This is a genomic window from Massilia phyllostachyos, assembly GCF_021044825.1.
GTDB lineage: Bacteria > Pseudomonadota > Gammaproteobacteria > Burkholderiales > Burkholderiaceae_D > Telluria > Telluria phyllostachyos.
Genome location: NZ_JAJNOC010000006.1, coordinates 110,171 through 166,714, shown reverse-complemented (window position 1 = coordinate 166,714; position 56,544 = coordinate 110,171). Strand labels below are relative to the sequence as shown.

Sequence of the window (56,544 nt, the reverse complement as noted above, 5' to 3'; positions counted from 1 at the left end):
CACCACGGCGGCAGCATGCAGACCACCTACGACGCCGCCCAGCAGACCTATGCGCTGGGCCGCAATGCGATGTTGACCTTGGGCGCGCTGGCGCTGCTGCTCGGCGCCGCGGCCGCCGTCCTGATCACGCGCGGCCTGCTGCGCCAGCTCGGCGGCGAGCCGGCCTACGCGGCGCAGCTGGCCGGCCAGATCGCCGGCGGCAACCTGGCGGTGCGGATCGACCTGCGCGAAGGCGACGAGCGCAGCCTGCTGTTCGCGATCAGCCGCATGCGCGACAGCCTGGCCGGCATCGTCAGCCAGGTGCGCAGCGCGACCGCGACGATCGCCACCGCGTCCGGCGAACTCCATGCCGGCAACCAGGACCTGTCGAGTCGCACCGAACAGCAGGCGTCCTCGCTCGAGGAAACCGCCTCGTCGATGGAAGAACTGACCTCCACCGTGCGCCAGACCGCCGACAATGCGCGCCAGGCCAACGGCCTCACCGCGGCCGCGTCCAGCGTGGCGCTGCGCGGCGGCGAGGTGGTCGAGCAGGTGGTCGGGACCATGGGCGCGATCGACGAAGCCTCGCGCCGCGTGGTCGACATCATCGGCGTCATCGACGGCATCGCTTTCCAGACCAATATCCTGGCCCTGAACGCGGCGGTGGAAGCGGCGCGCGCCGGCGAGCAGGGACGCGGCTTCGCGGTGGTGGCGGGCGAGGTGCGCAGCCTGGCCCAGCGCTCGGCCGCGGCGGCGCAGGAAATCAAGGCGCTGATCGGCGCCTCCAGCGAGCGGGTCGACTCGGGCAGCGCGCTGGTGGCGCAAGCCGGCGCCACCATGCGCGAGGTGGTCGAGAGCGTGCGCCGGGTCACCGACGTGGTGTCCGAGATCAGCGCCGCGACCGCCGAGCAGAGCGAGGGCATCGAGCAGGTCAACGGCGCGATCGCGCAGATGGACCTGGTGACCCAGCAGAATTCCGCGCTGGTCGAGCAGGCCGCCGCCGCCGCCGAGGCCATGCAGGAAGAAGCCGCGCGCCTGCAGGCGCTGGTGGCGGTGTTCGTACTGGCCGAAGGCGCCCCGGCGCCGGCCGCGCGCTCCCCGCGGCGCGCCATCGCCCACGCCGCCTGATCGCTGCGCCCCGCGTCCCTCCAGCGCGAGGGACGGACAGGACTTTGCATACAATAGCCGTATTGATCCGACGACCAAGACGACGATGCGACCGAAGCGCCTGCTCATCCACTCCCGCCGCCATCCTTCCGCCTTCCTGCTGCTGGTGCAGCTGGCCGGCATGCTGCTGTATCCCTTCATCGAGGGCGAGCCGGCCGGGCATGCGGTGTTCAATGTGTTCGGCGTGGTGGTGCTGTCGCTGACGATCCGCATGGTGCGCCGCACGCCCGGCGAGACCCGGGTCAGCATCGCCCTCGCCGTGCCGATCATCGCGCTGCTGGCGCTGCAGACCCTGTTCGACCTGCGTCCCCAGCTGCTGCCCTGGTCCTCGGGTCTGGAAGCGCTGTTCTACTTCTACGCGGCCGGCAGCCTGATCGCCTACATGATGGGCGACCGCCAGGCCACCACCGACGAACTGTTCGCCGCCGCCTCGACCTTTACCCTGCTGGCCTGGGCCTTCACCCATCTCTACCTGATGGTGCAGGAACTGCATCCGAACACGTTCGCGGCCGCTGTCAACGCCGGCGCGCCGCGCACCTGGAGCGAACTGAATTACCTGAGCTTCGCGCTGCTGTCGAGCACCGGCATCGGCGACGTGATTCCGCTGACCACCCACGCGCGCGCCCTGTGCAGCGTCGAGATGCTGGTCGGCGTGATGTACCTGGCGGCGGTGGTGGCGCGCCTGATCGGCTTCACCACCCAGGGCAAGGTGATGCGGCGCCATCCGAATGCGCCGCGCGAGCCGTGGGAGCGCGACTGATCAGTCTTCGATGCTGGTCTCGGGAGGCGTCGTGGACAGGCCGGCCGGCGTGCGAATGATCTCGGTCGTGTAGCTAAAGTCGAAGCTTCTGAATCCGCCCGGGAAAGGCTTGCTCGCCCAGAAGGCCAGGTGGATGGTGCGGTCGAGCCGGGTGTCGCCGGAAGGCTGGATCGTGGTGACACTATTTACCTTGCCGTCGAAGTCCAGATAGACCCGGTACTTTCCGCTGTACCTGCCTTGCTTTGCATCGGGAGACGGAACGAAGCGGATCGGCGGCAAATGGGCGAGCAGTTCGGCTTCGAAGACAGGCTGCTCTTTCACCAGGGTCTCAGCGCCGCCCGCCTTTGGCAGCCGTGGATCGCGCACCGGCGGCACGATAGGGCCGAACGTTGTCTGCCCGGGCGCCTGCTGGAGAGTTGGCGGGATGCCGCCGCGGCCCGCGTCCTGCTCCCCGCCGGAATGGTTGAATACGGCGCGCAGCACTGCGCTGAGCGCCAGGAACAGCACGACGCCCTGCCAGGTGCTGAAGGTGCGTTGCGGCCCGGCGGGCGCGGTAACGGCGTCCTCGGCATCGAGATCGATCGGCTTGCCGCCGGCCTCCCGGTAGATGGCGCGCCAGCGCTCCACATTCCCCATATCGGTGACGATCGCCATCAGCGCCGGGAAGCGCGCCAGCATGCGCTCGGCATCGCGCATCGATTTGAGTATCTCGCGCCTGGCGGGCAGCCCTTCCGAACGCAGCATCTTCGCCAGTTCGCGCATGCGGACCTGCTCATTCCCCGGCTGCGCATGGAAGACGTGGCGCTCTTCGATCGCCTGGTCGAGCAAACGGCCGGCCTGCCCCAGCTGCCACAGACGGCGCCGGTCGCCGTCCCAGGCGAAGGCTTCCTTCGCCGCCACGAACAGCGCCTCGTGCCCCTGGCGCCAGCCGTTGGCCAGCATCGAGGCCACGAAGGCCTCGAAGTAGATGCGGGCGTCGATGTTGACCAGTTCCTCGTCGCCGAAGCGCGCCTCGATCGCCGCGCGCCATGCCTCGACGTCGCCCAGCTTGCCCCACTCGGTCAACTCCTTGGCGCTGTTTCCCAGGCGGCCGAAGACCTCGCCCCCGAGGCGCATGGCTTCGGGTGGTTCCGGTTCGGGCTCAGGCTCCGGCGCCGGCTCCTGCGCTGCCGGCGGCGCTTCCTGCACGACGCTGTCGGCCGCGGCGGGCGGCGCGTCTGCGGCGTCCTGCGCCAGCTTCCAGCGCGCCCAGTCCAGCGCCACCTCGTAGGCGCTGCGCAGCGCCTGGAAGGCGTCCGGATCGGCTTCCTGGTCGATGCGCTTGAGCTTGCGCGCATAGGCGCGGCGGATGTCGCGTTCCTCGGCGCCCTCGTCGAGCTCGAGCAGTTCGAGGAAATCGTGGGTGGTGTCCATGCCTCAGGCGTCGGGCAGCAGGAAGCTCTGATGGTCGAAGTAGTCGACCACCTCGCGGAAGGCCTTGGCGGCGGGCGCGATCGTACGCGCATCCTGCGACTCCAGCGCCGTCTCGAAGCCGGTGATCTCGCGGCCCAGCTGCTCGCGCGGCATGCCGCGCAGGTGCTGGTACAGGCGCTCGGCGCGCGCCAGCAGGGTGCGGTTCTCGATCCGGTCGCGCGGGTGGATCTTCAGTTCCGACAGCGCGACGAAGCGCCGTGCGATCTCCTGCTCGGTGAGCAGGCCCGGATTGCCTTCGATGACCAGCGCATGCACCTCCTTGGTCGCGACCACCGTCGCCTCGACCTGCAGCAGGCCGTTGACGTCGTAGGTGAAGCGCACGTCGACCCCGTGCTCGTGGGCGGCGGCGGGCATCCGTACCTCGAGCTGGCCGAGCTTGATGTTGTCGCTGGCCATGCGCGCCTCGCCCTGGTACACGAGCAGTTCGATCACCTGCTGGTCGTCGCGGATCGGGAAGTAGCGCTTGACCCGGCTGACCGGCACCACCGTGTTGCGTTCGATGATGGGGTCGAAGTGGCCGTGCGAGAAGTGGTCGCCGCCGATGCGCACGGTGGTGGCCACGCCGAGGGAGTAGGGCGCGACGTCGGTCATCACGACTTCGTCCAGCGCCGCGTCGCGCATCTTGAGCCCCGCCTGCACCGCCGCGCCGAGCGCCACCACTTCGTCGGGATTGATGTCGCAGGACGGGAAGCGGCCGAACATGCGCGCCGCCATGCGCCGCACGATCGGCATGCGGGTGGCGCCGCCCGCCAGCACGATGTTGTCCAGCTCCGCCAGCGGCAGGCTGGCGTCGCGCAGCGCCCGTTCGACCGGGCTGCGCAGGCGCGCCAGCAGCAGCGCGCAGGCCTTTTCCAGCGCGGCTTCGTCGAGCGTCATCCGGTAATCCTGGCGGCCGTCGCCGGCCACGATCTCGGCCTGCGGACCGTCGCTGAGGGCGCGCTTGGCCAGTTCCACCTGCGCCGCGAGGCGCTGCATGAAGGCGGCGTCGTGGCGCAGGGAGGCGGGCGCCTCCGTGGTCTCGAAAAAGCGCTCGACCAGCACCGTGACGAAATCCTCGCCGCCCAGGTGGTTGTCGCCGGCCGAGGCGCGCACTTCCATCACGCCCTCGAACAGGTCGAGCACCGAGACGTCGAAGGTGCCGCCGCCCAGGTCGAACACGAGGAATTTCGATTCGCCCTCGCGCAGGTGGATGCCGTAGGCCAGGGCGGCGGCGGTCGGTTCGTTGAGCAGGCGCTCGACCTTCAGGCCGGCGAGCTGGCCGGCGGCGCGGGTGGCCTTGCGCTGGGCGTCGGAAAAGTAGGCCGGCACGGTGATCACGGCTTCCTCGATGGGGTGGCCGAGCGCGGCCTCGGCGTCTTCCTTCAGCGAGCGCAGCACCAGCGCCGACAGCTCTTCGGGCCGGAATGCGCGCTTGCCGAGGAAGATCGTCCTGTCGCTGCCCATCAGGCGCTTGAAGTTGGCGGCGCTGTGCTGCGGGTGGGTCTGCAGGCGTTCGCGCGCGGCGCGTCCGACCAGGATGCTGCCGTCCTCGTCGACGCTGACGCAGGATGGCGTCAGCACCTCGCCCAGGCTGTTCGGGATCAGGCGCGGGGCGCCGTTTTCCCACACCGCGATCAGGCTGTTGGTGGTGCCCAGGTCGATCCCGACGATCATCGCTTCCCTCATTTGCATGCACATGAATCGGACGATATTACCGGGAAGTCAGGAGTATTGATCGGGTCGGTGTTCTTTTATACGACATGGGTAGGCCCTGCAGGGTATAAGAGGTACACGACCGGCTGCTTTCGACCCATAGCGGACGATCGCATGTCCGAAAACTTGGTCCTATTCGAGCGGGGCCTCATACATAACAGCAACCAACTTGCCCGTCGCTGCATCGCGTTCAAAAGCGCTGCATGGCGGCGCATCGAGTAACGATGTGATATCCGGAGAGTAGTTGGCGATCGTGTTCACATCGTAAATGCCATGATGGGATGGATCATCCATGTAATCCTGCGTCTCGTCCCCGGCCATGAAACACCATCCGCTGTCATGCTGACGCGTGCTTGGCTCACGGACCATATACCCTACCGGCCTTCCGTCAACGGTGATCCTGTCCGTGGCAATACACCCACCTCGACCCGTTGCAAGGGGCTTAATCTGATCAGCGGTCAACGCGAATTTTTTCATGCAGTTTGTCCATTCCTATAGAGACTTCAAACAGGTACGCCGCAGGCCTTTTCGAGGGACCGCTTCTGGTCGAAAACAGCCGGTCGAAGTGGGCATTATTTCCGCGCCTACTTTACGGGTTTATGTTTCTGAACGATGGCAGCGATCTCTGCGTCGAGTTGTTGCTGCTCCTTCCGCAGTTTTAGTGCCGATGCTTGCTCGGCCTTACGCTGCGCGTCGGCGCCCGCGGGATCAAATCTTCCCGCGACATAGTTAGCCTGATTTTCTTCCGGAAAGTCTTCAAAATATTCTGACCATTCACCCATATCTGCTCTCCAGTAGGTTTCCTCGACAGCCAATTGGCCACACGGACAAGCCTGACACCCGCTTGCTGCCGAGGTCGGCCGTTCCGTCCAAGATAGCAGGTTGCCGAGCCGAAAAATCCACGGACTGTCACGACTGGCTGCTGCCAACCCACAGCAGACCTTCGCTCTAGCCTTTTCCGAGCTTCCACCATGGCCGTTTTCGAGGAACGTCGGGCACCTCCGGCTCTTCTGGCGGAGCAACGCCTAGCGTCTGCGCGCAGATCGAGTTCCACACTACAGCATCAAGTGGCATTGCACTGGAGCAGTCAATCTTTCCCACAAATGAAGGGTGCGGGGCGAACCCGAAAAACTGGCTTGGGCCACGAGAAACCCTATGCTCTTTGAGCAAAGCAACTCCTTGACTTAGAAGATGCTGCTCCTGCCATTTGGGAGAATTCATCAACTCGCCGAACTGCTGGAAGCTAGCAGCAACCGGGTGCACCCCACCTTCCAACACGTCTAACTTCATTACCTCGCGTGACCTGCGCTCGTAGAACAAATCACCAAATGCAGAAGCGCCGATAGGACGAATCACGCCATTCTCCAAACCCGGCCATTCCGCAAACAGTACTTTAAAGTCGAGTAGCGATGCGTCAACAAATAGATCGTTCCAGGTCAGCGGGTTCATAAGCGAAGTTTAGGGTTCCAGAATTGGCGAAGGTCCGCTTTTGGCCGAACCCGGCCGTTGCGCCCGAATCGGATGATCTCATCGCTAATCCGGATGGATCGATCGCCCCGGCGCGTCTTTATGCGACGCGCGTATGTATTCATGAAGCCAGCGGGACACAGGTCCGTTGACCGCTTCGCCTTGCCGTGCGATATTGCTTTTCTTGCCATCTCATCGAAAGCAACCGCATGCGTCTCCAGCTCTCTGCCCTCGTCATCGCCCTCACCACCGCCGGCTGCGCCACCGGCCCGAACCAGCTCGACTCGATCTCGCCAAACGCCCTGCGCGGTCATGTCTCCTTCCTGGCTTCCGACCTGCTCGAAGGCCGCGGCACGCCGTCGCGCGGCCAGGACGTGGCGACCGAGTACATCGCGTCCCAGTTCCGCGCCGCGGGCCTGGAGCCGGCTGGTGACGACGGCTATTACCAGACTGCGACCTGGCAGTACGCGGAGCGCAAGGCCGGCGACGTGGTCCTGAGCGTGAAGGCCGGCGGCGCCACCATCGAGGTACCCGCGGGTGCTGCAACCGGCAACTTCCTGGATGCGGTCTCGGTGGCCAACGGCGCGGCTGTGTACATGACCTGGAAGGACGCGCTCGAAAACAACGCCGCCGCCGACGGCAAGGTGTTGGTGGTGCCGGCCGGTCCGGTGCCCGGCGCCGGGCGCGTGCTGCAGCAGAAGCTGACGAGCAAGCCGCGCCTGGTGGTCCTGATCGACAAGGAAAAGCGCCAGAGCGCCGGCACCGGCGGCTGGCTGGTCGATCCGGCGCAGGCGCCGGCCACCGGCGCCGTGCCGGTGCTGGTGCTGCAGGCTCCCGAGGCTGCAGCCGCACTGGAGAAGAGTGGCGCCACGGTTACCGCGCGAGTGGCGGCGGCTGCGCTGCGTCCCGTGAAGCTGCGCAACGTCGTTGGCGTATTGCCCGGTTCCGACCCGAGCCTGAAGAGCACCTACGTGCTGGTCACGGCCCACCACGACCACGTCGGCATCCGCGACGGCGAAGTCTTCAATGGCGCCAACGACGACGCCAGCGGCGTGGTCTCCGCCATCGAGATCGCCAGGGCCCTGAGCGCAGGCAAGGAGCGTCCGCGCCGCAGCATCGTGTTCATGACCTTCTGGGGCGAGGAACTGGGCCTCTTGGGCGCGAAGTACTACGCGCGCCATCCGGTGTTCCCGCTGAAGGACACCGTCGCCATGATCAACCTGGAGCAGACCGGCCGCACCGACGACAGCGAAGGCAAGCAGGTCGGCACCATCGCCATGACCGGCTTCGACTATTCGACCATCAGCGAGACCATGAAGAAGAGCGCCGAGCGCACCGGCATCAAGCTGTGGAAGCACGCCTCGTTCAGCGACATGTTCTTCTCGCGCGCCGACAACCAGGCCCTGGCCGACGCCGGCGTCCCGGCCCACACGCTGTCGGTGGCCTATGCTTTCCCCGACTATCACGGCAAGGACGACACCTGGGAAAAGCTCGACTATGACAATATGGCGCGCGTGACGCGCATGCTGGCGGCGGGCGTGTACGACGTCGCCAATGACGCCAAGCGTCCGGAGTGGACCAGCGTGCCGAAGGCCGTCAACTACGCCGCCAAGGGCCGCGAGCTGACCGGCGCCGCGCCCGCCAAGTGATGGAGGTGCGCCGCCTGCAGCCGCACGAGTGGCAGGCCTACCGCGCGATCCGCCTGCAGGCGCTGGCGGATGCGCCGGACGCCTTCGGCGCCACGCTGGCCGAGGCGCAGGCCTGGCCATTGACGGAGTGGGAGACGCGGCTCGCGCGGGCGGCAACGTCCGGCATCGACTGTCCGCTCGGCGCCGAAATGGACGGGCAGCTGGTCGGCCTGTGCTGGGCCAAGGTCGATGCCCAGGCCCCGGACCTCGTCAACCTGTACCAGATGTGGGTGGCGCCGGCGGCTAGATGCCACGGCGTCGCTCGAGCGTTGCTGGACCAGGCGGTGGCGTGGGCGCAGGCGCGAGGGGCGCGCCGCATGCAGCTCGGCGTGAACTGCACGAATGCCGGCGCACTGCGGCTTTACACGCGCGCGGGCTTCGTTGCGGTGGACGAGCCGTACCCGATGCGACCAGGCGAAACGCTGATGGAACAGCGCATGCGACTTGGCTTCCCCTTGTAAACACAGGTGATATTTCGAGGCAAGGCGGCGCACCGATTCGCCAGCCTTGTTATCATTTCGTCCTTTATGGCGCCGCCTCGCGCGCGGCGTCCCATTCATGCTCATGGTTCAGGAAGGAAAAACATGAAGACGAAGGCAGCCGTTGCTTGGAAGGCGGGCCACCCGCTCACGATCGAGGAAGTCGAACTCGAAGGCCCGAAGGCGGGCGAGGTGCTGGTCGAGGTGAAGGCCACCGGCATCTGCCACACCGACTACTACACGTTGTCGGGCGCCGATCCGGAAGGCCTGTTCCCCGCCATCCTCGGCCATGAAGGCGCGGGCGTGGTGGTCGACGTCGGCCCCGGCGTGACCAGCCTGCGCAAGGACGATCACGTGATTCCGCTGTACACGCCGGAATGCCGCCAGTGCAAATTCTGCCTGTCGCAGAAGACCAACCTGTGCCAGGCAATCCGCTCGACCCAGGGCCGCGGCCTGATGCCGGATGCGACCTCGCGCTTTTCTCTGGACGGCCAGCCGCTGTACCACTACATGGGCACCTCGACCTTCTCGAACTACATCGTGGTGCCGGAGATCGCGCTGGCCAAGGTGCGTTCGGACGCGCCCTTCGACAAGATCTGCTACATCGGCTGCGGCGTCACCACCGGCATCGGCGCCGTGATCTTCACGGCGAAAGTGGAGGCGGGCGCCAACGTCGTCGTGTTCGGCCTGGGCGGCATCGGCCTGAACGTGATCCAGGCGGCCAAGATGGTCGGCGCCGACAAGATCATCGGCGTGGACCTGAACCCGGAACGCGAAGCGATGGCGCGCAAGTTCGGCATGACCCACTTCATCAACCCGACCAAGGTCGAGAACGTGGTCGATGCGATCGTCCAGCTGACCGACGGCGGCGCCGACTACAGCTTCGAGTGCGTCGGCAACGTCAACGTCATGCGCCAGGCGCTGGAGTGCTGCCACAAGGGCTGGGGCCAGTCGATCATCATCGGCGTGGCGGCGGCCGGCCAGGAAATCTCGACCCGTCCGTTCCAGCTGGTGACGGGACGGGAGTGGAAGGGCTCCGCCTTCGGCGGCGCGCGCGGCCGCACCGACGTGCCGAAGATCGTCGACTGGTACATGGAAAAGAAGATCAACATCGATGACCTGATCACCCACCACCTGCCGCTCGAGCGCATCAACGAAGGCTTCGACCTGATGAAGTCGGGCGAGTCGATCCGCTCGGTGGTCGTGTTCTAAGCATCTCCCCGGACGGGCCGCCCGGCCCGTCCTTCCCTCCGCTTTTCCATCCATTCCGCGTTTCCTGCCGCCTGTCGCACCGGGGTGGCCTGGCTGCGTGCATACGCCTACCCTGACACATCGCCGGCTTCGTTCCGGCTAAAAGTAGAAAAAAAGTTCTAGACAATTTTATCTAGAACTTTTAATCTAGTTGTCAACGAGGGAGCAACGATGAACCTGAACGAGCTGCTTGCGAACGCCGCGCCGGCCCTGGCCTGGGCGCTGATCGATTTCCTGTGGCAGGGCCTGCTGGTCGGCTGGGCCGCGGCATTGGTCCTGGCGGCGATGCGCAAGGCGCGTCCGCAAGCACGCTACCTGGTGGCCTGCGGCGCGCTGCTGCTGTGCGCCGCGCTGCCGCTGGCCGGCACGGTGCAGCGCCTGGCCCAGATGGAGGAGGGTGGCGTGACCACCATGTTGGCGGTCGCGGGCACGGATGCCGCGCCAGCGGCGGTGCAGTCGGTGGTGTTCGAGGCCGGACGCTTCGCGGGGTGGGAAGACGCCCTGCAGGAGCGCCTGTCGCTGGTGGTGCTGTTCTGGGCCATCGGCGCCGGGGTGCTGGCGCTGCGCATGCTGCTTGGCCTGATGTGGGTGCGCGAGCGAAGCCAGCCCGGCCGCTATGCGGTCGACCCGGCCTGGCAGGCGCGGCTCGACGAGCTGGCGCGCCGCATGGGCATCGCCCGCCGCGTGGCGCTGGGCCTGGTCGACGACTTGACCAGCCCGGTGACGGCCGGCTGGTGGCGGCCGGTGGTGCTGGTGCCGGCCTCCCTGGTGTCGGGCATGCCGCCGCAGCTGCTGGAAGCGCTGCTGGCGCACGAGCTGGCCCACGTCCGCCGTTGTGACTACTTGGTGAATTTGATCCAGAGCGCGATCGAGATCCTGCTGTTCTACCACCCGGCCGTGTGGTGGCTGTCGAACCGGATCCGCGAAGAGCGCGAACAGATTGCAGATGATGTAGCCGCAAGCACGCTAGGCGAACCGCGGCGCCTGGCACTTGCATTGTCCGAACTGGACCTGTTCCAGTTCACCCCACAACCTGCCTTGGCAGCCCACGGAGGAAATCTCATGTCCCGTATCAAACGCCTGGTTCGCCCCGAAGCCGAAGCCCTGAACTGGAAGCTCGCGCTGCCCATCCTCGGCCTGGCCGTCAGCGCCGCCTTCTATTCCTGGGCCGCGCCGGCCCACGCCGCAGCCGAGCCGCAAGAAAAAGCCGCCACCGTCGTGCAGGCCGACCAGGTCGTCACGCGGCACGGCAACGTCAGCATCAGCACCGCACGCAGCGAACATCCCTACGCCGTGGTGCGCAGCACCGACAAGGGCGTGTCCATGAGCGGCAGCAGCGATGACTGGGACGAGATCAAGCAGGCCAGGAAAAGGATCGGCGGCGACTTCGTCTGGTTCCGCGAAGACGGCCAGGCCTATTACATCCAGGACGCCGCCCTGATGGCCAGGGTGGATGCGGCCTGGGCGCCGGTGAACAAGCTCGGCAAGCAGATGGACGCCTACGGCAAGGAAATGGACGTGCATGGCAAGCGCATGGATGCGCTCGGCAAGGAGATGGATGTCGCCGCGCGCGGCATGAAGGTCGACGACAAGCAGACCCGCGCCGCCGAGGCCCGCATGAAGGAACTGGGCAAGCAGATGGAGGAGCTCGGCAAGCAGATGCACCGCGCCGATGACGAGGAACGCGCACGCCTCAGCCGCCGCATGAGCGAACTCGGCAACCAGATGTCGGCGGAAGGCCAGCGCATCGGCCAGGAATGGCAGCAGCCTGGTGTGCGCCAGGCGCAGCAGTCGATGGATGAGATCGGCCGCCGCATGGGCGAGGCCGGCAAGCCGATGGATGCGATCGGCAAGAAGATGGGCGCGCTGGGCAAGGAAATGGAGCGGGAAACCCATGCGGCCGACAAGACCGTGCGCGCCCTGATCAAGGAAGCGCGTGAAAAAGGCCTGGCCAAGCCGGTGCCGCAGGCGGGCTAAGGTTTTGTAGGGTGGGCGGTCCTCCGCCCACGCGTTCGACTTACGGATGCATCGAGGCGACGCTTCTACTGGTTGAACGCGTGGGCAAAGGATTGCCCACCGTACGGCACTCGCGACGAAGTCGAACAACGCGGGCTGAAAAAAACGCCACCGGCAAGGTGGCGTTCTTATTGGTGCGAACAGCCGCTTAGTGCTGGTCGACCTTGCCGCGCCAGGCGCCGGTTTCCGAACCGCGCTTTTCCAGCAGTTCCTTGAAGTTCTGCAGGTTGCCGCGCAGTTCCATGCGCACGGCGCCGAAGGCGTCGCCGACGGACTCGAGGGCGCTTTCCGGCTCATAGTCCATCTGGACCGTGACGCGGCAGCAGGTGTCCGAGATCTTGTGGAAGTCGGCGACGCCGCCGTTCTTCACGCCGGTGACGCTGCGCCATGCGATGCGCGTGTCCGGGATCTGTTCGGTGATCTCGGCGTCCCATTCCTTGTCTTCGCCGGCCACGTTGGCTTTCCAGTGCAGGTGCTTGTCGTCCAGCTGGCGGATTTCCTTGACGCTCTTCATGAACTGCGGGAAGTCCTCGAACTGGGTCCACTGGTTGTACGCGGTTTTCACCGGGACGTTGATCTCGATGGTCTCGGTCACCGACGAGCTGGCGCCGAAGCCATTGCGGCTTCCTTTGAGTTTCTTGGACAGCAGCATGCCGCCGACGGCGAGCGCGGCGACGGTAACAACGCGGTTGAGCATATGGTTCTCCTTTGAGTGAAAGTCAGGCACGAAGGCCTCGCGATCTGTCGCGAATCTGTCATTAAAATAAGCGAAATGACAATCATGCGGCGCGCGAATCGATGGGCCGCTTATACTGATGAGGTCGCTTGGACATATTTGTTTGCGGCGCGAAAGGAGTGGGACATGGATTTGCAGGGAGGTTGTTTCTGCGGTGCAGTTCGCTACGAGGTCAAGGGCGGGATCTTCAACAGTACGCTGTGCCATTGCACCGACTGCCGCCGGATTTCCGGCGCCCCGGCGCTGGCCTGGTTCAGCGCGCGCCGCGCCGATTTCCGCTATACGAAAGGCGAGCCGGCGCGCTTTTCTTCCAGTGAACAGGTGCTGCGCGGCTTTTGCCCGCAATGCGGCACGACCTTGACCTTCGAAGACGGCCGCTGGCCCGAGGAGCTCGACATTACCAACTGCTCGCTCGACGATCCGAACGCGGTGCCGCCGGGCGACCATACTTTCGTACGCAGCCGCCTGCATTGGGTCAAACTCGCGGATGGCCTGCCGGAGTACCCTTCCACCCGCAGCGCCGGTCCCGGAACGTGAACCCGGCAGCCTACTGGATGGACATACAGTAAATCGGCCGGTATATAATGGCCACATGCAGACCGATCTCCTCCACAACTTGAACGAAGAACAGCTTGCCGCTGTCACTTTACCGTCGCAAAGCGCGCTGATCCTGGCGGGCGCCGGCTCCGGCAAGACCCGCGTGCTGACCACCCGCATCGCCTGGCTGATCCAGACCGGCCAGGTCTCGCCGGCCGGCATCATGGCGGTGACGTTCACGAACAAGGCGGCGAAGGAGATGCTGACCCGCCTGTCCTCGATGCTGCCGATTAATACGCGCGGCATGTGGATCGGCACCTTCCACGGTCTGTGCAACCGCCTGCTGCGCACCCACTACAAGGACGCGGCGCTGCCGCAGACCTTCCAGATCCTGGATTCGCAAGACCAGCTGTCCTTGATCAAGCGCATGCTCAAGGCGGCCAACGTGGATGATGAAAAGTACCCGGCCAAGGCGCTGATGTACTTCATCAATAACGCGAAAGAGCAGGGCCTGCGCGCCAATCGCCTCGAGCCGAACGACCCGATCGAGCGGCGCATGATCGAACTGTACGAGTTGTATGAAGGCCAGTGCCAGCGCGAGGGTGTCGTCGATTTCGCCGAGCTGCTGCTGCGCTCCTACGAACTGCTGGCGCGCAATGGCCCGCTGCGCCACCACTACCAGATGCGTTTCCGCCACATCCTGGTGGACGAGTTCCAGGATACCAATGATCTACAGTACAACCTGCTGAAACTGCTGGCCGGCCACGACGAGGAAGGCGGCGGCGCCATCTTCGCAGTGGGCGACGACGACCAGAGCATCTACGCCTTCCGTGGCGCCAACGTCGGCAATATGCAGGCTTTCGAGCGCGAATTCCGCGTCAAGAACCTGATCAAGCTGGAGCAGAACTACCGCTCCTTCGGCCACATCCTCGACAGCGCCAACTACCTGATCGCCAACAACCCCAAGCGCCTGGGGAAAAACCTGCGCACCGACGCGGGGCAGGGCGAGCAGGTACGCGTATACGAGGCCTCGTCCGACCTGGAGGAGGCGCAGTGGATCATCGAGGAAGCCAAGAGCCTGATGGGCGAAGGCGTGCCGCGCAGCGAGATCGCGGTGCTGTACCGCTCCAATGCGCAGAGCCGCGTGATCGAGCACGCGCTGTTCGCGGCCGGCATTCCCTATACCGTCTACGGCGGCCTGCGCTACTTCCAGCGCGCCGAGGTCAAGCACGCGATCGCCTACCTGCAGCTGATGGACAACCCGCATAACGATTCGGCCTTCCTGCGCGTGGTGAACTTCCCGACCCGCGGCATTGGCGCGCGCTCGATCGAGCAGCTGCAGATGGCGGCCGACTCCTACGGCATCTCGCTGTACGCGGCGGTGCCCTATATGACCGGCAAGGCGGGTTCGGTACTGGGGTCCTTCGTGAAGCTGATCGAGGGCGCGCGCTTCGAGACCCAGCAGCTGCCGTTGCCGGAACTGGTGCGCGTGGTGCTCGAGCGCAGTACCCTGCTCGACTACTACCAGAAGGAAAAGGAAGGCGCCGAGCGCATCGAAAACCTGGAGCAGATGGTCAATGCGGCGACCCAGTTCGTGCAGGAAGAAGGCTTCGGGATTGCCGCCCCTGCCCACCTGGGGCCGCCGTCGCTGCCGCAGGCGGGCGAGGCGATCGTGCTGGACGACGGCGTCGAGGTGCTCGACGGCGGCGCGCCGCTGCCGAGCGTGATGTCGCCCTTGTCCGCCTTCCTGACCCACGCGTCGCTGGAAGCGGGCGACGCCCAGGCCCAGGCCGGGCAGGACGCCATGCAGCTGATGACCGTGCACTCGGCCAAGGGCCTGGAATTCGACGCGGTCTTCATCACCGGCCTGGAGGAAGGCCTGTTCCCGCACGAGAGCAGCGCGCGCGAGCTCGATGGGGTCGATGAAGAACGGCGCCTGATGTACGTGGCGATCACGCGCGCGCGCCGGCGCCTGTACATGAGCTTCACCCAGCAGCGCATGCTGCACGGCCAGACCCGCTTCAACATGAAGTCGCGTTTCTTCGACGAGCTGCCGGAAGAGTCGATCAAGTGGCTGTCGCCGCGCGTGCAGACCAACTGGTTCGCCGGCCGCAAGTCGCAAACGGCGTGGGACGACACGGAATTCCGCAACGGGACCGACAACCGGATCGCGCAGCAAATCACGCAGAAGTCAGCCGCCGGCAACGGCGCCGGCTGGCGCGTCGGCGAGACGGTGGCGCACGCCAAGTTCGGCGAGGGTGTGATCGTGAATATCGAAGGCGGGGCGGGGGCGGCGCGCGCGCAGATCAATTTCGGCGCGGCGGGGATGAAGGTGCTGGATTTGTCGGTGGCGAAGCTGGAGCGTGTGGGGCGTTGATTCCGGCCTTACAACTGCTGCACGTTGATTCTCTGCGTTCCCCTGCAGACCGTCGCTCCCGCGAAGGCGGGAGCCTAATTTTGCTGGCGCTATCGTAACGTTTGCAAGCTTGGATTCCCGCCTGCGCGGGAATGACGGTTTTTAAGCCAACAAACAAATCGACACAATCTATTTGCTGAGATTGACCGGCCCGGTCTGCGCACCATCTACTGGCTTGCCGAAAATCTGCCTGTATCCCGCATACAGCGCACATTGCAGCAACAGCACGAACAAAAAGATCAGCCACATGATCAGCACCCTGGTAAAACTGCTCCCACCCAGCAGCATCGCCAGCACCATGGTAATCGCAACAAACATCGCGAACCAGGCCAGCAGCATCACCAGGAACACGCGGGCGCTCCTCAGCACCGCGAAGAAGCTGTAGAAGGTCGCTTTCCCGGGCGGCATTTTCTGCCAGTAGGTCAGCGGGCCGGCGAAGCACATCGTGATGACGCCCACCAGGTTCAGGAGGGCGATCAGGATCACCGTCAGCATGAAGGCGCCCGAGACTTGCGGCTGTTCGCCGGCGCGGCTCTGGCGCGCCATTTCCTGCATCGCTTCCTGGTCGATCAGCAGGTAGACGAGCACCAGCTGCACCAGGCTGATGCCGAGATAGACCAGGCCGATCTTGCACAGGGTCGGGAAGATCGGCTTGCGGAAACCGGTGAGCAGGACGGCCGGCGTCACGCGCTGGCCGTTTTCGATCATCAGGCAGGCCTGCATGAAGGCCAGCGAGAACGAGGGAATCAGCAGCGAGACCACCAGTGGCCCCACGAAGGGCAGGGCGCTGACGCCGAGGCTGATCAGGATGTTCGCGAACAGCAGGGTGGCCAGCGCGGCGGGCTGTTTGCGGAACAGGCCGGCGCCTTGCTTGAGCCAGTGCCAGCCGGTGATTGCGGGGAGAGAATTCATAAGGGCAGTGCGGGGGCGGCGCGTTCGATGCGTTCGCGCAGGATGCGTTCGAAATGGGTCGGATCGTGCGGCGTCAGCAGTTCGGCCGCGCGGGGAAGGTGGAGGTCGTACAGGCGCGAGAGCCAGAAGCGCAGGGCGCCGGCGCGCAGCATCGGCTGCCAGGCGGCCTGTTCGTCCTGCGTGAAGGGCCGCGCCGCGTGGTAAGCGTCCAGCAGGGCGCGCACCCGCGCTTCATCGAGCACGCCGGTGGCGAGGTCGATGCACCAGTCGTTGACGGTGACGGCGACGTCGAACAGCCAGGTGTCGACGCCGGCGAAGTAGAAATCGAAGCAGCCGCTCAGGCGCTCGCCTTCGAACATAACGTTGTTGCGGAACAGGTCGGCGTGCACCGGACCGCGCGGCAGGGCGGCGTAGGCGGAACCTGCCGCGAACGCCGACTGGAATGCGGTTTCACTACGCAGCAGCGCGGCCTCGCCGTCGCTCAAATAGGGCTGGACCTGCGGCGCGGTCGCCAGGATCCAGTCCAGGCCGCGCAGGTTCGGCTGGTGCAGATCGAAATCGCGGCCGGCCAGGTGCATGCGCGCCAGCATGCGGCCGACTTCGGCGCAGTGCACCGGCTGCGGGTCGAGCTGCGAGGCGCCGCTCAGGCGGCTGACGATGATGGCCGGCTTGCCGTGCAGGGTCACCACCAGCTCGCCGCTAGCTGTCGGCACCGGCGCCGGCACCGGGATGCCGCGTTCGGCCAGGTGGCGCATCAGCTGGACGTAGAAGGGCAGCTGCTCGAAGCGCAGGTTCTCGAAGATGGTGAGGACGTACTCGCCCCGTTCCGTCGTCAGGAAGAAGTTGCTGTTATCGATGCCGGAAGAAATGCCGTCGAGCGCCAGGGCGCGGCCGAGGGGGAACTGCTTGATCCACTGGTGGAGGTCGTCCAGTGTGACCGCGGTGAAAACTGCCATGTGCCAGCAACAAAAGGTGAAGGAGGCCGCCACGCGGGCGGCAACGGTTTATTTTTTCTCGACGGGTTCGAGCGGCGGCGGTGGCGGCGCATCGGCGCGCGGCGGCACGCCGGCACGGGCCGGGGCAGGCGCGACCGGCTGGGCGGCCGTGTCCTGTTTCTTCGGATTGCCGAAGTCAAATTCCTTGACGGTCCACTGCGGGCCGCGCTGCGAGCTCATGGCGTCGCCCGGCAGGGCGGTGCCGACCTGCGTGTTCGGCTTCAGGGTGTAGCGGCTCGGGCCGCTCTGCACCTCGACGTCGGTCACCTGGCCGCGGTTGTCGCGCTTTTCGGTGATGCGGGTACGTTCCTTCGACGGAATCGTGGTCGCCGGGGTGTCGCTGCCCGGTTCGATGCGTTCGAGTTCGGGCGGCCGCTCGCTGGGGCGCTGTTGCGGCTGGGTCTGCTGCCGGTTCTGCGGCTGTACTTGCGTCTGCGTCTGTTGCTGACCCGGTTGCTGGCCCGGCTGCGCCGGCATCGATTGCTGGGCGGCGGCCATGCCGGCTGGAATGATCAGGGACAGCGTGAGGAGTTTCAGGCGGGAAGATGTGCGCAACATGATGGTCACCTTGTGTCGTTTAGTCCATTGTAACAAACAGGCAGCATCCTCTGTGAAAAGTGCGCGCATTTCCACCGCTGTGTCCGGCATGCAAGGGTGGGAGGCGGCGGACCGATTCTGCGATAATGGCGGATACTCTTGCGACCCCACTTTTTGATTCTTCGCCCATGGAAAATACCCTGCTGCTCGTCGACGGTTCCAGCTATCTTTATCGCGCCTATCACGCGCTGCCCGACCTGCGCAGCGCGGACGGTTTCCCGACCGGCGCCATGCACGGCATGGTCAATATGCTGCGCCGCCTGCGCGCCGACTTTCCTGCGGCCTACATTGCCTGCGTGTTCGACGCCAAGGGCAAGACTTTCCGCGACGACCTGTATCCGGAATACAAGGCGACGCGCGCCTCGATGCCGGAAGACCTCGGCAAGCAGATCGAACCGATCCACGAGGTGGTGCGCCACCTGGGCTGGCCGATCCTGATGGTCGAAGGCGTCGAGGCCGACGACGTGATCGGCACCCTGGCGGTGCAGGCCTACGCGCGCGGCATGAAGACCGTGATCTCGACCGGCGACAAGGACCTGGCCCAGCTGGTCAACGAGCGGGTCATGCTGATCAATACCATGACCAACGACCGCCTCGACGAAGCCGGCGTGGTCGCCAAGTTCGGCGTGCCGCCGAACCGCATCATCGACTACCTGACCCTGATCGGCGACACCGTCGACAACGTCCCGGGCGTGAGCAAGTGCGGCCCGAAGACCGCCGTCAAGTGGCTGACCCTGCACGGTTCGCTCGACGGCGTGATCGAGAACGCGCATGCGATCAGCGGCGCGGTCGGCGAGAACCTGCGCGCCGCCCTCGAATGGCTGCCGAAGGGCCGCGAACTGATCACCGTGAAGACCGACTGCGACCTGGTGAACCACGTGGTCTCGTTCGAGGAAACCCTGGTCGGCCGCCCGGAAGACGCCGAAGCGCTGCGCGACTTCTTCCAGCGCTACGGCTTCAAGACCATGCTGCGCGACCTGGGCGGCGCGGCGCGCGCGGATGGCGCGGTGGCGCCGGCGCGCGGCGCGGGCCCGAATGGCGCGCCGCTCAATTCCCCCGAAGGCGCCTCCGGGACGCTGCCGGGCATGCCGATCATCAAGGGCGAGTACGAGACGGTGCTCACTGAAGAACAGCTGGACAAATGGCTGGCGCTGGTCGACGCGGCGGAACTCACCTCGGTCGATACCGAGACCACCTCGCTTGATCCAATGACGGCGGAAATGGTCGGCATCTCGCTGTCGGTGGAAGCGGGCAAGGGCGCCTACATCCCGCTGGCGCACCGCTATGCGGGCGCGCCGGACCAGCTCAATCGCGAGCAGACCCTGGAGCGCATGCGTGCGTGGCTGGAGAATCCGGCCAAGCCGAAGCTGGGCCAGAACCTGAAGTACGACATGCACATCTTCGAGAACCACGGCATCAGGCTCGCCGGGATCGTGCACGACACGCTGCTGCAGTCCTACGTCTTCGAGTCGCACAAGCCGCACGACATGGACACCATGGCGATGCGCCACCTGGGCTACACCACGATTCCTTTCGTCGACGTGTGCGGCAAGGGCGCGAACATGATCTGCTTCGACCAGGTGGAACTGAACCGCGCCACCGAATACGCGGCCGAGGATTCCGACATTACGCTGCGCCTGCACCAGACCATGCTGCCGCACGTCGAAGCCGACAAGGGCCTCACCTACATCTACCGCAACATCGAGATGCCGACCATGGAAGTGCTGCAGAAGATCGAGCGCAACGGCGTGCTGATCGATGCGGAACTGCTGCAGAAGCAGTCGGGGGAACTCGGCGCGCGCATGCAGGAGCTGGAGCAGCAGGCCTACGAAGCGGCGGGCGGCCCGTTCAACCTCGGCTCGCCGAAACAGATCGGCGAGATCTTCTTCGGCAAGCTCGGCCTGCCGGTGATCAAGAAGACCGCCACCGGCGCGCCGTCGACCGACGAGGAGGTGCTGCAGAAGCTGGCGGAGGACTTCCCGCTGCCGAAGATCCTGCTCGAGCACCGCGGCATGTCGAAGCTGAAGTCGACCTATACCGACAAGCTGCCGAAGATGGTCAATCCGAAGACTGGCCGCGTGCACACGAACTACGCGCAGGCGGTGGCGATCACCGGGCGCCTGTCCTCGAACGAGCCGAACCTGCAGAACATCCCGGTGCGCACCGCCGAGGGCCGCCGCATCCGCGAGGCCTTCGTTGCGCCGCCGGGCAGCGTGATCGTCTCGGCCGACTATTCGCAGATCGAGCTGCGCATCATGGCGCACATCTCGGGCGACCCGGCGATGCTGAAGGCCTTCGCGGAAGGGGAGGACATCCACCGCGCCACCGCCGCCGAGATCTTCGGCATCCCGCCGGAAGAGGTGCAGAGCGAGCAGCGCCGGTATGCGAAGGTGATCAACTTCGGCCTGATCTACGGCATGAGCGCCTTCGGCCTGGCCCAGAACCTGGGCATCGAGCGCGGCGCCGCGTCGAACTACATCGAGCGCTACTTCGCCCGCTTCGCCGGCGTGAAGCAGTACATGGACGAGACGCGCCTGGCGGCCAAGGCGCGCGGCTATGTCGAGACCGTGTTCGGCCGCCGCCTCTGGCTCCCCGAGATCAACTCCCCGAACGGCCCGCGCCGCGCCGGCGCCGAACGCGCGGCGATCAATGCGCCGATGCAGGGGACGGCGGCGGACCTGATCAAGCTGGCCATGATTGCGGTGCAGGGGTGGCTCGAGACCGAGAAGCTGGGCACGCGCATGATCATGCAGGTGCACGATGAGCTGGTGCTGGAGGTGCCGGACGCGGAGCTGGAGCTGGTGCGTGTGAAACTGCCGGAATTGATGGCGAGTGTGGCGGAGTTGAAGGTGCCACTGGTGGCCGAAACCGGCGTGGGCGCGAACTGGGAGGAAGCGCATTGACGCATTCCTCGGTCGAACGCGCGAATGGGGTGCAAAAGCGTAAGCAAATGTTTCAACTGAACCGTGCTGCGTAACAATTGCCGCAGGGAATGTTAAGATCCGGTCAAGCGCCGTCCATACGGCGCGACGAAAGGATCCCATGCTCAGAAACGAAACCCGCGCCGCCCTGATCGGCGTCGTGCTGCTCGGCGCCGCGGTGCTGGTTGCCTGTGGCGGCGAGATTGGTGGCGAGCGGCCCGCGCCGGTCAACACCCTCGGCACCCTGGCCGTGTCCCTCACCGATGCTCCCGCCTGCGGCTTCGACGCCGTCAACGTCACCGTCGACAAGGTGCGCGTGCACCGCAGCGCCGCTGCGCTGGAAGGCGACGCCGGCTGGACCGACATCGCCCTGCATCCGGCCCGCAAGATCAACCTCCTGAACCTGTCCAACGGCGCGCTCGAAGCGCTCGGCCAGGCCACGCTCGAGGCGGGGCACTACGCCCAGTTGCGCCTGGTGCTGGGCGCGGATGCGGGCGGCATGGCCCATACCGTGGTCCCGCATGACGGCCGCAGCGAATTGCCGCTGGAGACGCGCGACGCCGACAGCATCCGGCTCGCCGGCGCCTTCGAGGTGCGCGCCGGCCATGCGACCGAAGTCGTGCTCGACTTCGACGCCTGCAAGTCGGTTCTCACGCGCGGCAAGGGCAGGTATGCCTTGAAGCCCTCGGTGAAGGTGGTGCCGGTGGCCGCCAACGGCATCACCGGCTTCGTCAGCACCGCGCTGCTCGGGCATGGCGTGCAGGTGTCGGCGCAGCAGGACGGCGTCATCGTCGGCGCCACCACGCCGGATCCGGCCACCGGCGAATTCTTCCTGTCGCGCCTGGCGCCGGGCGACTACGACGTGGTGATCACGGCCGACAACAGCGCGGCCAGCGTGGTGGCCGGGGTGCCGGTCGCTTCCAGCACCAGCCACACGGTGCTGAGCACCCTGGGCGCGCCGATCCTGCTCGCGCCGGGCGCCAGCGGATCGATCGGCGGGGAGGTGGACAAGGCCGCGGCGGGCGGCGAGCCGGTGTTCGTCGCGGCCAAGCAGCACGTCGAAGGCGGACCGACCGTCACCATCAAGTACGCGGGCGCGGACCTGGCCAGCGGCGCCTACACCATCGACCGGCTGCCGGTGGGCGCGCCGCAGTTCGCGCGCTACAGCGAGGCGCTGCCGCTGGCGTTCAGCGCCGGGGAGGCGGGCGGCAGCTACCGGATCGAGGCGTCCGGCGGCGCCGCCGAGGAGGTGGACATCGGCGCCGCCAATCGACACGACGTCGACCTCGCGCTGCTGGAGACCAGATTGCACAATTGAAATTCAGGTCCGCACCGTCCAAAACCGATACTGATAAGATAACGTTGCTATTTCTATCCATTTCATCTTCGGAGGACGTTCATGAAAGACCTGATTTCGGACGGCGAAAGCCTGCTCGCCACCAGCGCATTCGATAACGGCGTCGATCGCCGCGTCTTCCTGAAGGCGGCGGTCGGCAGCGGCTTCGCCGTGGCGGCGCTGCCGGTGGTGGCGCAGACCCAGATCCAGACCAGTACCGATGGCCTGGACGCCGCCGACCACATCGTCGTCGTCAACGGGCAGGACGTTCCGGTCTACCGCGCCCAGCCCAAGGACCGCACCAACCTGCCGGTGGTGCTGGTGATCTCGGAGATCTTCGGCGTCCACGAGCACATCAAGGACGTGGTGCGCCGCTTCGCCAAGGCCGGCTACCTGGCCGTGGCGCCGGACCTGTTCGTGCGCCAGGGCGACGCCACCAGGACCCCGATGCCGGACCTGATGAAGAACATCATCGCGAAAGTGCCGGACGCCCAGGTGATGGACGATCTCGACACCATCGTCAAATGGACCAAGCAGCGCGGCGGGAATACCGACAAGCTGGGCATCACCGGCTTCTGCTGGGGCGGCCGCATCACCTGGCTGTACGCGGCGCACAACCCGAACGTCAAGGCCGGCGTGGCCTGGTACGGCCGCCTGGTGGGCGAGGCCAATCCGCTGCAGCCGAAGCACCCGATCGACGTCGCGCAGGGCCTGAAGGTGCCGGTGCTCGGCCTGTATGGCGCCAAGGACACCGGCATCCCGCTCGATTCGGTGGAGCGCATGCGCAAGGCCCTCGACTCGGGCAACAGCCGCTCGCAGATCCACGTGTATCCGAATTCGGGCCACGCCTTCCACGCCGACTACCGTCCCAGCTACAACGCCGACGATGCCAAGGATGGCTGGAGCAAGGCGCTGAACTGGTTCGCCAAGAACGGCGTCGCCTGATCCCGGGCCGAGCGGGCTTGCACAGGAGTCGGGCCGGACAGGTTACAATGTCGGGTTTGCAGCGCGAATGAGTTCTCATTCGCAGCTGTGATGCAAGTCCAGCACAAGAGGCATCCAAATCGATCCCATCCTGAGTTCCATCCTGCTGGCGACCCTGGTCGCCGGCGTCGTCAGCATTACCGGCGCTGCCGTGTTTTCGTTCGCGCTGCTGTCGAAGGTGGTGGAGCGCATGGTCAGCCTCTCGGTCGGCATCATGCTGGCCACCTCGCTGCTGCACGCGCTGCCGGAAGCCTTCGGCAAGGGCGCCGATCCGCGCAGCCTGTTCGCGACCCTGCTGGGCGGCCTGCTCGCCTTCTTCGTGCTGGAGAAGCTGGCGATCCTGCGCCATTCGCACCATCATGAAGGCGACGGCCACCACCACGCGCACGGCCACGACGCCCACCAGGCGGGCAAGTCCGGCTGGATGATCCTGGTCGGCGACGGCATGCACAACTTCACCGACGGCATCCTGATCGCCGCCGCCTTCCTCGCCAATCCGGAGCTTGGCATCGTCACGGCGCTCGCCATCGTGGCCCACGAGATCCCGCAGGAGATCGGCGACTTCATCGTGCTGCTCAATGCCGGCTTCTCGCGCCTGCGCGCCTATCTCTTCAACCTGCTGTGTAGCCTGATGTCGGTGCTGGGCGGCCTGCTCGGCTACTTCACCCTCGACAACGCCAGCGGCCTGATTCCCTACGTGCTGGTGTTCGCCTCCTCGGGCTTCATCTACATCGCGGTCAGCGACCTGATGCCGCAGATGCAGCGCCGCGCCACCGTGAAGGAATCGGTGCCGCAGGTGCTGCTGATTCTTCTCGGCGTGGCGATCGTCGTCGCCCTGAATCACGCTTCCTGATTTTTCGATGCGCTTTTTCTGAACGTTGAGTTTGCGTGTTTAATGATAATGACCTATCATTACCGAAGTTCAACGTCAGAGGAAGCCGTCCCATGTCCGTCCGCACCCTTCAACGCACGCCGCTCGCCGTGGCGATCCTGTTTGCTTTCGCTCCCGCTGTCCACGCGCAGACGGATTCCAGCCGCCTGAGCACGGATCCGGACAGCGTGCCGACCGTCGTGGTCTCGGCCAGCACCCTGGGCGTGCTGGAGGACGACATGATCACGCCGGTGACCTCGCTGTCCGGCGGCGCCCTGGTGCGGGCACGCGAATCGACCATCGGCGAGACCCTGGCCAACCAGCCGGGCATCACCTCGAGCCACTTCGGCGCCGGCGCCAGCCGTCCGGTGATCCGCGGCATGGACGGCCCGCGCGTGAAGATCCTGTCCGACGGCGCCGAAGTGCAGGACGCCTCGACCATCAGCCCGGACCACGCGGTCGGCTTCGAACCCATCCTGGCCGAGCGCATCGAAGTGCTGCGCGGCCCGTCGGCGCTGGCCTATGGTGGCGGCGCGGTGGGCGGCGTGGTAAATATCTTGGACCGCAAGATCCCGACGCAGATGCCGGCCAAACCGGTCGAGGGCAGCATGGAACTGCGCGCCAACTCGGTGGCGCGCGAGAAGACCGGCGCGTTCGAAATTACCGGCGGCGCGGGCAATATCGCGGTGCATGCGGAAGGCGTGAAGCGCGATGCGGGGGACTACCGCGTCGGCAAGGATTGGGATGAAGGCCGCCGCGTCAACGGCAGCTACAAGGAGACCGAGAGCGGCACGGTCGGCCTGTCGTGGGTGGGCGAGCGCGGTTATATCGGTGCGGCCTACACCAAGGAGCGCACCGAGTACGGCATCCCGGGCCACAACCACGAATTCGAGAGCTGCCACCCGCATGGAGACCACCTGCACTGCGGCGGGCATGGGCATGAAGAGGAAGAGGAAGGCCACGACCACGAGCATGAGCACGAACACGGCGAAGAGGTGCCGGTCGTGAAGCTCGACAGCGACCGCTGGGACGTGCGCGGCGAGTACCGCAATCCGATGGCCGGCATCACCAAGGCGCGCCTGCGCGCATCGTTCACCGACTACCGTCACGATGAATTGGAGGAGGGCGTGGTCGCCACCAGCTTCCTGAACAAGGGCCACGACGTGCGCGTCGAGATGGAACACGCGCCAGTCGGTGGCGTGCGCGGCGTGTTCGGCCTGCAGACCACGCGCCGTGATTTCAACACCGTCGGCGAGGAAGCCTATGTGCCGCCGACCGTCACCAGGAAACACGCGGCCTTCATCACCGAGGAATACAAGCTCGATAACTGGCGCTTCGAGGCGGGCGCGCGCCATGAATGGCAGGACATCAAGGTCGACAGCGCGAGCGCACGCGACACCGACGCGCGCGGCACCTCGGTGGCATTGGGCGCGGTGTGGAAGTTCCAGCCCCAGTACTCGCTGCGCGCCGGCGTCGCGCGCAGCCATCGCCTGCCGACTTCCGAAGAGCTGTACGCGGACGGCGTGCACCTGGCCACCGCGACCTACGAGGTCGGCAACCAGGACCTGGGCAAGGAAACCTCGAACAACATCGACGTCACCCTGCGCAAGTTCGAAGGCGACACCACTTTCTCGCTGAGCGCCTTCCACAACAAGGTCGACAACTATATCTATGCGCGCACGCTGGACAACCATGAAGGCTTCCAGCTGGTGGAGTACGCCCAGCGCGACGCGGTCTTCACCGGCCTGGAAGGCGAGGTGCGCCACAAGTTCTCGAACATGGTCGAGGGCACGCTGTTCGGCGACATGGTGCGGGCGCGCTTCGACAAGGGCGAGGAGGGCAGCCGCAACATCCCGCGCATCCCGGCCCACCGCATCGGCGCGCGCGTGAATGCGGACTGGCAGGCCTGGCACGGCATGGTGGAAGTGGTCCGGGTCGGCAAGCAGGACCGGGTGGCGGAATTCGAGGGCACGACCGGTGGCTACAATATGGTGAACCTGGGTGGCCACTACACGACCCGCATCGGCGGCGTGCCGGCGCAACTCTACGCCCGCATCAACAACCTGACCGACGAACTGGCCTTCAGCCACACCTCCTTCATCAAGGAAGCGGCGCCGCTCCCGGGCCGTAACATCACGGCGGGACTGCGCTTCGTGTTCTGATGAAGAGTCTGATTCGTTTCGCGGACTATGCCGGCATGGCGGCGTCCGCGCTGTGCCTGGCGCACTGCCTGGCGATGCCGCTGGTGCTGGCCGCGTTTCCCTTGCTGGGGCTGGGTGGGGAGCATCATGCCTTGCACGATGCGCTGCTGCTGGGGGTGACGGCGCCGGTGTTGCTGGCGCTGGTGCCGGGTTATGTGAAGCACCGCGATCCGGCGGCCTTGATGCTCGGCGTAGCGGGCTTGGTGAGCTTCCTGGTGGCCGTGTTCGTGCTGGGGCCGCAGCTTGGTGAAGTGGCGGAGACGGTGGGGGCTGTGATCAGCAGCCTGTTGCTACTGGGCGCCCACCTGCGCAATCACCGCTACTGCAAGGATTGTTCATAGGGTGGACGGCTCTGCCGTCCGTGCGTTCAGCGAAATAATGCGTCGCTACTGAATATCCGGGAGTTGAACGCGTGGGCGGAGGCCCGCGGGGCCGCCCAGGCCCATCCTACCGGCAGTCGGCGCAGAGGCCGTACAGGGTCAATTCGTGCGATTCGAGCACGAAGCCATCGGGCGTCAGCTTCTGCATATCCCCGGGGCAGGCGTGGACTTCATACACCTTGTCGCACGAGCGGCAGTGGAAATGGTGATGGTGGCCATGCCCGGCGATCTCATAGCGGTCGCCGCCACCCGGCAGCGACACCGTCGTGATCTCCCCCGCCTCCAGCATCGACTTGATGTTGCGGTACACCGTCGCCAGGCCCATGCCCGGCACCACGCCTTGCGCGTGTTCGAGGATTTCCTGCGGGGCGAGCGGGCGGCCGGCGTCGGACATCGACTGGTGGATTGCCTTGCGCTGCCGTGTGTTGCGTTCCATGTGGGTACCTTATTTCTTCGCGCGCAGGGCTTCGAGCTCGGCGCGCAGGGTGCTGCGTTCGGCATAGGACTTGTCGAGCTGGCCGCGCAGGGTTTTCAGCTCCGCTTCGAAATTGTCGCGCGCGGTGGCGGCGCCGACCAGTTCCATCTCGGCGGCCAGGCGCGCATCCGATTCGACCGCCTGGGCCGCGACGTTGCGCTCGAGCTGACCGCGCAGATCGGCCAGTTGACGGTCCTTGCCGTCGATCGCCAGCTGGTCCTTCGCCTTGCTCACCAGGGCGTCGGCCGCCACCTTGCGCGCGTCGCGCAGCTCGGTGTTCAGGCGGTCGATCTCGGCTTGCAGCTCGCCCACCTCGGACTCCACCCTGGCCAGCGCTTCGCGCGCCGGCGCGGCGGTCTGCTCGGCCACCTGCTGGACCCAGTTGCCCAGCGCGCTCGCCACGGCGTCCGGCATTGCCGGCATGGCCGCGACGGTTTTCACGTCATCATCTTTCATCGCATTCTTCTTCATACGCCGCCTCGACGCTTCACGCCGGGCCGGTGGCGACCGGACGGCTGTCGTCCGCCACCCATTCGCTCCAGGAGCCGGGATACAGGGCGGCGCCCGGCAGGCCGGCGACCTGCATCGCCAGTAGATTGTGGCAGGCGGTCACGCCGGAACCGCACTGCATGATGGCCTGTTCCGGCCGTTCGACCAGTCTCGAAAATTCTTCGCGCAGGCTGGCCGCATCCTTGAAGCGGCCGTCGGCCTGCAGATTGTCCTTGAAAAAGCGGTTCTTCGCGCCGGGGATGTGGCCGCCGACCGGGTCGATGGTTTCGTTCTCGCCGCGGAAGCGGTCGTTGGCGCGCGCATCGATCACGGTGCGCTCGCCCTTGTCCAGATTGTCCATGACTTCAAGCACCGTCACGGTCGGCACGAAGGGCGCGCGCACCGTGATGTTCCCGCGCGCAGGCGCAGGGACCTCGGTCGCCAGCGGCTGCCCGATCGACTGCCACGCCGCCATTCCGCCATCGAGCACCGCGACCGCTTCGTGACCGAGCCAGCGCAGCAGCCACCACAGGCGCGCCGCGAACATGCCGCCGTGGGCGTCGTAGGCCACCACTTGCGTGTCGTCGTTGACGCCCCAGCCGCGCAGGGTCTCAATCAACGCTTCCTTTTCCGGCAGCGGGTGACGGCCGCGAAACACCCCGTCCGCGCCGCGCTTGGCGCCCGACAGATGGGTCTCGATGTCGCCGAACACGGCGCCGGGCAGGTGGCCAATGGAATAGCCGTCGCGGCCGGCGGCCAGGTTCATCAGATCGTGGCGGCAGTCGACAACGACGACATTCGCATCGTCGATGCGGGCGGACAGTTCGGTGGCGCTGATCAGGGTCGTATACATCTGTAAGCTCCTCAGCTCAGTATTCATGTCTCGCTGGCGATCGGGTCGGTATCCTTGACCACGGCGCCCTTGGCGGTACTGCGGGTATTGTAGAACGTCGCGGCCACGCCCGACACCAGGATCACGCCGATGCCCAGCCACACGTGCCAGTCGAAGGAATCTCCCCACAGCGCCAGGCCCCACAGGCTGGAAAATACGATGCCGGTGTACTGCAGGTTCGCCACCACCAGCACCTTGCCGACACGGTAGGCGCGCGTCATCGCCATCTGCGCCATCAGGGCGGCGACGCCGATCCCGAGCAGCAGCAGGCCGCTGCCCAGGGTGTGGCTCTGGAACACGGCGCCTTTCGGTCCGTCGCCCGCCAGCACACCCGCCAGGCCGGCCAGGAAGGTCGTCAGCGAGAAGTAGAACACCACGCGGTACTCCGGTTCGCCCATCTGGCCGAGCTTGCGCACCTGCATATAGGCCATCGCCGAGATCACCGACGAGCACACGCCCGCCAGCCCGCCCAGCCACTGGTTCGACTCGAAAGCCGGCTGCAGCACCAGGGTCACGCCGAAGAAGCTCATGGCGATCGCCAGCACCAGCGGCCATTCGGCCACCTTGGTCCCGGTCCACCAGCCGGTGGCGAACATCCAGGCGGCGATCCAGATCGGCGCCATGTAATTGAGGGTGACGGCGGTCGCCAGGGGAAGGCGCGTAATCGCGAAGAACCACAGCCACAGCGAGACCACGCCGACCGCGCTGCGGAAGATGTGCTCCTTGGGGAAGACGGTGCGGAAGGTGCCGCCGCGGTGGCGCACGATCATGAACAGCACCAGCGTGCCGATCAGGCCGCGGTACATGACGAGTTCGGAGGTGGAGTAGAACTCGGAAGCCAGCTTCACGCCCGCGCCCATGGCGGCGAACGCGAAGCTGGCGAACAGCATCCAGAGTGCGGGCATCCTTACAGTTCCAGCTTGCTGCGGTACCACTCGTGGAAGTGCTGCATGCCGTCTTCCATCGGCGACTGGTACGGGCCGACTTCGTTGACGCCGCGCTCCAGCAGTATCTTGCGGCCGGCATCCATGCGCAGCGCGATCTCGTCGTCCTCGACCGCGGTTTCCATGTAGGCGGCGCGCTCGGCGTCGACGAATTCGCGCTCGAACAGCACGATCTCTTCCGGGTAGTAGAACTCGACCACGTTGCGGGTCTTCTGCGGGCCGATCGGCCACAGGGTCGACACCACCAGCACGTTTGGGTACCACTCGACCATGATGTTCGGGTACAGCGTCAGCCAGATCGCGCCGTACTTCGGCGGCTGGCCGTTGTTGAACTTCAGGACCTGTTCCTGCCACTTCTTATAGGCCGGCGAACCCGCCTTCTGCAGCGCGCGGTTCACGCCCACGGTCTGCACGCTGTAGTCGCGGCCGAACTCCCATTTGAGGTCGTCGCAGGAGACGAAGTTGCCCAGGCCCGGATGGAAGGGCTCGACGTGGTAATCTTCCAGGTAGACCTCGATGAAGGTCTTCCAGTTGTAGTCGCACTCGTGGATCTCGACGTGGTCGAACATGTAGCCGCTGAAGTCGAGGTCTTTTGTGACCTCCATGTTCTTCAGCTTGTCCATGACGTCATAGCCGTTCTGCTCGAACAGCAGGCCGTTCCAGTTCTGCAGCGGCGTCTTCGACAGGTTCAGGCAGGGCGTCTCCGGGAAGTGCGGCGCGCCGATCAGCTGGCCCTTCAGGTCGTAGGTCCAGCGGTGCAGCGGGCACACGATGGTGTTCGCATTGCCGCGGCCATTGAACATCAGCGCCTGGCGATGGCGGCAGACGTTGGACAGCACCTCGATGCCGCCCGCATTACGGACCAGCATGCGGCCTTCGTTTTCGGAGGCGAGCGTGGCGAAGTCGCCGACCTCGGGCACCATCAATTCGTGGCCGACGTAGCGTGGGCCCTTGTGAAACAGTTGCTGCAGCTCGCGCTGCATCAGCGCATTGTCAAAGTAGACATCTACCGGAAGCTGCGCGCAGGAGCGCGCCAGCTTGGCGTGGGTAGCCAGATCGGACATCCCAACCCCCCTTTAATCAGGTACCACCAAAGAGAAGAAAGAATCCAAAGACCAGTATTTTTAAAGAAAAGGAATACGGTAATTCGGACAGAACCGGAGATTATACCGTGGAAACACGGTTCAAGGGCTGGGCCCGTCACGCGCGAGAGACGATACCGTGTAAATAAGTTGTTGAAAAATCACGGAATTCATGAGGGGAAAGGTGAGGGCGCTAAAGTATGGTCAGGCAGGCAAGTTGCGTTTGGTGCAATGTGCGCCCCTCCTGTGGTTGGATTGGACTAAAATACGCGATTGGACCGACCCTTGGCGCACTCTTGCGTCCCTACACAATAGCTATGTCAAATATTACGAACAGCGCAACGCCCGAATCCTTCGAAGGCGCGATGGCCGAACTGGCCCAGCTCGTCTCGCAGATGGAGTCCGGCCAGCTGCCGCTGGAAGCCTCGGTGGCCGCGTATGCGCGCGGTTCCGAGCTGGTGAAATACTGCGCCGCCCAGCTGGAAAAGGTCGAGTCCCAGGTCAAGGTCCTCGAGGGCGACATGCTGAAACCCTTCTCGGAAGGCGACGAGGGCGATCAATGAGCACGCAGGATTTCAAGGCCTGGATGGAGGGCGTGCAGGCGGACGTCGAGCGCGCGCTGGAGGCATGCCTGCCGGCCGCCGATGCGGTCCCGCACAAGCTGCACGAAGCGATGCGCTACACGGCCCTCGGCGGCGGCAAGCGCGTGCGCCCGCTGCTGGCCTATGCCAGCGCCGCCCTGTTCGGCGGCGACGCGCAGGCAGTGGCGCGCGTGGCCAGCGCGGTCGAGATGATCCACGTGTATTCGCTGGTCCACGACGACATGCCCTGCATGGACGACGACGACCTGCGCCGCGGCAAACCGACCGTGCACGTGGCCTACGACGAGGCGACCGCGCTGCTGGTCGGCGATGCGCTGCAGGCGCAGGCCTTCCAGACGCTGGCCGACATCGATACGCTGCCCGCGGCGCGCCAGGTCACCATGCTGCGTCTCCTGGCCGAAGCCGCCGGTTCGGCCGGCATGTGCGGCGGCCAGGCGATCGACCTCGATAGCGTCGGCCTGGCGCTGACGCGCAACGAACTCGAACGCATGCACCAATTGAAAACCGGCGCCATGCTGCGCGTGTCGGTGATCCTCGGCGCCCTGTGCGGCAAGGATCTGTCGCCGACGGAGCTCGAAGCGCTGGGCGCCTATTCGAAAGCGATCGGCCTGGCCTTCCAGGTGGTCGACGACGTGCTCGATGCGACGGCCGATTCGGCCACGCTGGGCAAGACCGCGGGCAAGGACGCGGCCGACAACAAACCGACCTACGTGTCGATCCTTGGCCTGGACCAGTCGAAAGAACTGGCCGAGCAACTGCGGCGTGAAGCGCACGATGCGCTGGCGCCATTCGGAGAACAAGCACAGCGGCTGCGCGAACTCGCGGACCTGATCGTGCAGCGGAAGGCATAAATGAACCTGCTAGAGACCATCAACGACCCCGCGGACCTGCGCAAGCTCCCGCGCACGCAACTGACCCCGCTCGCCACCGAGCTGCGCCAGTTCCTGCTCGATTCCGTCTCCAAGACCGGCGGCCACCTGTCCTCGAACCTGGGCACGGTGGAACTGACCATCGCGCTGCACTACGTCTTCAACACCCCGCGCGACCGCATCGTGTGGGACGTCGGCCACCAGACCTACTCGCACAAGATCCTCACCGGCCGCCGCGAACGCATGCCGACCCTGCGCCAGCTGAACGGCCTGTCGGGCTTCCCGAAGCGCGACGAAAGCGAATACGACACCTTCGGCACCGCCCACTCGTCGACCTCGATCTCGGCTGCACTCGGCATGGCCGCCGCGGCCAAGCTGAAGGGCGAGGACCGCCACGCGATCGCCGTCATCGGCGACGGCTCCATGACCGCCGGCATGGCCTTCGAGGCCCTGAACAACGCCGGCGTCGAGGACGACTGCAACCTGCTGGTGGTCCTGAACGACAACGACATGTCGATCTCGCCGCCGGTCGGCGCATTGAATCGCTACCTGGCGCGTTTGATGAGCGGCCAGTTCTACGCCGCGGCCAAGAACGTGGGCAAGAGCGTGCTGCCCGGCCCCGTGCTGGACCTGGCGCGTAAACTCGAAGAACACGCCAAGGGCATGGTGGTCCCGGCCACGATGTTCGAGGAGTTCGGCTTCAACTACATCGGCCCGATCGACGGCCACGACCTGGATTCGCTGATCCCGACGCTGGAAAACATCAAGAAGCTCAAGGGCCCGCAGTTCCTGCACGTGGTGACCAAGAAGGGCCAGGGCTACAAGCTGGCCGAGGCCGAGCCGATCCTGTACCACGGCACCGGCAAGTTCAACCCCACCGAGGGCATCAAGCCGGCCACCGCGCCGAGCAAGATCACCTACACCGAAGTGTTCGGCAACTGGCTGTGCGATATGGCGGCTTCAGATAAACGCCTGGTCGGCATCACGCCGGCGATGCGCGAAGGCTCGGGCATGGTGCGCTTCCACCAGCAGTACCCGGAACGCTACTTCGACGTCGGCATCGCCGAGCAGCACTCGGTGACGTTCGGCGCCGGCATCGCCACCGAAGGCATGAAGCCGGTGGTCGCGATCTACTCGACCTTCCTGCAGCGCGCCTACGACCAGCTGATCCACGACGTGGCGCTGCAGAACCTGGACGTGACGTTCGCGCTGGACCGCGCGGGTCTGGTGGGCGCGGATGGCGCGACGCATGCCGGCAACTACGATTTGGCTTATCTGCGCTGCATTCCGAACATGGTCGTCATGGCTGCGTCGGATGAGAATGAGTGCCGCCAGATGCTGACCACGGGTTACCACTATCCTGGTCCGGCCGCGATCCGCTACCCACGCGGCACCGGCATCGGCGCGGCGATCCAGCCGGAACTGAGCTCGATCGAGATCGGCAAGGGCGTGGTGCGGCGCGAGGGCAAGGGCATTGCCATCCTGGCGTTCGGGTCGATGGTGGCGCCGAGCATTGCGGCGGGCGAGGAGCTGAATGCGACCGTCGCTAACATGCGCTTCGTGAAACCGCTGGATGTGGAGCTGGTCAAGCGGCTGGCCAAGGACCACGACTACCTTGTGACGGTGGAAGAGGGCTGCGTGATGGGCGGTGCGGGTGCGGCGGTGATGGAAGCGCTGGCGGCGGCGGGGATTGCGAAGCCGGTGCTGAATCTGGGGTTGCCGGACAAGTTCATCGATCAGGGTGATCCGGCGGCGCTGCTGGCGTCGGTTGGTCTAGATGCCAAAGGGATTGTGGCGTCGATTCGAGCGCGTTTCGCTGCGGGTGAGCCTCGCCTGGTCGTCAATAACAGCTGATCGGTCTTCACGCAAACTTGGGTTCCCGCCTTCGCGGGAACCCAAGTTTCTCTCCGAAGTCGCGAGGGCATATCAGCCAAACATCGCTTCGGCACGCTGGAACAGAATCCACGACGTCGCAATATACTTGTCTCCACTACGGGACACATGCCCCTTGTGCGTATGCGTAAACCCCGCAGGCGCAATCACCAGCCGCCCCTTCCTGGCCTCCACCTTGCGTGACTGGTACAGAAACTCCGTCTCCCCGCCATCCTCCACATCATTCAGGTAAAACTGCCACAACAGCACCCGATGCAAGGTCTCGCAACTCGCATTCTGCGGATAGATCTCCGAATGCCAGTGATGATACCCACCCGACCCCTGCACATACTTCTGCAGATTGACGTGCCCCACCCGATAAATCGACTGCATCAGCTCCACGATATTCGGCGTCCCGAACTCCGAAAAATTATCAAGTGACAGCGTGACCGGCTCGCCCGTCTCTGGATGCGCCACCTGCGGCGACAACGCCCCGATCAACAGCATCCGATACCGATCCATATACTGCGCCAGATACCGCGCCATGGTCTGCGTGAGCAGTGCTCCCACGTCATCCCACTCCGCCAGCCCATTGATGGTCAGGTCGTAGCTGTCCTTCTTGCTGATATCCACCCCATTCCCGGTCCGCCCGCGCGCCACCTTGCCGCTCGCATCGAAGCGCGCCCGGATCGCATCGCACTGCTCGGCCGACAGCGCCCCGTCATACACCCCGATGAAGTCGTCCATATAAAAGATCAGCCGCGCTTGCGCTCGTGCTGCCACAGCACGTCGCTGCCGCCGGCGAAGCGGTTCAGCACGCGCGCCAGCACGAACATCAGGTCCGACAGGCGATTCACGTACTGGCGCGGGTGCGGGCGAATCTGTTCCGCATGCGACAGCGCCACGATGCTGCGCTCGGCGCGGCGGCAGACGGTGCGGCAGACGTGGGCGAGCGACGCGGCGCGCGAGCCGGCCGGCAGGATGAATTCCTTCAGGATCGGCAGGTCGGCGTTGTACTTCTCGAGCAGGCCGTCCAGCCGCGCCACGTGCTCGTCCTTGATCATCTCGTAACCGGGGATGCACAGCTCGCCGCCCAGGTCGAACAGGTCGTGCTGGATCGAGATCAGCTCTTCGCGCAGGTCGGCCGGCATCTCTTCGCACAGCAGCAGGCCCACGAAGGAATTCAGTTCGTCGACCTCGCCCAGCGAGTGGATGCGGGCGCTGTCCTTCTGGGTGCGGCTGCCGTCGCCCAGGCCGGTGCTGCCGTCGTCGCCGGTGCGGGTCGCGATTTTGGAGAGTCGGTTGCCCATGATGCTGCCTTATGCAATATGTTAAAAAAACGATAGGGCGAGCATACGCCAAAACCTGGCGATTGTGCCTACAATTGGCGGAATGACCACCCCCATTTCCGTTCCGGCCGAACGGCGCCGCCAAGTGGCGGGCGCGCTGCGCGCGCGCCTGCCGGCGCATGTGGCAAATTCGGTCGTCCTGTCCGATCCCGAAGACACCCGTCCCTACGAATGCGACGGCCTGGCGGCGTATCGCCAGCTGCCGATGATCGTTACCTTGCCCACCAGCGAAGAGCAGGTGCTGGAGATCCTGGAGGTATGCCGCGAACTGAAGGTGCCGATCGTCCCGCGCGGCGCCGGCACCGGCCTGTCGGGCGGGGCGCTGCCGATCGCGGACGGCGTGGTGCTGTCGACCGCGCGCCTGAATCGCATCGTCAAGGTGGACGCCTATGCGCGCACCGCCGTGGTCCAGCCGGGCGTGCGCAACCTCGCGATCTCCGAGGCGGCAGCGCAGTTCGGCCTGTACTACGCGCCCGACCCGTCCTCGCAGATCGCCTGCACCATCGGCGGCAACGTCGCCGAAAACTCGGGCGGCGTGCACTGCCTCAAATACGGCCTGACCGTCCACAACGTGCTGCGCGTGCGCGTGGCGACGATCGAGGGCGAGATCATCGAGCTCGGGAGCGAAGCGCTGGATGCGCCGGGCCTGGACCTGCTGGCCGTCTTCATCGGCTCCGAAGGCATGCTGGGTGTCGTCACGGAAGTCACCGTCAAGCTGGTCCCGAAGCCCGCCGTGGCCCAGGTGATCATGGCTTCGTTCGGCGACGTTATCACCGCCGGCAATGCGGTAGCCAGCATCATCGCGGCCGGCATCATCCCGGCGGGCCTGGAAATGATGGACCGCACCTCGGTGCGCATGGTCGAGCCCTTCGTGCACGCCGGCTACGACGTGGATGCCGCCGCCATCCTGCTGTGCGAGGCCGACGGCACCGCGCTCGAGGTGGCGGAAGAAATCGCACGCATGACGGCCGTCTTCGAAGGCGCCGGCGCGACCGCGATCGCGGTGTCGCAGAGCGAGGCGGAGCGCATGCGCTTCTGGTCCGGCCGCAAGAACGCCTTCCCGGCGGCGGGCCGCATCTCGCCCGACTACTACTGCATGGACGGCACCATCCCGCGCAAGCAGCTGGCGCGCGTCCTGCAGGGCATCGAGCAGATGGAACAAACCTTCGGCCTGCGCTGCTCGAACGTCTTCCACGCCGGCGACGGCAATATGCATCCCCTGATCCTGTTCGACATGAACCAGCCTGGTGAATTCGAACGCGCCGAAGCCTTCGGCGCCGCGATCCTGGCCCTGTGCGTCGAAGTCGGCGGCACCATCACCGGCGAACACGGCGTGGGCATGGAGAAGATCGATTCGATGTGCGTGCAGTTCGGCCGCAAGGAGCTCGACGCCTTCTTCGAGGTCAAGCGCGCCTTCGACGTCCCCATGCTGCTCAACCCGGACAAGGCGATTCCGACCCCGCACCGCTGCGCCGAATTCGGCAAGCTGCACGTGCATGGCGGCGCGCTGCCTTTTCCCGAGCTGCCGAGGTTCTGACCATGATCGACTATTTCCAGGAACGCGTGCGCGTTGCGGCAAGCGACAAGACGCTGCTGCGCATCCGCGGCGGCGGCACCAAGGACTGGTACGGCCAGCGCCTCGATGGCGAGATCCTCGACACCCGCGGCTACAGCGGCATCGTCGACTACGAGCCGACCGAGCTGGTGATCACCGCGCGCTGCGGCACGCCGCTGGCCGAGATCGAGGCCCTGCTGGCAGAGCAGAACCAGATGCTGGCCTTCGAGCCACCGCATTTCGGCCCTGATGCGACCATCGGCGGCACGATCGCCGCAGGATTGGCCGGCCCACGCCGCGCCAATAGCGGCGGGGTGCGCGACTTCGTCCTCGGCGCCAAGCTGCTCGACGGGAAGGGCGACGTATTGCGCTTCGGCGGCCAGGTCATGAAGAACGTGGCCGGCTACGACGTGGCGCGCCTGCTGGCCGGCTCGCTCGGCACCCTCGGACTGCTGCTGGAAGTCTCGGTCAAGGTGCTGCCGCGCTCCTTTGCCGAAACCACGCTGCGCCTCGAGATCGGCGAGCTGGACGCCATCCGCAAGCTGAACGAATGGGGCGGCCAGCCGCTGCCGGTCTCCGCCAGCTGCTGGCACAACGGCCAGCTATGCCTGCGCCTGTCCGGCGCCCAGGCGGCGGTCGATGCGGCGCTGCGCCTGATCGGTGGCGAGATCGTGCCGAACTGTTGGCGCTTCTGGGCCAGCATCCGCGAACAGCAGCATCCCTTCTTTGGGGGCGAGGGCGCGCTGTGGCGCCTGTCGCTGCCGTCGACCGCCGCGCCGCTGGCCCTCGGCGGCACCCAGCTGATCGAATGGGGCGGCGCCCAGCGCTGGCTGCGCACCGACCTCGACGCCACCAGCATCCGGCGCAGCGTCACGTCCGCCGGCGGCCACGCGACCCTGTTCCGCGGCGGCGACAAATCCTGCGGCGTTTTCCAGCCGCTGGCCCCGGCCGTCGCGCGCATCCACGAACGCCTGAAAGCCTCCTTCGATCCGGCGCACATCTTCAATCCGGGACGGATGTTCTGACATGCAAACCAATCTCGCCGACTTCATCCGCGACACCCCGGACGGCAAGGAAGCGCAAGCCATCCTGCAGGCCTGCGTGCACTGCGGCTTCTGCACCGCCACCTGCCCGACCTACCAGCTGCTGGGCGACGAACTCGATGGCCCGCGCGGGCGCATCTACCTGATCAAGCAGGTGCTGGAAGGCGCCGCGCCGACCCGCAAGACCCAGCTGCACCTGGACCGCTGCCTCACCTGCCGCAACTGCGAATCGACCTGCCCGTCGGGCGTGAAGTACGGCCGCCTGGTCGACATCGGCCGGCGCGTCGTGGACGAGCGCGTGCCGCGCCCCTTCGCCGACCGCGTCAAGCGCACCACGCTCAAGGAAGTCCTGCCGCGCACAAGCCTGTACAAGCGCGCCTACCGCGCCGGCCTGTCGGTGCGCCCATTGCTGCCCAAGACCCTGCAGGACAAGCTGCAATCCGCGCGCAGCGCCGGTACCTGGCCCACACGCACCCACGCGCGCAAGATGCTGGTGCTGGAGGGCTGCGTGCAGCCCGCGATGGCGCCCAACATCAACGCCGCCACCGCGCGCGTGCTCGACGCCTTCGGCATCCAGTTGATGGCCGCGCCGAAGGCCGGCTGCTGCGGCGCCGTGCGCTATCACCTGAACGACCAGGCGGCCGGCCTGGACGACATGCGCCGCAATATCGATGCCTGGTGGCCGTACGTGGAATCAGGCGAGGTCGAGGCCATCGTGATGACCGCCTCCGGCTGCGGCGTCACGGTCAAGGAATATGGCCACCTGCTGGCGCACGACGAACACTATGCCGCCAAGGCCGGCCGCATCTCCATGCTGACGCGCGACCTGTCCGAAATCCTGGTCGAGTTCGAAGCTACCTTGCCGAGCAAGCTGGTGGGGAGGGTGGACCAGCGCATCGCCTGGCATCCACCGTGCACGCTGCAGCACGGCCAGCAAATCCGCGGCAAGGTCGAAACCCTGCTGCGCGCCGCCGGCGTCGACGTCCAGCTCTGCGCCGACAGCCACCTGTGCTGCGGCTCGGCCGGCACCTATTCGGTGCTGCAGCCCGAGATCGCGCACGAGCTGCGCGACCGCAAACTGGCCAACCTGGAGGCGACGGGAGCATCGGTGATCGTGTCGGCCAACATCGGCTGCATGACGCACCTGCAGTCGGGCACCGGCACGCCGGTTACGCACTGGATCGAGTTGATCGACCGGGCGCTGGCCTGATGGCGGCTGCCCTATACTGGCGGCCTGTCCGATTTCAGAGGTTCACCGTGAGTTTCGTATTCCAACTCATCCGCGACGACGAAGGCCGCCCGCCCGCCGTCGTCTTCGAAGACTCGACCAGTCCCGGCCTGGTGCCGGTCTGGGAAGCCATCGGCGTCTACGATGCGCTCTACAACAGCGACGGCAAGCCGGCGCGCGACGTCTCGCGCGCCATCGCCCATGGCCTCGACCGCGTCACGGAAGACGCCTCGTTGTCCCAGTTGATGCCCCCGCGCCTGTCGCAGGGCGAGGCGATCCGCTTCCTCGAGAACGTCAACCGTGCCTGCACGACCCACGGCGCCGCCTGGATACAGACCCGCTGATTCACCGTTCTGGTAGTCGAACTACATCTTTTTGTCATAAGATGTGGGTGCTCATCCGTATGGGCGGTAGTTTTGCTACCGTTTCGTTGATAAATACAAGGAGACCCGATGTTCGCCCGCCGTCCCGCCGCGCTGGCCACCGCCCTGGCCGCATCCTGCCTGTTCGCCCTGCCAGCATGGGCGCAAGAAGTCATCGCCCGCGCTGCTTCACCCGGCGACGTCATCAAGGTCGAAGTCCAGAAGGACGGCATGGGCAAGCTCGCCTATACCATCCAGCGCAACGGCAAGGAGATCATCTCCGCCTCGCGCCTCGGCTTCAACCTGGCCAACGCGCGCAAGCTCGATGGCGGCTTCAGCCTGCGCAAGCAGGCCGTGAGCATGCACGACAGCACTTGGGAACAGCCATGGGGCGAGCGCCAGTTCGTGCGCAACCGCTACCGCGAGCTGCGCGTGGACCTCGAGCAGAAAGAGCAGGCCGGGCGCCAGCTCGCCGTGGTGTTCCGCATCTATGACGACGGCGTCGGCTTCCGCTATGAATTCCCGGCGCAGAAGCAGCTGCCGGTCGCCGAGATCATCGACGAGCTGACCGAATTCAACGTGAAGAGCCCGGCCACCGCCTGGTGGATCCCGGCCGCCGAGCTGCCGGGCCTCGAAGAAGAAATCCGCGAAGCGCCGCTGAAGGAAATCGGCATCGCCAACACGCCGCTGACCGTGCGCCTCGACGACGGCACCCACATCGCCTTCCACGAAGCGGCGCTGGTCGACTACGCGTCGATGTGGCTGCGCAAGGTCGACGGCCAGAAGCTGCGCGCCATGCTGGCGCCGTCGCCGGGCGGCCCGGCCGTGGTGCGCGAAGGCGCCTTCACCACGCCGTGGCGTACCTTGCAGATCGCGGACAACGCGGCCGGCCTGTACATGTCGGACCTGGTCCTCAATCTCAATGAGCCGAACAGGCTGGGCGACGTGGCGTGGGTGAAGCCCTCGAAGTTCGTCGGCGTGTGGTGGCAGATGCACCTGCAGAGCGGCACCTGGAACTACGGCCCGAACCACGCGGCCAATACCGCCAACACGAAGAAGTACATCGACTTCGCCGCGAAGAACGGCATGCGCGGCGTGCTGGTGGAAGGCTGGAACAAGGGCTGGGAAAGCAACTGGGGCCACGGCGGCGCCGACTTCAGCTTCACGCAGCCGTATCCCGATTTCGACCTGCCGGGCCTCGCCGCCTACGCCAAGTCGAAAGGCGTGCGCCTGATCGGCCACCACGAGACCGGCGCCAACATCGTCGCCTACGAAAAGCAGATGGACGCGGCCTATAAACTGTATGCGCAGCTGGGCGTGGACAGCATCAAGTCGGGCTATGTGCACGAGGCGGGCAGCGCGCTGTTCCCGGGCCGCGACGGCAAGCCGGTCTACGGGCACTACGATTCGCAGGAGGGCGTGCGCCACTTCCTGAAGGCCGTCACCGAAGCGGCCAAGTACAAGCTGTCGATCGACACCCACGAACCGGTCAAGGACACCGGCCTGCGCCGCACCTACCCGAACTGGCTGACGCGCGAAGGCGCGCGCGGCGTCGAATACAACGCATGGGGCAATCCGCCCAACAGCGTGGACCACGAGGCCAAGCTGGTGTTCACCCGCATGCTGAGCGGCCCGATGGACTACACGCCGGGCGTCCTGAGCCTGGTCGGCGCGGACGGCAAGACCTTCAACTCGACCCAGGCCAAGCAGCTCGCCAACTTCGTGGTGGTCTACTCGCCGATCCAGATGGCGGCCGACCTGCCGGAGAACTACGACAAGTACCCGGCGGCCTTCAAGTTCATCAGGGACGTGCCGACCGACTGGGCCGACACCCGCGTGGTCAACGGCGAAGTGGGCAAGTTCGTGACCATCGCGCGCAAGGACCGTCATGGCGACGGCTGGTACGTCGGCGCCGTGACCGACGGGGAAGGGCGCACGCTGCCGCTGGCGCTGGATTTCCTCGACAAGGGCAAGCGCTATACGGCCGAGATCTACCGCGATGGCGACAACGCCGACTACCGCAGCGCGCGCCGCTTCGACCTGGTGACGGAAACGAAGACCGTCACTGCGGGCGATACGCTGCAGCTGCGCCTCGCGCCGGGTGGCGGCCAGGCGATTCGCCTGGTGCCGCAGAAATAACGCGGCTTGGTTTCGCAGAACGTGGGCGGTTTTTTCCGCCCACGTTACATCACCCCAGCAGCTTTTCGATATCGTCGGCGATATCCGCCGGCGCGGTCTGCGGCGCATAGCGCTTGACCACCTCCCCATCGCGCCCCACCAGGAACTTGGTGAAGTTCCACTTGATTCCTTCCGTCCCCAGCACCCCCGGCTTTTCCTCTTTCAGAAATTTGAACAGCGGATGCGCCTCGTCGCCATTCACGTCGACCTTGGCGAACATCGGGAAGGTCACGCCGTAGTTCTTCTCGCAGAAGGCGCCGATTTCCTCTTCGGTGCCCGGCTCCTGCTTGCCGAACTGGTTGCACGGGAAGCCCAGCACGGCCAGGCCGCGCGCGCCGTACTGGCGGTGCAGCTCCTCGAGTCCCTTGTACTGCGGCGTGAAGCCGCAGGCGCTGGCGGTGTTCACGACCAGCAGCACCTGGCCGCGGAAGCGCTCCAGGTTGACCGGCTGGCCATTGAGGGAGTTGGCGCTGAAATCGAATACGTTCATGGTCGGGCCCTGTGTAAAGTTTGGTTAATCAAACCGCAGTGTAGGGCAAACCTCCCTATGACGCATATGCCAGTCATATGCATGTCATCCAGCCTTGTTATCTTTTGTTACAAACATTAAGAAGCGGGCGTGCGACAATCGCTCGCCTTCACTGTCTAACAACTCTTTCATGTCTACGCCACGTCCGCTTGCATACCGCCCCCGCCAGTCCCTGATCGCTCGCCTCGTCGCCGGCGCCTTCCTCGTGCCGCTTGCGGCCAGCGCCCAGCAAACATCGCAGCCGACCACACCCGCGCCAGCCCAGGCCCCGGCCCAGTCCACGCAGCCGGCGCCGCAAGTCGTGACGCAGACGCAGACCCCGGCACCACCGCCCGCCGGCGGCACCGCGGTATCGACCGTGAACGTCACCGCCAACAAGACCACCAACCGCATCGACCGCCAGGTCTACGACGTCAAGTCGGACCCGGCCAGCTCGAACGACACCGTGGCCGACACCCTGAACAAGGTGCCGTCGGTGGGCGTCGACCCGGACGGCAACGTGACGCTGCGCGGCCGCAGCAATGTGCAGATCCTGGTGGACGGCAAGCCGTCGGCCATGTTCCAGGGCGATAACCGCGCCGCCGCGATCAATGCGATCCCGGCGGCCGACCTGGAGTCGGTGGAAGTCATCAACAACCCGGGCGCGCAGTTCGGCAACGAAGGCGGCGGCGGTCCGATCCTGAACCTGGTGATGCGGCGCGAACGCACCCCGGGCGGCTTCGGCGCGATCAACGCCAACGTCGGCCAGTCGGGCCGCTACAACACGTCGGCCTTCGGCAGCTACAACGAAGGCCGCTTCAGCATGCAGGGCGCCGCCTACCGCCGTCACGATTTCCGCGAGAACAGCGGCGAGACCCGCCGCGAGCGCATCGACCCGGTCACCGGCGCCGTCACCAGCAGCACCCAGACCAGCTCCGGCCGCAACAACACCGACTCGGTCGGCTTCAACGCGGGCCTGAACTACAACTGGGGCGACAAGGACGTGGTGGGCGCGACCGTCAACTTCGGCGAGAACACCAACGACGGCAACTCGGGCGAGCGCTATCGCAGCGTCAGCGCGGCCGGCGTGGTCGACAGCGAATACCAGCGCATGACCCAGCGCGAGAACAAGAACCGCAACTACAGCGTGGGCGCGCGCCTCGACCACAAGGGCGAGAAGCCGGGCGAGACCTTCAAGATGGACCTGCGCCTGTCGGGCAACGATGGCGACAGCGATGCGCGTTATAACACCGCTTACACGGTGCGCCCGCGGAACGCCAGCGCGGCCAACAGCCGCCAGAACGGCGACAACGAAACCCGCATCGCCGACTTCACCGGCGACTACGAGCTGCCGGGCGCGCACGGCGTGATGAGGCTGGGCTACAAGGTGGCACGCAACGAGAGCACCTTCGACAACGCCTTCTTCGACATCGGCGCCGGCGGCGCCGAGAGCGTCAACCGGCAGCGCACCAACCGCTTCGAGCTGACGGACATGACCTACGCGCTGTACGGCAGCTACCAGTGGCGCGTGAACGAAAAGTGGGGCGTGCAGGGCGGCCTGCGCGCGGAGTACGCGGATCTCGACATCGACCAGGTGACCACCAATATCCATGCGAAGAACCACTACTTCGACATGATCCCGAGCGCCTTCGTCACCTATGGCCTCTCCGACGACACCACGCTGCGCCTGAGCTACGCGCACCGCATCCGCCGTCCGAACGCGGGCGAACTGAATCCCTTCGTCGTCTACCGCGACGAACTGAACATCTCCTCGGGTAACCCGAACCTGCAGCCGACCAATTCGGACTCGCTGGAACTGGGCGTCGAGACCAAGATCGGCAAGGTCGACACCGCCGTGCGCGCCTACGCCCGCCGCGAGAGCGACCTGATCTCCGAGCGCCGCTTCCTGCTGGCCAACGACGTGCTGCTCACCACCCGCGAGAACGCCGGCAGCAGCCGTTCGGGCGGCATCGAGTTCAACTTCAGCGGCAAGGCGACCGACAAGATCAGCCTCAACGTGAACGGCAACATCGGCTATTCGGAACAGACGGTGCTCGGCAGCGTGCTGGACGACAAGCGCTCCGCGACCTCGATCAGCGGCCGCGCGCGCATCGCCTACCAGATGAACCAGGCGAACTTCTTCCAGCTGATGCTCAACGCCCAAGGCAAGACCCTGTTCGGCGAAGGCTACCGCCAGCCGGTGCGCACCGCCGACTTCAGCTACCGCCACAACCTGTCGCCGGCAATGAGCCTGGTCGTCAACGTGAACGACCTGTTCGATTCGCAGAAGTCGGAGTCGATCACCGAGACCGACGTGCTGCGCGAGTACAGCATCCGCCGCTTCGGCGGGCGGATGGCGTATGTGGGACTGTCGTATCGCTTCGGCAGCTTCGGGAATGCGGGGAATCGCCGGCCGATGTTCATGGGGCCGGGCGGTCCTGGCGGTCCCGGTGGGCCTGGTCCGGGTGGGGGCGGCTTCGGTCCTGGCCGCTGATCGACAGCGACTTGGTTAATACCGTTACCCCCAAGACCGTCGCACCGGCGAAGGCCGGTGCCCAATTTCGTTGAGCAGTCGATACGCGTGCAAAATTGGACCCCGGCCTTCGCCGGGGTGACGGTTTTTGGGCTAACAATTCATGAATGCACGTCAGACCACTACCTTCAATCGCGAAGCGCCGACGCGTGCCGCCATTGAATCCTCCCTCGACCTCGGCCACCTGCTGGTATTCGAAGACTGCGACCTCTCTACCACCGACCTCTCGCGCCTCGACCTGCAGGACGCCGTCTTCCGCAACTGCCAGCTGCTCGAAACCTCCCTCTACGCCGCGAAACTCGCCCGCACTCGCTGGCAACGCTGCCGCGCCGGCCACGCCGATTTCGAATCCGCCGACCTGGTCGACGCGCTGTTCGAATCCTCCGACCTGAACAACAGCAGCTGGCGCCGCGCGCGGCTGGCGTCGTGCACCTTCCGTAGCTGCAAGCTGACCGGCGCCCGCTTCGAAGAAACCAGCCATCTCGGCTTGAGCTTCGAAGATTCGCTGCTGGTCGGGGCCGACCTGCGCCGCATGTCCTTCCGCAAGGCGGTTCTGAAAGAGCTGGATTTTGCGGACGCGGACCTGTCGGGCTGCGACTTCCGCGAAGCCGTGTTCGAAGGTGGCAGCCTGCGCGACGCCCATATCAAGGACACGCGTTTCGAGGGCGCCGACCTGCGCGAGGCCGACCTGGGAGGATTGAAACTGGCGAACGCGAAGCAGTTCGCCGGCGCCACCATCTCGACGCGCCAGGCAGCCGAGATGGTGCGGTCGATGGGGCTGAACGTCGCCTGAGCGGCGACGTCATCTCACATTACCAGCGCAGTTACCAGGTATAGCCAGCCTTCAGGTAGTAATAACGCCCGTTGAACCCATTCGGCGCCCACACGCTGTACGGCTGGGTGCCGTTCACGTTCAGGTTCGAACGCGAGGTCACCTGCGCCGGATAGCGATTGGTGACGTTGTCGATGCCGGCGGTCAGGCGCCACTGGCTGGCGAAGCGCACGCTGGCGGACAGGTCGAGCACCCATTGCGGATCGTAGGTCTGGTCCAGCGACGCGTCGTTTTGCGGCACGGTGAACTTGCCGTAGCGGGTCACCGCGGCGCGGCCGCCCCAAGCGCCTTGCGTGTAGTCGCCCGAGAGGCTCAGCTTGTCCTTCGGCGAGCCGACGGTCAGGCGGTTGACGGTCTGGCGGTCCACCAGCAGCAGCTTCTGTTCCGACAGCACGGCTGGCGAAGCGGCCACGCGCTCGACATCGTTGTCGTTGTGGTTGTAGGCCAGCGTCAGGTCGGCGCGGCTGCCACCCGCCAGGTTCAGGCGGTAGGTGCTGACCACGTCCACGCCCTTGGTGCGGGTATCGACCGCATTGGTGAAGTAGCGCGCCGCGCCCACGTACACGCCGCGGTTCGCCAGCGCACTGCCAAGGGCTGGGGCGTTCGCCAGCTGCAGGTTCGACGAGAACACGATGCGGTCGTCGATGTCGATGCGGTACAGGTCGACGGTGGTGGTCCAGTTGCGGGTCGGCTGCCATTGCGCGCCGATGCTGAAGTTACGCGCTTTCTCTGCCTTCAGCGGCTGGGCGCCGAGCAGGGTCGCGGCGGCGCTGCCGACCGGGAAGGTGCCGGTTTCGACCAGGGCGCTGGTGCCGTTCACGAGCAGGGTGTTGGTGGTCGTGATCGTGTAGTAGGACTGGGCCAGCGACGGCGCGCGGAAGCCGTTCGACACCGTGCCGCGCAGCGCGAACTCGGGGGTGAACTTGTAGCGTGCCGAGGCCTTGGCGGACGTCGTGTTGCCGAAGTCGCTGTAGCGCTCGTGGCGCAGCGCGAAGGCGCCGGACAGCTGGTCGGTGATGTCGCCTTCCAGGTTCAGGTAGGCCGACTTGTTGTTGCGGCTGTTCTTGCCGGCGTCGTCGCTGCGGAATCCCGAGTAACCTTGGGCGCCGGTGCCGAAATACGAATTCGCTTCGCCTGCGCCGATCTCGTACGACTCGTGGCGCGCTTCCAGGCCCAGCGCCACGGTCAGCGGGCCCTTCATGAAGGAGACCGGGAATTCGCGCGCGATGTCGAGGTTGGCCAGGCTCTGGGTCGAGGTCAGTTCGCCCGCGTAGAAGCGGGTCGGGCTGGTGGCGCCCAGGCTGTAGTTGACGGTATTGGCGACGTCCAGCTCGAAGCGGTTGCGGCCGTGGTTCAGGCTCGCATCCCAGCGCCAGCCGGCCAGCTCGCCGCGCAGGCCGGTGACGATCGAGGCGTCCGTCGAGGTGCTGTCCAGCAGCGGCAGGAAGCCTTCCGGATACAGGGGCGAACGCAGCGTGGTCTGGCTATCATTGGTGAAGGCGGTGCGGAAGTTGGCGGCGGACGAGGTCTTGCGCTTGCCGTAGTTGGCGAAGGCGTACCAGTCGATGTCGTCGTTGATGCGCACCTGGCTGTTGACGAACAGCGTGCGCGGACGGCTGTCCGGATCGCCGTAGCGCTGGGTGATGGTGCCTTGGCGCGGGCCGGCGGCGGGACGCGGATCGGCGAAAGAACGGTTGGTGAAGTTACGGTCGGCGGCTTCCACCGCCACGCGCAGCCAGCCGTCGTCGCCCAGCTTGACGCCGGTCGAGGCGCGCACGGTGGCCTGCTCGCCGTCGCCCTTGTCGTACTGGCCGTAGACGACTTCCGCTTCGCCGCCTTCGGCGCCGCGTTTCAGGATGATGTTGACCACGCCGGCGATCGCGTCCGAGCCGTATTGGGCGGCGGCGCCGTCGCGCAGCACTTCGATGCGCTCGATCGCGGCCAGCGGGATCGCGTTCAGGTCGACCGGGGCCGAGCCACGGCCCAGGGTGCCGTTGACGTTGACGACGCTCGAGGTGTGGCGGCGCTTGCCGTTCACCAGCACCAGGGTCTGGTCCGGCGACAGGCCGCGCAGCTGGGCCGGACGCACCGCGTCGCTGGCGTCGGCGCCGCTCGGGCGCGGGAAGTTCATCGACGGCAGGAGGCGCGACAGCACGGTCGCGAGTTCGCCGGAACCGGTGCTCAGCAGCTCCTTGCTGCCGATGACGTCGACCGGCGACTCGGAATCGAGGGTGCGGCGGTTCAGCGAGCGGGTGCCGGTGACGACGACGGTCTGCTCCACGGCGGCGGGGCCTTGCGGTTGAGCGTCCTGGGCGGAAGCGATGGGGGCGATACTGGAGGCGATCAGGCCGAGCACGAGGACGGCGCGGGATGGATTGGGAACGGGATGCTTGCAGCTCATGGTTTCTCTTGGTGTTCTTGCATGGTAAACAGCGGCGCTACGGCAGCCGGAAGGGGAGGCAAGATTACCAGTCGCTGCGTTGCAACAGAAATACTGATTCGTCCTATGCTTATGCATCAGCGATAAGGAACTGACAAAGTTTTGCGCTGCGTCAAAAAGTAAGTGACCAGCCTTCGGGAAGGCGCAAGAACTCCGTAATCTGGTGTGGTTGCGGCCTGCGCGCCGCTGTTACCGAACGGAGATTGTCATGGCGAACGCTCCCAGCGAGGAAACCGTCGCAGGCAAGGACGGCAACCAGATCTTCTTCCGCTGCTGGCGCCCGGACGGGCCGCCCACCGCCCTGGTCGCCATCTGCCACGGCGTCAATTCGCACAGCGGCCAATACGATTGGACCGCGCGGCAGCTGGCCGACAAGGGCTTCGCGGTCTACGCGCTCGACCTGCGCGGACGCGGCCTGTCGAGCGGCGAACGGTTCCAGGTCAGGGATATCGAAGAGTACGTGGGCGACCTCGCCACCCTGATCGACCTGGCCAAGACGCGCGAGCCGGGCCTGGCGGTGTTCCTGCTCGGGCACAGCGCGGGAGGCGTGGTGTCCTGCGTGTATACGCTCGAGCACCAGGCCGAGATCGACGGCCTGATCTGCGAGAGCTTCGCCTTCCGCGTGCCGGCGCCCGGCATCGTGCTCTCGCTGATCAAGGGCCTGAGCCACGTGGCGCCGAACCTGAAGGTCCTGAAGCTGCACAACGAGGATTTTTCGCGCGACCCGGAACCGGTGCGCCTGCTGAGCGCCGATCCGCTGATCGCGGGCGAGGTGCAGCCGGCCGGCACGGTGGCGGCGCTGGTGCGCGCCGACGAGCGGCTGGAAAGGGAATTCGGGCAGATCACGCTGCCGGTGCTGATCATGCACGGCACGGTCGACAAGGCCACGGTGCCGGCCGGCAGCGAGTTCTTCTACAAGAACGCGGGCTCGTCCGACAAGACCCTCAGGCTCTACGAGGGGCATTACCATGACCTGCTGAACGACTACGGCAAGGAAGAGGTGCTGATGGATACGACGCAGTGGATCCGGCAGCACCTGCCGGCATCGAAACGCGCCGGCCTGGGGGCCGGCGCGGGATGAACTTCAGCGGGGGCTGAAATTCGGCTGGAGCGCTAGCGCCGGTGCGGCCAGGCGCGTGGCCGGCGCTGCACGGCGCATTGATGCGGCGGGCGCGCTTGCCGGCGCTTCGCCGCCGAGCTTGAACACCGCCACCAGCCCGGCCAGCCTGGCCGCCTGCTCCTGCAGCGATTCGGCGGCGGCCGCCGCTTCCTCGACCAGCGAAGCGTTCTGCTGGGTCACCTGGTCCATCTGGACCACCGCCGTGTTGATCTGCTCGATGCCCGAACTCTGTTCCAGGCTGGCCGAGCTGATCTCGCCCATGATGTCGGTGACGCGGCGTACGCTGGCGACCACTTCGTCCATCGTGGCGCCGGCACTGTCCACCAGCCTGGCGCCGGCGTCGACCTTGGCCACCGAATCGTCGATCAGGAGCTTGATCTCCTTTGCCGCCGCGGCCGAGCGTTGGGCCAGGGTGCGCACCTCGGATGCCACGACCGCGAAGCCACGGCCCTGCTCGCCGGCGCGCGCCGCCTCCACCGCGGCGTTCAGCGCGAGGATGTTTGTCTGGAAGGCGATGCCGTCGATGACGCCGATGATGTCGACGATCTTGTTCGAGGACGCGTTGATCGATGCCATGGTATCGACCACCTGCGACACCACCATGCCGCCGCGCTCCGCGACCTGCGAGGCGGTGGCGGCCAGGGCGTTGGCCTGGCGCGCGTTGTCCGCGTTCTGCTGCACGGTCGAGGTCAGTTCTTCCATCGAGGAGGCGGTTTCTTCCAGCGAGCTGGCTTGCTCCTCGGTGCGCGAGGACAGGTCCATATTGCCGATCGCGATCTGGCCCGAGGCGGACGCAATGGTCTCGGTGCCGCTGCGCACCTGGCCGACGATCCGCGCCAGGCTGTCGCGCATGGTCTTCATGGCGGCCAGCATGCTGTCGCCGTCACCGGGGCGCAGGACCACCTCCATCGTCAGGTCGCCGTCGGCGATGCGCCTGGCGATGCCCGCGGCGTAGGCCGGCTCTCCGCCCAGCTGGCGCGTCAGGCCGCGAGTGATCAGCACGCCCAGCCCGATGCCGGCGCAGACGCTGCCGGCCACCAGCGCCAGCATCATCGCGCGGCTCGCGGCGTACAGCGAATCGGCGTCCTGCGCGGCGGTGTGCGCGTTCGCTTCCTTGATGCGGGTGAGTTCGCTCATGCGATCGTCGATCGCGTTCGACCTGGGGGCGACGGTGGCCAGCAGGTAGTCCACCGCGGCGCGGCTTTCCTGCAATCCTTCGGTCTCGGCCAGCCGCACGGCCTGTCCGACCACCGCCTCATAGTCGCGCATGCCGCGGTCGACCTCGGCGAACATGCGCTTGCCGTTCTCCGAGAAGAACAGGGGACGGGCCTGGTCGAGGTTGCGCTGCAGGGCGCTGCGGGCCTTGTCGATGGCCGCGGCCGCGGCGCGGCGGTCCTGCTCGGTCGAGGCCAGCATCACGTTGCGCAGGGCGCGCCCGATCAGCACCAGGTTGATGTTCGCTTCCTTGACGTGGGAAATGCCGAGCAGTTCGCGCTTGTACAGCCGGTCGGTACGGTCGTTCATTTGCGACATATTGTAGATACCGATGGCGGCGACCACGGCGCCGAGCATGGCCAGGGTAAGGAAGCCGGCCAGGAGGCGGGTGCCGACCTTCATTCGATTGAACATGGGTGATTCCTATAGAGATCGTCGGATGCGCGCATGACTGCGTGCGGTCCTCAAACCATAGCAGCCTCGAGTATTGATTCCAATGGGAAATATTTATGATACAAAATCAACAATATATGTCACATTGTTGCTTGTACAGTACAAGTATCTCCACATGAACCATACGCATCGCTTGTCTGCCGCTTTGTTCAACACAAACGTCCGCATTCGATGCGCGTGACGATTCACAAAGATGTTTGTGATTTACAACAAAGTCCCCTTTGCGGCTGCTGTCAGGCCTTGCCGCGCCGTGCCAGTACCGCGGCTTCGATGGCGTCGGGTGAGGGCAGCAGCAGGACGCCGGACGGTGTTGCGGCCATGCGCGCACCGGCGCCGCCTATCCACAGCGCGACGTCCGGACCGAGGCCGGCCTGCAGGGAGGCGATGGTCCTTTTCAGGCTGCGGCGCGGGAAGCTCGCGCCCAGGTACAGCAGGACGATGGCCGCCCCCGTATCGGCGGCCGCGGCCGCGACTTCCTGCGGCGGTATGCCGCCGCCCAGCGGAATGCAGTCCACTTCGAGGGACGCCAGGATCACTTCGGCCATGATGGCCTCGAGCGGATCGGCATCGTCCCCGATGGCGGCCAGGACCGCCCTGGGCCAGCCGTCGCGGGCGCTGCGTACGGTCGCCAGCCTGGCCTGCAGGAAGGCGCTCGCCAGCTGGCGGAACAAGCGTAGCGAGCGCAGTGGAAGCGCGCCTGCGCGCCACGCCGCCTCCAGCGCCAGCGCCAGCGGCGCCAGGAATGCGGTAATGAAGCGGCGCAGGCCGTGGTCCATCAGGCGCAATAGGAGTCGCGCATGGAGGTCGGCCACGCGATAGTCCCGGACAAGCGCGATCAGCTCCTGCTGCTCGGGAGAAGGCGCGCCGGCCGCGGGCGGCTGCAGGACGGAGGGGATGGCGCCCGCGAAAATCTGGCCGGGGCGTACGCCGGCGCGGATCAGGAGCTGCGCCGCCTGCAGGCGCTCGACCTGGTCCGGCGGGTAGACGCGTTCGCCGTGGCTGTCGCGCAGCGGACGGGGGAAACCGTAACGCCGTTCCCATGCGCGCAGGGTGGCCTGGCGAATGCCGGTCAGGCGTTCGACGTCGGTAATGGGCGTCAGGTCCACGCCTGGCGCCGGAGGGGCAGGGGGGCTCAAGCCGTCGTTCCTGGCGAAATGGCGATGGCCCTACGATAAAAGAAAACGGGGTGGGCGCGGCGCACGGCCGCGGCCACCCCTCCCTCGCGGCGCGACGGCTCAGACGATGCCGAGCTGCTCGATCCCCGCCGAGAAATCGCGGTTCTTGGCGTTCTTGGAATTGAGCTTGATGTTCAGGCGCAGGTCGTTCACCGAGTCCGCATTGCGCAGCGCGTCTTCATACGAGATCTTGTCCGCCTCGTACAGGTCGAACAGCGCCTGGTCGAAGGTCTGCATGCCCAGTTCGCGCGACTTCTTCATGATCTCCTTGATCTCGTGGACGTCGCCCTTGAAGATCAGGTCCGAGATGAGCGGGGAGTTCAGCAGGATCTCCATCGCCACCACGCGGCCCTTGGCTTCCTTCTTCGGAATCAGGCGCTGCGAGATCAGGCCCTTCAGGTTCAGCGACAGGTCCATCAAGAGCTGCTGGCGGCGCTCTTCGGGGAAGAAGTTGATGATGCGGTCCAGCGCCTGGTTGGCGCTGTTGGCGTGCAGGGTGGCCAGGCACAGGTGGCCGGTTTCGGCAAAGGCGATCGCGTGCTCCATGGTCTCGCGGTCGCGGATCTCGCCGATCTGGATCACGTCCGGCGCCTGGCGCAGGGAGTTCTTCAGCGCCGCTTCGAAGCTGTCGGTGTCGACGCCGACTTCGCGCTGGGTGATCACGCAGTTGCGGTGCGGGTGCACGAACTCCACCGGGTCTTCGATGGTGATGATGTGGCCGTAGCTGTTCTCGTTGCGGTAGCCGACCATCGCCGCCAGCGTCGTCGACTTGCCCGAGCCGGTGGCGCCGACCATCACGACCAGGCCGCGCTTGGTCATGATCACGTCCTTCAGCGTCGCCGGCAGGTCGAGGTCTTCGAACTTCGGGATGGTGGTGGTGATCACGCGCAGCACCATGCCCACGCAGCCCATCTGCATGAAGGCCGAGACGCGGAAGCGTCCCAGGTCGCCGGGGCTGATCGCGAAGTTCGCCTCTTTCGAGAGTTCGAAGCCGGCGGCCTGCTTGTCGTTCATGATGGCGCGCGCCAGGTCGGCCGTGTGCGAGCCGGTCAGGGCCTGGCTCGACACCGGCGTCATCTTGCCGTCGATCTTGATCGCCGGCGGGAAGCCGGCGGTGATGAACAGGTCCGAGCCGCCCTTGCTGGTCATGAGGCGCAGCAGGTCGAACATGAACTTGGATGCCTGGTCGCGTTCCATCGTGCGCGCTCCTTAACCTGGGAAGTTCTCGGGGATCTTCGCGGCCGAACGGGCGGCGCTGCTGGAGATCACGTTGCGGCGCACCAGGTCCGTGAGGTTCTGGTCGAGCGTCTGCATGCCGACGTTGCTGCCGGTCTGGATGGCCGAGTACATCTGCGCGATCTTGGCTTCGCGGATCAGGTTGCGGATCGCCGGGGTGCCGATCATGATCTCGTGCGCGGCCACGCGGCCCGAGCCGTCCTTGGTCTTGAGCAGGGTCTGCGAAATCACGGCCTGCAGCGACTCCGACAGCATCGCCCGCACCATCTCCTTTTCTTCGGCCGGGAACACGTCGACGATACGGTCGATGGTCTTGGCGGCCGAGGAGGTGTGCAGGGTGCCGAACACCAGGTGGCCGGTCTCCGCCGCCGACAGCGCCAGGCGGATGGTTTCCAGGTCGCGCAGTTCGCCGACCAGGATCGCGTCCGGGTCTTCGCGCAGCGCCGAGCGCAGCGCGTTGTTGAAGGACAGGGTGTGCGGGCCGACTTCGCGCTGGTTGATCAGGCACTTCTTGGAGTCGTGCACGAATTCGATCGGATCCTCGATGGTGAGGATGTGGCCGTATTCGTTCTCGTTCAGGTGATTCACCATCGCGGCCAGCGTGGTCGACTTGCCCGAACCGGTGGGGCCGGTGACCAGCACCAGGCCGCGCGGCTTCAGGGCCAGCTCGGCGAAGATCTTCGGCGCGTTCAGCTCTTCCAGCGACAGGATCTTCGACGGAATCGTACGCAGCACGGCGGAAGCGCCGCGTTCCTGGTTGAAGGCGTTGACGCGGAAGCGCGCCAGGCCGGGAATCGCGAACGAGAAGTCGCACTCCAGCACCTCTTCGTACTGCTTGCGCTGGCCGTCGTTCATGATGTCATAGATCATGCCGTGCACGTCCTTGTGCTCGAGCGGCGGCAGGTTGATGCGGCGCACGTCGCCGTGCACGCGGATCATCGGCGGCAGGCCGGCGGAGAGGTGCAGGTCGGATGCCTTGTTTTTAACGGAGAAGGCGAGCAGTTCAGAGATGTCCATTTATAATCCCGAGGCGTGAGCAGAGCCCGGGCGACGTGCCTCGTCTCGACTCAAAATATTTCCCATAGAAAATCATTATGTCCATAATCGCCGAGAACTTGCAAGCTGTCGAAGCGACAATCGGGGCCGCTTGCGCTACCGCCGGAAGGGCCAGGAACGAGGTCGATCTGCTGGCCGTCTCGAAGACCTTCCCAGCGGAAGCGGTGGTCGAAGCGATGACAGCCGGACAACGTGCGTTCGGCGAAAACTATCTGCAGGAAGCGCTCGACAAAATGCAGGAAGTGGCGCGCCTGCAACCGGATACGGCGGTCGCATGGCATTTCATCGGCCCGATCCAGAGCAACAAGACCCGGCCCATCGCGGCCAACTTCCAGTGGGTGCACACGGTGGAGCGCCTGAAAATCGCCCAGCGCCTGTCCGAGCAGCGCCCCGAGGAGCTCGGCCCGCTCGACGTCTGCATCCAGGTCAATATCAGCGGCGAGGCCAGCAAGAGTGGCGCCAATGCCGATGAACTGCCGGAATTGGCGCGCCAGGTTGCAGCGCTGCCTATGCTGCGCCTGCGCGGCCTGATGGCGATTCCGGAAGCGACGCAGGATGAAGCGCAGCAGCGCGCCGCTTTCGCCCGCCTGCGTGCGCTGTTCGACAAGCTGCAAGCAAGCGGCCTGGCGCTCGACACCCTGTCGATGGGCATGTCGGGCGACCTGAAGGCGGCGGTGGCGGAAGGCGCCACCATCGTGCGCATCGGCAGCGCCATCTTCGGCGCCCGCCACTACGAATAACAATAAAGGAAGCAGATGAAGATTGCGTTTATTGGCGGCGGCAATATGGCCACCGCCCTGATCGCCGGCCTGGCCGGCCAGCTCACCGGCGCCGGCAGCCTGCACGTGGTGGACCCGAATGCCGAGGCGCTGGAGCGCCTGGCCAGCCAGTTCGGCGTCAGCACCGCGAGCGGCATCGACGTGCAGGTGTCCGGCGCAGACGTGATCGTGCTCGCGGTGAAACCGCAGCAGATGCGCGAGGTCGCCACCAGCCTGCAGCCGCAGCTCGGCAACCAGCCCTTGCTGCTGTCGATCGCCGCCGGCATCCGCATCGCCGACCTGTCGCGCTGGCTGGGCGGCTACACCCGCATCGTGCGCGCCATGCCGAACACGCCGGCGCTGATCGCGATGGGCATCACCGGCATGGTGGCGGAAAGCGGCGTCGATGCGGCGCAGCGCGAGTCGGCCGACCAGGTGATGCGCGCCGTCGGCCAGACCGTGTGGCTGGAGCGCGAGGAGTTGATCGATCCGGTGACGGCGGTATCGGGCAGCGGGCCGGCTTATGTGTTTTACTTCCTCGAAGCGATGCAGCAGGCGGCGCGCGAGATGGGGCTGGATGCGGAGCAGGGGAGGAAGCTGGCGCTGGCGACCTTCACCGGCGCGGCGCAGCTGGCGGCGCAGACCGGCGATCCGGTCGAGGTGCTGCGCCAGCGTGTGACCTCCAAAGGCGGCACAACCTATGCGGCGATCACCAGCATGGAGCAGGCGGGCGTGAAGGAATCGATCATCACCGCAATGAAGGCGGCTGCAGCCCGCGGCCGTGAACTCGGCGACGAGCTCGGGACGTAGGGTGGACGGGTCCCCAGTCCGCGCGTTCAACCATCGCACGCGCAGCCACAGAGCAAACCGGAGTTGAACGCGCGGACGGCAAAGCCGCCTCTCGTGGCCCGGTCCACCCTACCATGCGATACCTACCCATACGACTACACCCGAACCAGGACCTGCGCCTCGCACTCGAAGCACTGCTGGCACAGGAACAGGTTCGCGCCGCCTTCGTCGTCAGCGGCATCGGCAGCCTGTCCACCGCCATGATCCGCTTCGCCGGCATGAGCGACCCCACGCCGCTGCACGGCGACTTCGAACTCCTCACCCTGGCCGGCTCCCTGTCCCCGGATGGCGCCCACCTGCACATGACGATCTCCGACGCCCAGGGCCAGGTCACCGGCGGCCACGCCGCCCCCGGCTGCATCATCCGCACCACCGCCGAAATCCTGCTCGCCCTGCTGCCCGATCACGGGTTCACCCGCGAGCCGGATGCCGCATCCGGCTGCAAGGAACTGGTGATCCGCCCGGCTTAGAACCTCTCCCTATTGGGGTAGGTTCTTAACGACGCCCCAGCGTCAGCTGCAGCAGGCGCCCCTGTCCATCCTCACGCTCGTTCAGCGTCAACAGGATGCGT

General features: G+C 65.9%; 51 protein-coding genes (2 of these 51 only partly in view). 28 read left to right on the top strand and 23 right to left on the bottom strand.

The genetic code is table 11. The annotated features are described in order from the left end of the window. Positions 1-1,107, top strand: partial view of a methyl-accepting chemotaxis protein gene (locus LQ564_RS25915; protein ID WP_272492114.1) — the 3' portion only. It extends 498 nt beyond the left edge of the window; the window shows 1,107 of its 1,605 coding nt (coding positions 499-1,605); its start codon lies beyond the left edge, outside the window; the stop codon is at positions 1,105-1,107. 85 nt (positions 1,108-1,192) lie between these two features. Further along, positions 1,193-1,906 carry an ion channel gene (locus tag LQ564_RS18020; protein WP_231059499.1) on the top strand — a complete coding sequence of 238 codons (714 nt, stop codon included), beginning with the start codon at positions 1,193-1,195 and terminating at the stop codon, positions 1,904-1,906. On the opposite strand, the gene LQ564_RS18015 is transcribed toward LQ564_RS18020, so the two are convergent. From LQ564_RS18015 to LQ564_RS17995, 5 genes are all read right to left on the bottom strand, one after another. Next, complete coding sequence (locus tag LQ564_RS18015) at positions 1,907-3,319, bottom strand: hypothetical protein (protein ID WP_231059498.1); 1,413 nt, start codon at positions 3,317-3,319, stop codon at positions 1,907-1,909. A gap of 3 nt (positions 3,320-3,322) precedes the next feature. Further along, entirely contained in the window at positions 3,323-5,032 is a 1,710-nt protein-coding gene (locus tag LQ564_RS18010; protein WP_231059635.1) for a molecular chaperone HscC, read from the bottom strand. Between the two features lie 171 nt (positions 5,033-5,203). Next, positions 5,204-5,548, bottom strand: coding sequence for a DUF2185 domain-containing protein (locus LQ564_RS18005; protein WP_231059497.1), 345 nt, complete (start codon positions 5,546-5,548; stop codon positions 5,204-5,206). A gap of 107 nt (positions 5,549-5,655) precedes the next feature. Next, the gene (locus tag LQ564_RS18000; protein WP_231059496.1) at positions 5,656-5,853 is read right to left on the bottom strand and encodes a hypothetical protein; all 198 of its coding nucleotides are present in this window, start codon (positions 5,851-5,853) and stop codon (positions 5,656-5,658) included. A gap of 166 nt (positions 5,854-6,019) precedes the next feature. Beyond that, a complete protein-coding gene (locus LQ564_RS17995) occupies positions 6,020-6,520 on the bottom strand; it encodes a hypothetical protein (RefSeq protein WP_231059495.1) in 501 nt (166 codons plus the stop codon). Positions 6,521-6,747: 227 nt separating this feature from the next. Between LQ564_RS17995 and LQ564_RS17990 the strand changes: the two genes are divergently transcribed. From LQ564_RS17990 to LQ564_RS17975, 4 genes are all read left to right on the top strand, one after another. Next, a complete protein-coding gene (locus LQ564_RS17990) occupies positions 6,748-8,187 on the top strand; it encodes a M28 family metallopeptidase (protein WP_231059494.1) in 1,440 nt (479 codons plus the stop codon). 5 nt (positions 8,188-8,192) lie between these two features. Then, on the top strand, positions 8,193-8,687 hold the full coding sequence (locus tag LQ564_RS17985; RefSeq protein WP_371873511.1) for a GNAT family N-acetyltransferase: 495 nt from the start codon (positions 8,193-8,195) through the stop codon (positions 8,685-8,687). Positions 8,688-8,810: 123 nt separating this feature from the next. After that, entirely contained in the window at positions 8,811-9,917 is a 1,107-nt protein-coding gene (locus tag LQ564_RS17980; RefSeq protein WP_231059492.1) for an S-(hydroxymethyl)glutathione dehydrogenase/class III alcohol dehydrogenase, read from the top strand. A 210-nt stretch (positions 9,918-10,127) separates the two neighbouring features. Then, positions 10,128-11,933, top strand: a complete 1,806-nt coding sequence (locus LQ564_RS17975; RefSeq protein ID WP_231059491.1) for a M56 family metallopeptidase — start codon at positions 10,128-10,130, stop codon at positions 11,931-11,933. Positions 11,934-12,120: 187 nt separating this feature from the next. Here LQ564_RS17975 and LQ564_RS17970 read toward each other — a convergent pair whose 3' ends face one another. Further along, the gene (locus LQ564_RS17970; protein WP_231059490.1) at positions 12,121-12,669 is read right to left on the bottom strand and encodes an SRPBCC family protein; all 549 of its coding nucleotides are present in this window, start codon (positions 12,667-12,669) and stop codon (positions 12,121-12,123) included. A 165-nt stretch (positions 12,670-12,834) separates the two neighbouring features. Between LQ564_RS17970 and LQ564_RS17965 the strand changes: the two genes are divergently transcribed. Together LQ564_RS17965 and LQ564_RS17960 are read left to right on the top strand one after the other, a co-directional pair. Beyond that, the gene (locus LQ564_RS17965; protein ID WP_231059489.1) at positions 12,835-13,245 is read left to right on the top strand and encodes a GFA family protein; all 411 of its coding nucleotides are present in this window, start codon (positions 12,835-12,837) and stop codon (positions 13,243-13,245) included. Positions 13,246-13,300: 55 nt separating this feature from the next. Further along, on the top strand, positions 13,301-15,622 hold the full coding sequence (locus tag LQ564_RS17960) for a UvrD-helicase domain-containing protein (RefSeq protein WP_231059488.1): 2,322 nt from the start codon (positions 13,301-13,303) through the stop codon (positions 15,620-15,622). Positions 15,623-15,790: 168 nt separating this feature from the next. On the opposite strand, the gene LQ564_RS17955 is transcribed toward LQ564_RS17960, so the two are convergent. The 3 genes from LQ564_RS17955 to LQ564_RS17945 are packed head-to-tail and all read right to left on the bottom strand — an operon-like array spanning position 15,791 to position 18,126. Then, the gene (locus tag LQ564_RS17955; protein WP_231059487.1) at positions 15,791-16,573 is read right to left on the bottom strand and encodes a BPSS1780 family membrane protein; all 783 of its coding nucleotides are present in this window, start codon (positions 16,571-16,573) and stop codon (positions 15,791-15,793) included. Continuing rightward, the gene (locus tag LQ564_RS17950) at positions 16,570-17,529 is read right to left on the bottom strand and encodes a homoserine kinase (protein ID WP_231059486.1); all 960 of its coding nucleotides are present in this window, start codon (positions 17,527-17,529) and stop codon (positions 16,570-16,572) included. The genes LQ564_RS17955 and LQ564_RS17950 overlap by 4 nt, the downstream gene beginning before the upstream one ends. Before the next feature lie 48 nt (positions 17,530-17,577). Then, positions 17,578-18,126, bottom strand: a complete 549-nt coding sequence (locus tag LQ564_RS17945) for a hypothetical protein (protein ID WP_231059485.1) — start codon at positions 18,124-18,126, stop codon at positions 17,578-17,580. Positions 18,127-18,293: 167 nt separating this feature from the next. On the opposite strand from LQ564_RS17945, the gene polA reads away from it, so the two are divergent. From polA to LQ564_RS17915, 6 genes are all read left to right on the top strand, one after another. After that, entirely contained in the window at positions 18,294-21,068 is a 2,775-nt protein-coding gene (gene polA / locus LQ564_RS17940) for a DNA polymerase I (protein ID WP_231059484.1), read from the top strand. A gap of 139 nt (positions 21,069-21,207) precedes the next feature. Next, positions 21,208-22,404 carry a DUF4382 domain-containing protein gene (locus tag LQ564_RS17935; RefSeq protein ID WP_231059483.1) on the top strand — a complete coding sequence of 399 codons (1,197 nt, stop codon included), beginning with the start codon at positions 21,208-21,210 and terminating at the stop codon, positions 22,402-22,404. A gap of 81 nt (positions 22,405-22,485) precedes the next feature. After that, positions 22,486-23,367, top strand: a complete 882-nt coding sequence (locus tag LQ564_RS17930) for a dienelactone hydrolase family protein (protein WP_231059482.1) — start codon at positions 22,486-22,488, stop codon at positions 23,365-23,367. 190 nt (positions 23,368-23,557) lie between these two features. Next, positions 23,558-24,259 (top strand): ZIP family metal transporter, encoded by a 702-nt coding sequence (locus LQ564_RS17925; RefSeq protein WP_231059481.1) that lies wholly within the window; start codon positions 23,558-23,560, stop codon positions 24,257-24,259. Positions 24,260-24,351: 92 nt separating this feature from the next. Next, complete coding sequence (locus LQ564_RS17920) at positions 24,352-26,439, top strand: TonB-dependent receptor domain-containing protein (RefSeq protein WP_231059480.1); 2,088 nt, start codon at positions 24,352-24,354, stop codon at positions 26,437-26,439. Beyond that, positions 26,439-26,819 (top strand): MerC domain-containing protein, encoded by a 381-nt coding sequence (locus tag LQ564_RS17915; protein WP_231059479.1) that lies wholly within the window; start codon positions 26,439-26,441, stop codon positions 26,817-26,819. The genes LQ564_RS17920 and LQ564_RS17915 overlap by 1 nt, the downstream gene beginning before the upstream one ends. A gap of 106 nt (positions 26,820-26,925) precedes the next feature. On the opposite strand, the gene LQ564_RS17910 is transcribed toward LQ564_RS17915, so the two are convergent. The 5 genes from LQ564_RS17910 to LQ564_RS17890 are packed head-to-tail and all read right to left on the bottom strand — an operon-like array spanning position 26,926 to position 30,722. Further along, the gene (locus LQ564_RS17910) at positions 26,926-27,294 is read right to left on the bottom strand and encodes a Fur family transcriptional regulator (RefSeq protein WP_231059478.1); all 369 of its coding nucleotides are present in this window, start codon (positions 27,292-27,294) and stop codon (positions 26,926-26,928) included. Between the two features lie 9 nt (positions 27,295-27,303). Beyond that, the gene (locus tag LQ564_RS17905; RefSeq protein ID WP_231059477.1) at positions 27,304-27,789 is read right to left on the bottom strand and encodes a hypothetical protein; all 486 of its coding nucleotides are present in this window, start codon (positions 27,787-27,789) and stop codon (positions 27,304-27,306) included. Positions 27,790-27,820: 31 nt separating this feature from the next. After that, positions 27,821-28,675 carry a sulfurtransferase gene (locus tag LQ564_RS17900; RefSeq protein WP_231059476.1) on the bottom strand — a complete coding sequence of 285 codons (855 nt, stop codon included), beginning with the start codon at positions 28,673-28,675 and terminating at the stop codon, positions 27,821-27,823. A 23-nt stretch (positions 28,676-28,698) separates the two neighbouring features. Beyond that, a complete protein-coding gene (locus tag LQ564_RS17895; protein ID WP_231059475.1) occupies positions 28,699-29,619 on the bottom strand; it encodes a DMT family transporter in 921 nt (306 codons plus the stop codon). 2 nt (positions 29,620-29,621) lie between these two features. Beyond that, a complete protein-coding gene (locus tag LQ564_RS17890) occupies positions 29,622-30,722 on the bottom strand; it encodes an aromatic ring-hydroxylating oxygenase subunit alpha (protein ID WP_231059474.1) in 1,101 nt (366 codons plus the stop codon). Positions 30,723-31,057: 335 nt separating this feature from the next. Between LQ564_RS17890 and LQ564_RS17885 the strand changes: the two genes are divergently transcribed. The 3 genes from LQ564_RS17885 to dxs are packed head-to-tail and all read left to right on the top strand — an operon-like array spanning position 31,058 to position 34,065. Beyond that, on the top strand, positions 31,058-31,303 hold the full coding sequence (locus LQ564_RS17885) for an exodeoxyribonuclease VII small subunit (RefSeq protein ID WP_231059473.1): 246 nt from the start codon (positions 31,058-31,060) through the stop codon (positions 31,301-31,303). Continuing rightward, on the top strand, positions 31,300-32,193 hold the full coding sequence (locus tag LQ564_RS17880) for a polyprenyl synthetase family protein (protein WP_231059472.1): 894 nt from the start codon (positions 31,300-31,302) through the stop codon (positions 32,191-32,193). Before LQ564_RS17885 ends, LQ564_RS17880 begins: the two co-directional genes overlap by 4 nt. Continuing rightward, positions 32,194-34,065, top strand: coding sequence for a 1-deoxy-D-xylulose-5-phosphate synthase (gene dxs / locus LQ564_RS17875; RefSeq protein ID WP_231059471.1), 1,872 nt, complete (start codon positions 32,194-32,196; stop codon positions 34,063-34,065). It abuts the gene before it with no gap. 72 nt (positions 34,066-34,137) lie between these two features. Here dxs and LQ564_RS17870 read toward each other — a convergent pair whose 3' ends face one another. Further along, the gene (locus LQ564_RS17870; RefSeq protein ID WP_231059470.1) at positions 34,138-34,830 is read right to left on the bottom strand and encodes a 2OG-Fe(II) oxygenase; all 693 of its coding nucleotides are present in this window, start codon (positions 34,828-34,830) and stop codon (positions 34,138-34,140) included. An 8-nt stretch (positions 34,831-34,838) separates the two neighbouring features. Beyond that, a complete protein-coding gene (locus tag LQ564_RS17865; protein WP_231059469.1) occupies positions 34,839-35,393 on the bottom strand; it encodes a cob(I)yrinic acid a,c-diamide adenosyltransferase in 555 nt (184 codons plus the stop codon). An 82-nt stretch (positions 35,394-35,475) separates the two neighbouring features. Here LQ564_RS17865 and LQ564_RS17860 point away from each other — a divergent pair, with 82 nt between their 5' ends. From LQ564_RS17860 to LQ564_RS17840, 5 genes are all read left to right on the top strand, one after another. Then, on the top strand, positions 35,476-36,969 hold the full coding sequence (locus tag LQ564_RS17860; protein WP_231059468.1) for an FAD-linked oxidase C-terminal domain-containing protein: 1,494 nt from the start codon (positions 35,476-35,478) through the stop codon (positions 36,967-36,969). A gap of 2 nt (positions 36,970-36,971) precedes the next feature. Continuing rightward, the gene (glcE, locus tag LQ564_RS17855) at positions 36,972-38,012 is read left to right on the top strand and encodes a glycolate oxidase subunit GlcE (RefSeq protein ID WP_231059467.1); all 1,041 of its coding nucleotides are present in this window, start codon (positions 36,972-36,974) and stop codon (positions 38,010-38,012) included. Between the two features lies 1 nt (position 38,013). Next, positions 38,014-39,240, top strand: a complete 1,227-nt coding sequence (glcF, locus tag LQ564_RS17850; protein ID WP_231059466.1) for a glycolate oxidase subunit GlcF — start codon at positions 38,014-38,016, stop codon at positions 39,238-39,240. 47 nt (positions 39,241-39,287) lie between these two features. Then, the gene (locus tag LQ564_RS17845) at positions 39,288-39,602 is read left to right on the top strand and encodes a hypothetical protein (protein WP_231059465.1); all 315 of its coding nucleotides are present in this window, start codon (positions 39,288-39,290) and stop codon (positions 39,600-39,602) included. A 108-nt stretch (positions 39,603-39,710) separates the two neighbouring features. Further along, complete coding sequence (locus tag LQ564_RS17840; RefSeq protein WP_231059464.1) at positions 39,711-41,759, top strand: glycoside hydrolase family 97 protein; 2,049 nt, start codon at positions 39,711-39,713, stop codon at positions 41,757-41,759. 49 nt (positions 41,760-41,808) lie between these two features. Here LQ564_RS17840 and LQ564_RS17835 read toward each other — a convergent pair whose 3' ends face one another. Continuing rightward, a complete protein-coding gene (locus tag LQ564_RS17835) occupies positions 41,809-42,288 on the bottom strand; it encodes a glutathione peroxidase (RefSeq protein ID WP_231059463.1) in 480 nt (159 codons plus the stop codon). Positions 42,289-42,457: 169 nt separating this feature from the next. On the opposite strand from LQ564_RS17835, the gene LQ564_RS17830 reads away from it, so the two are divergent. Together LQ564_RS17830 and LQ564_RS17825 are read left to right on the top strand one after the other, a co-directional pair. Next, entirely contained in the window at positions 42,458-44,800 is a 2,343-nt protein-coding gene (locus LQ564_RS17830) for a TonB-dependent receptor domain-containing protein (RefSeq protein WP_231059462.1), read from the top strand. Between the two features lie 142 nt (positions 44,801-44,942). Continuing rightward, the gene (locus LQ564_RS17825) at positions 44,943-45,632 is read left to right on the top strand and encodes a pentapeptide repeat-containing protein (protein WP_231059461.1); all 690 of its coding nucleotides are present in this window, start codon (positions 44,943-44,945) and stop codon (positions 45,630-45,632) included. A 31-nt stretch (positions 45,633-45,663) separates the two neighbouring features. Here LQ564_RS17825 and LQ564_RS17820 read toward each other — a convergent pair whose 3' ends face one another. Then, entirely contained in the window at positions 45,664-48,072 is a 2,409-nt protein-coding gene (locus LQ564_RS17820; RefSeq protein ID WP_231059460.1) for a TonB-dependent receptor plug domain-containing protein, read from the bottom strand. Between the two features lie 247 nt (positions 48,073-48,319). On the opposite strand from LQ564_RS17820, the gene LQ564_RS17815 reads away from it, so the two are divergent. Continuing rightward, positions 48,320-49,192, top strand: a complete 873-nt coding sequence (locus tag LQ564_RS17815) for an alpha/beta hydrolase (RefSeq protein ID WP_231059459.1) — start codon at positions 48,320-48,322, stop codon at positions 49,190-49,192. A 3-nt stretch (positions 49,193-49,195) separates the two neighbouring features. Here LQ564_RS17815 and LQ564_RS25910 read toward each other — a convergent pair whose 3' ends face one another. The 4 genes from LQ564_RS25910 to LQ564_RS17790 form a co-directional block, all read right to left on the bottom strand. Then, positions 49,196-50,860, bottom strand: coding sequence for a methyl-accepting chemotaxis protein (locus LQ564_RS25910; RefSeq protein WP_272492111.1), 1,665 nt, complete (start codon positions 50,858-50,860; stop codon positions 49,196-49,198). Positions 50,861-51,132: 272 nt separating this feature from the next. Next, the gene (locus LQ564_RS17800; protein ID WP_231059458.1) at positions 51,133-52,035 is read right to left on the bottom strand and encodes a MerR family transcriptional regulator; all 903 of its coding nucleotides are present in this window, start codon (positions 52,033-52,035) and stop codon (positions 51,133-51,135) included. A gap of 99 nt (positions 52,036-52,134) precedes the next feature. Beyond that, positions 52,135-53,271 carry a PilT/PilU family type 4a pilus ATPase gene (locus tag LQ564_RS17795; RefSeq protein WP_231059457.1) on the bottom strand — a complete coding sequence of 379 codons (1,137 nt, stop codon included), beginning with the start codon at positions 53,269-53,271 and terminating at the stop codon, positions 52,135-52,137. A gap of 12 nt (positions 53,272-53,283) precedes the next feature. After that, the gene (locus LQ564_RS17790; RefSeq protein ID WP_231059456.1) at positions 53,284-54,327 is read right to left on the bottom strand and encodes a type IV pilus twitching motility protein PilT; all 1,044 of its coding nucleotides are present in this window, start codon (positions 54,325-54,327) and stop codon (positions 53,284-53,286) included. A gap of 77 nt (positions 54,328-54,404) precedes the next feature. Here LQ564_RS17790 and LQ564_RS17785 point away from each other — a divergent pair, with 77 nt between their 5' ends. The 3 genes from LQ564_RS17785 to LQ564_RS17775 all read left to right on the top strand — a co-directional run bounded on the left by LQ564_RS17785 (position 54,405) and on the right by LQ564_RS17775 (position 56,443). After that, positions 54,405-55,106 carry a YggS family pyridoxal phosphate-dependent enzyme gene (locus tag LQ564_RS17785; protein ID WP_231059455.1) on the top strand — a complete coding sequence of 234 codons (702 nt, stop codon included), beginning with the start codon at positions 54,405-54,407 and terminating at the stop codon, positions 55,104-55,106. A gap of 15 nt (positions 55,107-55,121) precedes the next feature. Continuing rightward, positions 55,122-55,934 carry a pyrroline-5-carboxylate reductase gene (gene proC / locus LQ564_RS17780; protein ID WP_231059454.1) on the top strand — a complete coding sequence of 271 codons (813 nt, stop codon included), beginning with the start codon at positions 55,122-55,124 and terminating at the stop codon, positions 55,932-55,934. Between the two features lie 113 nt (positions 55,935-56,047). Beyond that, positions 56,048-56,443 carry a PPC domain-containing DNA-binding protein gene (locus tag LQ564_RS17775; RefSeq protein WP_231059453.1) on the top strand — a complete coding sequence of 132 codons (396 nt, stop codon included), beginning with the start codon at positions 56,048-56,050 and terminating at the stop codon, positions 56,441-56,443. Positions 56,444-56,468: 25 nt separating this feature from the next. On the opposite strand, the gene LQ564_RS17770 is transcribed toward LQ564_RS17775, so the two are convergent. Next, positions 56,469-56,544 carry the 3' end of a WD40/YVTN/BNR-like repeat-containing protein gene (locus tag LQ564_RS17770; RefSeq protein WP_231059452.1) on the bottom strand. It continues 1,130 nt past the right edge of the window, so 76 of the gene's 1,206 nt are visible here — the last part of the coding sequence; its start codon lies beyond the right edge, outside the window; the stop codon is at positions 56,469-56,471.

Bases quoted from the DNA above. Each gene is read 5' to 3' on its own strand.
- LQ564_RS18020 (WP_231059499.1), top strand. From the start codon at position 1,193: ATGCGACCGAAGCGCCTGCTCATCCACTCCCGCCGCCATCCTTCCGCC.
- LQ564_RS18015 (WP_231059498.1), bottom strand. From the start codon at position 3,319: ATGGACACCACCCACGATTTCCTCGAACTGCTCGAGCTCGACGAGGGC.
- LQ564_RS18010 (WP_231059635.1), bottom strand. From the start codon at position 5,032: ATGATCGTCGGGATCGACCTGGGCACCACCAACAGCCTGATCGCGGTG.
- LQ564_RS18005 (WP_231059497.1), bottom strand. From the start codon at position 5,548: ATGAAAAAATTCGCGTTGACCGCTGATCAGATTAAGCCCCTTGCAACG.
- LQ564_RS18000 (WP_231059496.1), bottom strand. From the start codon at position 5,853: ATGGGTGAATGGTCAGAATATTTTGAAGACTTTCCGGAAGAAAATCAG.
- LQ564_RS17995 (WP_231059495.1), bottom strand. From the start codon at position 6,520: ATGAACCCGCTGACCTGGAACGATCTATTTGTTGACGCATCGCTACTC.
- LQ564_RS17990 (WP_231059494.1), top strand. From the start codon at position 6,748: ATGCGTCTCCAGCTCTCTGCCCTCGTCATCGCCCTCACCACCGCCGGC.
- LQ564_RS17980 (WP_231059492.1), top strand. From the start codon at position 8,811: ATGAAGACGAAGGCAGCCGTTGCTTGGAAGGCGGGCCACCCGCTCACG.
- LQ564_RS17975 (WP_231059491.1), top strand. From the start codon at position 10,128: ATGAACCTGAACGAGCTGCTTGCGAACGCCGCGCCGGCCCTGGCCTGG.
- LQ564_RS17970 (WP_231059490.1), bottom strand. From the start codon at position 12,669: ATGCTCAACCGCGTTGTTACCGTCGCCGCGCTCGCCGTCGGCGGCATG.
- LQ564_RS17965 (WP_231059489.1), top strand. From the start codon at position 12,835: ATGGATTTGCAGGGAGGTTGTTTCTGCGGTGCAGTTCGCTACGAGGTC.
- LQ564_RS17960 (WP_231059488.1), top strand. From the start codon at position 13,301: ATGCAGACCGATCTCCTCCACAACTTGAACGAAGAACAGCTTGCCGCT.
- LQ564_RS17955 (WP_231059487.1), bottom strand. From the start codon at position 16,573: ATGAATTCTCTCCCCGCAATCACCGGCTGGCACTGGCTCAAGCAAGGC.
- LQ564_RS17950 (WP_231059486.1), bottom strand. From the start codon at position 17,529: ATGGCAGTTTTCACCGCGGTCACACTGGACGACCTCCACCAGTGGATC.
- LQ564_RS17945 (WP_231059485.1), bottom strand. From the start codon at position 18,126: ATGTTGCGCACATCTTCCCGCCTGAAACTCCTCACGCTGTCCCTGATC.
- polA (WP_231059484.1), top strand. From the start codon at position 18,294: ATGGAAAATACCCTGCTGCTCGTCGACGGTTCCAGCTATCTTTATCGC.
- LQ564_RS17935 (WP_231059483.1), top strand. From the start codon at position 21,208: ATGCTCAGAAACGAAACCCGCGCCGCCCTGATCGGCGTCGTGCTGCTC.
- LQ564_RS17930 (WP_231059482.1), top strand. From the start codon at position 22,486: ATGAAAGACCTGATTTCGGACGGCGAAAGCCTGCTCGCCACCAGCGCA.
- LQ564_RS17920 (WP_231059480.1), top strand. From the start codon at position 24,352: ATGTCCGTCCGCACCCTTCAACGCACGCCGCTCGCCGTGGCGATCCTG.
- LQ564_RS17915 (WP_231059479.1), top strand. From the start codon at position 26,439: ATGAAGAGTCTGATTCGTTTCGCGGACTATGCCGGCATGGCGGCGTCC.
- LQ564_RS17910 (WP_231059478.1), bottom strand. From the start codon at position 27,294: ATGGAACGCAACACACGGCAGCGCAAGGCAATCCACCAGTCGATGTCC.
- LQ564_RS17905 (WP_231059477.1), bottom strand. From the start codon at position 27,789: ATGAAAGATGATGACGTGAAAACCGTCGCGGCCATGCCGGCAATGCCG.
- LQ564_RS17900 (WP_231059476.1), bottom strand. From the start codon at position 28,675: ATGTATACGACCCTGATCAGCGCCACCGAACTGTCCGCCCGCATCGAC.
- LQ564_RS17895 (WP_231059475.1), bottom strand. From the start codon at position 29,619: ATGCCCGCACTCTGGATGCTGTTCGCCAGCTTCGCGTTCGCCGCCATG.
- LQ564_RS17890 (WP_231059474.1), bottom strand. From the start codon at position 30,722: ATGTCCGATCTGGCTACCCACGCCAAGCTGGCGCGCTCCTGCGCGCAG.
- LQ564_RS17885 (WP_231059473.1), top strand. From the start codon at position 31,058: ATGTCAAATATTACGAACAGCGCAACGCCCGAATCCTTCGAAGGCGCG.
- LQ564_RS17880 (WP_231059472.1), top strand. From the start codon at position 31,300: ATGAGCACGCAGGATTTCAAGGCCTGGATGGAGGGCGTGCAGGCGGAC.
- dxs (WP_231059471.1), top strand. From the start codon at position 32,194: ATGAACCTGCTAGAGACCATCAACGACCCCGCGGACCTGCGCAAGCTC.
- LQ564_RS17870 (WP_231059470.1), bottom strand. From the start codon at position 34,830: ATGGACGACTTCATCGGGGTGTATGACGGGGCGCTGTCGGCCGAGCAG.
- LQ564_RS17865 (WP_231059469.1), bottom strand. From the start codon at position 35,393: ATGGGCAACCGACTCTCCAAAATCGCGACCCGCACCGGCGACGACGGC.
- LQ564_RS17860 (WP_231059468.1), top strand. From the start codon at position 35,476: ATGACCACCCCCATTTCCGTTCCGGCCGAACGGCGCCGCCAAGTGGCG.
- glcE (WP_231059467.1), top strand. From the start codon at position 36,972: ATGATCGACTATTTCCAGGAACGCGTGCGCGTTGCGGCAAGCGACAAG.
- glcF (WP_231059466.1), top strand. From the start codon at position 38,014: ATGCAAACCAATCTCGCCGACTTCATCCGCGACACCCCGGACGGCAAG.
- LQ564_RS17840 (WP_231059464.1), top strand. From the start codon at position 39,711: ATGTTCGCCCGCCGTCCCGCCGCGCTGGCCACCGCCCTGGCCGCATCC.
- LQ564_RS17835 (WP_231059463.1), bottom strand. From the start codon at position 42,288: ATGAACGTATTCGATTTCAGCGCCAACTCCCTCAATGGCCAGCCGGTC.
- LQ564_RS17830 (WP_231059462.1), top strand. From the start codon at position 42,458: ATGTCTACGCCACGTCCGCTTGCATACCGCCCCCGCCAGTCCCTGATC.
- LQ564_RS17825 (WP_231059461.1), top strand. From the start codon at position 44,943: ATGAATGCACGTCAGACCACTACCTTCAATCGCGAAGCGCCGACGCGT.
- LQ564_RS17820 (WP_231059460.1), bottom strand. From the start codon at position 48,072: ATGAGCTGCAAGCATCCCGTTCCCAATCCATCCCGCGCCGTCCTCGTG.
- LQ564_RS17815 (WP_231059459.1), top strand. From the start codon at position 48,320: ATGGCGAACGCTCCCAGCGAGGAAACCGTCGCAGGCAAGGACGGCAAC.
- LQ564_RS25910 (WP_272492111.1), bottom strand. From the start codon at position 50,860: ATGTTCAATCGAATGAAGGTCGGCACCCGCCTCCTGGCCGGCTTCCTT.
- LQ564_RS17795 (WP_231059457.1), bottom strand. From the start codon at position 53,271: ATGGAACGCGACCAGGCATCCAAGTTCATGTTCGACCTGCTGCGCCTC.
- LQ564_RS17790 (WP_231059456.1), bottom strand. From the start codon at position 54,327: ATGGACATCTCTGAACTGCTCGCCTTCTCCGTTAAAAACAAGGCATCC.
- LQ564_RS17785 (WP_231059455.1), top strand. From the start codon at position 54,405: ATGTCCATAATCGCCGAGAACTTGCAAGCTGTCGAAGCGACAATCGGG.
- proC (WP_231059454.1), top strand. From the start codon at position 55,122: ATGAAGATTGCGTTTATTGGCGGCGGCAATATGGCCACCGCCCTGATC.
- LQ564_RS17775 (WP_231059453.1), top strand. From the start codon at position 56,048: ATGCGATACCTACCCATACGACTACACCCGAACCAGGACCTGCGCCTC.